Annotated in this window: 50 protein-coding genes and 1 pseudogene (2 of these 51 running past the window's edge); 33 read left to right on the forward strand and 18 right to left on the reverse strand. The window is 41.0% G+C overall.

The genetic code is table 11. The annotated features are described in order from the left end of the window. Nucleotides 1-21, reverse strand: the start of a protein-coding gene (rffG, locus tag DRF63_RS07805; protein WP_005598686.1) for a dTDP-glucose 4,6-dehydratase. Its footprint begins 1041 nt before the window's first position; 21 of the gene's 1062 nt are visible here — the first part of the coding sequence; its start codon is at nucleotides 19-21; the stop codon falls past the left edge of the window. A gap of 171 nt (nucleotides 22-192) precedes the next feature. Here rffG and erpA point away from each other — a divergent pair, with 171 nt between their 5' ends. Further along, nucleotides 193-534 carry an iron-sulfur cluster insertion protein ErpA gene (gene erpA / locus DRF63_RS07810; RefSeq protein WP_005598685.1) on the forward strand — a complete coding sequence of 114 codons (342 nt, stop codon included), beginning with the start codon at nucleotides 193-195 and terminating at the stop codon, nucleotides 532-534. Nucleotides 535-610: 76 nt separating this feature from the next. Here the strand turns inward: erpA and DRF63_RS07815 are convergent, their stop codons facing one another. Continuing rightward, entirely contained in the window at nucleotides 611-1519 is a 909-nt protein-coding gene (locus DRF63_RS07815; RefSeq protein ID WP_005598683.1) for a 1,4-dihydroxy-2-naphthoate polyprenyltransferase, read from the reverse strand. Nucleotides 1520-1615: 96 nt separating this feature from the next. Here DRF63_RS07815 and tsaA point away from each other — a divergent pair, with 96 nt between their 5' ends. From tsaA to DRF63_RS07860, 10 genes are all read left to right on the forward strand, one after another. Beyond that, a complete protein-coding gene (gene tsaA / locus DRF63_RS07820) occupies nucleotides 1616-2374 on the forward strand; it encodes a tRNA (N6-threonylcarbamoyladenosine(37)-N6)-methyltransferase TrmO (protein WP_005598682.1) in 759 nt (252 codons plus the stop codon). Nucleotides 2375-2415: 41 nt separating this feature from the next. After that, nucleotides 2416-3132, forward strand: a complete 717-nt coding sequence (locus DRF63_RS07825; RefSeq protein WP_005598681.1) for an SIMPL domain-containing protein — start codon at nucleotides 2416-2418, stop codon at nucleotides 3130-3132. 145 nt (nucleotides 3133-3277) lie between these two features. Continuing rightward, on the forward strand, nucleotides 3278-3964 hold the full coding sequence (gene aqpZ, locus DRF63_RS07830; RefSeq protein ID WP_005598679.1) for an aquaporin Z: 687 nt from the start codon (nucleotides 3278-3280) through the stop codon (nucleotides 3962-3964). Between the two features lie 68 nt (nucleotides 3965-4032). Further along, complete coding sequence (locus DRF63_RS11150) at nucleotides 4033-4173, forward strand: hypothetical protein (protein WP_005598678.1); 141 nt, start codon at nucleotides 4033-4035, stop codon at nucleotides 4171-4173. Nucleotides 4174-4252: 79 nt separating this feature from the next. Next, nucleotides 4253-4855, forward strand: a complete 603-nt coding sequence (slyD, locus tag DRF63_RS07835) for a peptidylprolyl isomerase (protein ID WP_005598677.1) — start codon at nucleotides 4253-4255, stop codon at nucleotides 4853-4855. Between the two features lie 126 nt (nucleotides 4856-4981). After that, nucleotides 4982-6508: a threonine ammonia-lyase, biosynthetic gene (ilvA, locus tag DRF63_RS07840; protein WP_005598676.1), complete on the forward strand. Its 1527-nt coding sequence runs from the start codon at nucleotides 4982-4984 to the stop codon at nucleotides 6506-6508. A 71-nt stretch (nucleotides 6509-6579) separates the two neighbouring features. Continuing rightward, entirely contained in the window at nucleotides 6580-7914 is a 1335-nt protein-coding gene (glmM, locus tag DRF63_RS07845) for a phosphoglucosamine mutase (RefSeq protein ID WP_005598675.1), read from the forward strand. A 146-nt stretch (nucleotides 7915-8060) separates the two neighbouring features. Beyond that, nucleotides 8061-8720 carry a ribose-5-phosphate isomerase RpiA gene (gene rpiA, locus DRF63_RS07850; protein WP_005598674.1) on the forward strand — a complete coding sequence of 220 codons (660 nt, stop codon included), beginning with the start codon at nucleotides 8061-8063 and terminating at the stop codon, nucleotides 8718-8720. Nucleotides 8721-8863: 143 nt separating this feature from the next. Then, entirely contained in the window at nucleotides 8864-10093 is a 1230-nt protein-coding gene (gene serA / locus DRF63_RS07855) for a phosphoglycerate dehydrogenase (protein WP_005598673.1), read from the forward strand. A 160-nt stretch (nucleotides 10094-10253) separates the two neighbouring features. Beyond that, nucleotides 10254-11177, forward strand: coding sequence for an IS256 family transposase, variant Zn-binding type (locus DRF63_RS07860; RefSeq protein ID WP_420313772.1), 924 nt, complete (start codon nucleotides 10254-10256; stop codon nucleotides 11175-11177). 98 nt (nucleotides 11178-11275) lie between these two features. On the opposite strand, the gene znuA is transcribed toward DRF63_RS07860, so the two are convergent. Further along, nucleotides 11276-12253 carry a zinc ABC transporter substrate-binding protein ZnuA gene (gene znuA / locus DRF63_RS07865; protein WP_005598666.1) on the reverse strand — a complete coding sequence of 326 codons (978 nt, stop codon included), beginning with the start codon at nucleotides 12251-12253 and terminating at the stop codon, nucleotides 11276-11278. A gap of 145 nt (nucleotides 12254-12398) precedes the next feature. On the opposite strand from znuA, the gene ubiD reads away from it, so the two are divergent. Both ubiD and DRF63_RS07875 read left to right on the forward strand, forming a co-directional pair. Beyond that, nucleotides 12399-13862, forward strand: coding sequence for a 4-hydroxy-3-polyprenylbenzoate decarboxylase (gene ubiD / locus DRF63_RS07870; protein WP_005598664.1), 1464 nt, complete (start codon nucleotides 12399-12401; stop codon nucleotides 13860-13862). Nucleotides 13863-14011: 149 nt separating this feature from the next. Continuing rightward, a complete protein-coding gene (locus DRF63_RS07875) occupies nucleotides 14012-14533 on the forward strand; it encodes an isoprenylcysteine carboxyl methyltransferase family protein (protein WP_005598662.1) in 522 nt (173 codons plus the stop codon). A 69-nt stretch (nucleotides 14534-14602) separates the two neighbouring features. Here the strand turns inward: DRF63_RS07875 and DRF63_RS07880 are convergent, their stop codons facing one another. Next, nucleotides 14603-15679, reverse strand: a complete 1077-nt coding sequence (locus DRF63_RS07880; protein ID WP_005598659.1) for an RsiV family protein — start codon at nucleotides 15677-15679, stop codon at nucleotides 14603-14605. A 400-nt stretch (nucleotides 15680-16079) separates the two neighbouring features. On the opposite strand from DRF63_RS07880, the gene rne reads away from it, so the two are divergent. The 3 genes from rne (at nucleotide 16080) to DRF63_RS07895 (ending at nucleotide 21177) form a co-directional block, all read left to right on the forward strand. Next, the gene (gene rne, locus DRF63_RS07885) at nucleotides 16080-19067 is read left to right on the forward strand and encodes a ribonuclease E (RefSeq protein ID WP_005620573.1); all 2988 of its coding nucleotides are present in this window, start codon (nucleotides 16080-16082) and stop codon (nucleotides 19065-19067) included. Between the two features lie 160 nt (nucleotides 19068-19227). Next, nucleotides 19228-19740, forward strand: a complete 513-nt coding sequence (locus tag DRF63_RS07890) for a hypothetical protein (RefSeq protein WP_009875192.1) — start codon at nucleotides 19228-19230, stop codon at nucleotides 19738-19740. Between the two features lie 103 nt (nucleotides 19741-19843). Further along, a protein-coding gene (locus tag DRF63_RS07895; protein WP_108744158.1) for an IS3 family transposase occupies nucleotides 19844-21177 on the forward strand; the annotation gives its coding sequence in 2 pieces (ribosomal slippage) (nucleotides 19844-20297 and nucleotides 20297-21177; 1335 coding nt in all). 135 nt (nucleotides 21178-21312) lie between these two features. On the opposite strand, the gene DRF63_RS07900 is transcribed toward DRF63_RS07895, so the two are convergent. Next, a complete protein-coding gene (locus tag DRF63_RS07900) occupies nucleotides 21313-21888 on the reverse strand; it encodes an NAD(P)H-dependent oxidoreductase (RefSeq protein ID WP_005598646.1) in 576 nt (191 codons plus the stop codon). Nucleotides 21889-22086: 198 nt separating this feature from the next. On the opposite strand from DRF63_RS07900, the gene napF reads away from it, so the two are divergent. From napF to DRF63_RS07935, 7 genes are all read left to right on the forward strand, one after another. After that, nucleotides 22087-22617 (forward strand): ferredoxin-type protein NapF, encoded by a 531-nt coding sequence (gene napF / locus DRF63_RS07905; protein ID WP_005598645.1) that lies wholly within the window; start codon nucleotides 22087-22089, stop codon nucleotides 22615-22617. 2 nt (nucleotides 22618-22619) lie between these two features. Then, complete coding sequence (locus tag DRF63_RS07910; RefSeq protein ID WP_005598644.1) at nucleotides 22620-22889, forward strand: chaperone NapD; 270 nt, start codon at nucleotides 22620-22622, stop codon at nucleotides 22887-22889. A 31-nt stretch (nucleotides 22890-22920) separates the two neighbouring features. Then, entirely contained in the window at nucleotides 22921-25404 is a 2484-nt protein-coding gene (gene napA, locus DRF63_RS07915; protein WP_005619821.1) for a nitrate reductase catalytic subunit NapA, read from the forward strand. A 134-nt stretch (nucleotides 25405-25538) separates the two neighbouring features. Then, nucleotides 25539-26444 carry a ferredoxin-type protein NapG gene (gene napG, locus DRF63_RS07920; RefSeq protein ID WP_005598642.1) on the forward strand — a complete coding sequence of 302 codons (906 nt, stop codon included), beginning with the start codon at nucleotides 25539-25541 and terminating at the stop codon, nucleotides 26442-26444. Then, nucleotides 26444-27337 carry a quinol dehydrogenase ferredoxin subunit NapH gene (gene napH, locus DRF63_RS07925; protein ID WP_005598641.1) on the forward strand — a complete coding sequence of 298 codons (894 nt, stop codon included), beginning with the start codon at nucleotides 26444-26446 and terminating at the stop codon, nucleotides 27335-27337. Before napG ends, napH begins: the two co-directional genes overlap by 1 nt. An 18-nt stretch (nucleotides 27338-27355) precedes the next feature. Next, entirely contained in the window at nucleotides 27356-27778 is a 423-nt protein-coding gene (locus DRF63_RS07930; protein ID WP_005598639.1) for a nitrate reductase cytochrome c-type subunit, read from the forward strand. Between the two features lie 11 nt (nucleotides 27779-27789). Beyond that, nucleotides 27790-28404, forward strand: a complete 615-nt coding sequence (locus DRF63_RS07935) for a cytochrome c3 family protein (protein WP_005598637.1) — start codon at nucleotides 27790-27792, stop codon at nucleotides 28402-28404. A gap of 284 nt (nucleotides 28405-28688) precedes the next feature. On the opposite strand, the gene yidC is transcribed toward DRF63_RS07935, so the two are convergent. From yidC to ydiJ, 3 genes are all read right to left on the reverse strand, one after another. Continuing rightward, a complete protein-coding gene (yidC, locus tag DRF63_RS07940) occupies nucleotides 28689-30317 on the reverse strand; it encodes a membrane protein insertase YidC (RefSeq protein WP_043991885.1) in 1629 nt (542 codons plus the stop codon). Between the two features lie 151 nt (nucleotides 30318-30468). Beyond that, nucleotides 30469-30894 (reverse strand): hotdog fold thioesterase, encoded by a 426-nt coding sequence (locus tag DRF63_RS07945; RefSeq protein WP_005598632.1) that lies wholly within the window; start codon nucleotides 30892-30894, stop codon nucleotides 30469-30471. 132 nt (nucleotides 30895-31026) lie between these two features. Beyond that, complete coding sequence (gene ydiJ, locus DRF63_RS07950; RefSeq protein ID WP_043991884.1) at nucleotides 31027-34116, reverse strand: D-2-hydroxyglutarate dehydrogenase YdiJ; 3090 nt, start codon at nucleotides 34114-34116, stop codon at nucleotides 31027-31029. Between the two features lie 414 nt (nucleotides 34117-34530). Between ydiJ and ompA the strand changes: the two genes are divergently transcribed. The 4 genes from ompA to mglC all read left to right on the forward strand — a co-directional run bounded on the left by ompA (nucleotide 34531) and on the right by mglC (nucleotide 39475). Continuing rightward, nucleotides 34531-35640: a porin OmpA gene (gene ompA, locus DRF63_RS07955; protein ID WP_005598628.1), complete on the forward strand. Its 1110-nt coding sequence runs from the start codon at nucleotides 34531-34533 to the stop codon at nucleotides 35638-35640. A gap of 253 nt (nucleotides 35641-35893) precedes the next feature. Next, on the forward strand, nucleotides 35894-36886 hold the full coding sequence (gene mglB / locus DRF63_RS07960) for a galactose/glucose ABC transporter substrate-binding protein MglB (RefSeq protein WP_005598626.1): 993 nt from the start codon (nucleotides 35894-35896) through the stop codon (nucleotides 36884-36886). A 62-nt stretch (nucleotides 36887-36948) separates the two neighbouring features. Next, nucleotides 36949-38448 (forward strand): galactose/methyl galactoside ABC transporter ATP-binding protein MglA, encoded by a 1500-nt coding sequence (mglA, locus tag DRF63_RS07965; RefSeq protein ID WP_005610576.1) that lies wholly within the window; start codon nucleotides 36949-36951, stop codon nucleotides 38446-38448. A 16-nt stretch (nucleotides 38449-38464) separates the two neighbouring features. After that, nucleotides 38465-39475, forward strand: a complete 1011-nt coding sequence (mglC, locus tag DRF63_RS07970; RefSeq protein ID WP_005598621.1) for a galactose/methyl galactoside ABC transporter permease MglC — start codon at nucleotides 38465-38467, stop codon at nucleotides 39473-39475. Nucleotides 39476-39545: 70 nt separating this feature from the next. Here the strand turns inward: mglC and DRF63_RS07975 are convergent, their stop codons facing one another. Beyond that, nucleotides 39546-39971, reverse strand: a complete 426-nt coding sequence (locus DRF63_RS07975) for a PACE efflux transporter (protein ID WP_005598619.1) — start codon at nucleotides 39969-39971, stop codon at nucleotides 39546-39548. Between the two features lie 41 nt (nucleotides 39972-40012). Beyond that, complete coding sequence (locus DRF63_RS07980; protein WP_005598617.1) at nucleotides 40013-40354, reverse strand: glycine zipper 2TM domain-containing protein; 342 nt, start codon at nucleotides 40352-40354, stop codon at nucleotides 40013-40015. Nucleotides 40355-40573: 219 nt separating this feature from the next. Between DRF63_RS07980 and DRF63_RS07985 the strand changes: the two genes are divergently transcribed. From DRF63_RS07985 to DRF63_RS07995, 3 genes and pseudogenes are all read left to right on the forward strand, one after another. Next, on the forward strand, nucleotides 40574-40987 hold the full coding sequence (locus tag DRF63_RS07985) for a hypothetical protein (RefSeq protein ID WP_005598615.1): 414 nt from the start codon (nucleotides 40574-40576) through the stop codon (nucleotides 40985-40987). Between the two features lie 107 nt (nucleotides 40988-41094). Continuing rightward, nucleotides 41095-42509: pseudogene (locus DRF63_RS07990) on the forward strand (malate:quinone oxidoreductase). A 180-nt stretch (nucleotides 42510-42689) separates the two neighbouring features. Continuing rightward, nucleotides 42690-44465 (forward strand): AMP-dependent synthetase/ligase, encoded by a 1776-nt coding sequence (locus DRF63_RS07995; RefSeq protein WP_005598611.1) that lies wholly within the window; start codon nucleotides 42690-42692, stop codon nucleotides 44463-44465. Between the two features lie 62 nt (nucleotides 44466-44527). On the opposite strand, the gene DRF63_RS08000 is transcribed toward DRF63_RS07995, so the two are convergent. After that, nucleotides 44528-45430, reverse strand: coding sequence for an aldo/keto reductase (locus DRF63_RS08000; RefSeq protein WP_043991883.1), 903 nt, complete (start codon nucleotides 45428-45430; stop codon nucleotides 44528-44530). A 134-nt stretch (nucleotides 45431-45564) separates the two neighbouring features. Here DRF63_RS08000 and DRF63_RS08005 point away from each other — a divergent pair, with 134 nt between their 5' ends. Beyond that, nucleotides 45565-45858 (forward strand): YfcZ/YiiS family protein, encoded by a 294-nt coding sequence (locus DRF63_RS08005; RefSeq protein ID WP_005598606.1) that lies wholly within the window; start codon nucleotides 45565-45567, stop codon nucleotides 45856-45858. A gap of 63 nt (nucleotides 45859-45921) precedes the next feature. Here DRF63_RS08005 and DRF63_RS08010 read toward each other — a convergent pair whose 3' ends face one another. Next, entirely contained in the window at nucleotides 45922-47124 is a 1203-nt protein-coding gene (locus DRF63_RS08010) for an aromatic amino acid transporter (protein WP_005598603.1), read from the reverse strand. 199 nt (nucleotides 47125-47323) lie between these two features. On the opposite strand from DRF63_RS08010, the gene DRF63_RS08015 reads away from it, so the two are divergent. Further along, nucleotides 47324-47944, forward strand: coding sequence for a MerR family transcriptional regulator (locus DRF63_RS08015; RefSeq protein WP_005619829.1), 621 nt, complete (start codon nucleotides 47324-47326; stop codon nucleotides 47942-47944). 91 nt (nucleotides 47945-48035) lie between these two features. Here DRF63_RS08015 and gshAB read toward each other — a convergent pair whose 3' ends face one another. Beyond that, a complete protein-coding gene (gene gshAB / locus DRF63_RS08020; RefSeq protein ID WP_005598599.1) occupies nucleotides 48036-50309 on the reverse strand; it encodes a bifunctional glutamate--cysteine ligase GshA/glutathione synthetase GshB in 2274 nt (757 codons plus the stop codon). Nucleotides 50310-50480: 171 nt separating this feature from the next. Between gshAB and DRF63_RS08025 the strand changes: the two genes are divergently transcribed. After that, complete coding sequence (locus DRF63_RS08025) at nucleotides 50481-51716, forward strand: restriction endonuclease subunit S (protein WP_244191400.1); 1236 nt, start codon at nucleotides 50481-50483, stop codon at nucleotides 51714-51716. A gap of 39 nt (nucleotides 51717-51755) precedes the next feature. Here DRF63_RS08025 and DRF63_RS08030 read toward each other — a convergent pair whose 3' ends face one another. The 5 genes from DRF63_RS08030 to hsdR form a co-directional block, all read right to left on the reverse strand. Next, on the reverse strand, nucleotides 51756-52559 hold the full coding sequence (locus tag DRF63_RS08030; protein ID WP_005599934.1) for a tyrosine-type recombinase/integrase: 804 nt from the start codon (nucleotides 52557-52559) through the stop codon (nucleotides 51756-51758). Between the two features lie 51 nt (nucleotides 52560-52610). Further along, nucleotides 52611-54143, reverse strand: a complete 1533-nt coding sequence (locus tag DRF63_RS08035) for a restriction endonuclease subunit S (RefSeq protein ID WP_112871324.1) — start codon at nucleotides 54141-54143, stop codon at nucleotides 52611-52613. Next, nucleotides 54140-55135, reverse strand: a complete 996-nt coding sequence (locus tag DRF63_RS08040; RefSeq protein WP_005599895.1) for a virulence RhuM family protein — start codon at nucleotides 55133-55135, stop codon at nucleotides 54140-54142. The genes DRF63_RS08035 and DRF63_RS08040 overlap by 4 nt, the downstream gene beginning before the upstream one ends. Before the next feature lie 8 nt (nucleotides 55136-55143). Further along, entirely contained in the window at nucleotides 55144-56613 is a 1470-nt protein-coding gene (locus tag DRF63_RS08045) for a class I SAM-dependent DNA methyltransferase (protein ID WP_005599897.1), read from the reverse strand. 83 nt (nucleotides 56614-56696) lie between these two features. After that, nucleotides 56697-57671, reverse strand: partial view of an EcoAI/FtnUII family type I restriction enzme subunit R gene (gene hsdR / locus DRF63_RS08050; protein ID WP_005599900.1) — the 3' end only. Its footprint extends 1389 nt past the window's final position; the window shows 975 of its 2364 coding nt (coding positions 1390-2364); its start codon lies off the right edge, out of view — the gene reads right to left on this strand; its stop codon occupies nucleotides 56697-56699.

Here is a 57671-nt window from a genome sequence, read left to right on the forward strand (position 1 = left end):
ACCAGTTACTAAAATTTTCATATTTTAAGAGGCCTTCTTAAGTTAAACTAAATTAAAAAATTCTTGTTTATTATATACATTTAGACATACTATTCATATAACTTTTAAAGCCATTATCTCCCTAATTGATCTTGCCCTCTCCCCTAGATTGGTAGATAATGCACAATTATTTTGGTTTTTGTAGGAAATAAAATGAGCGATATTCAAATTCCTCTTATCTTTACCGACGCAGCGGCGAAGAAAGTTAAGAGTTTAATTGAGGGCGAGGATAACCCGAATCTTCGTTTACGAGTGTATATTACGGGTGGCGGTTGTAGCGGTTTCCAATACGGTTTTACCTTCGACGACCAAATCAATGAAGGCGATTTAACCATTGAAAACCAAAACGTCGGTTTAGTGGTTGATCCTATGAGCCTGCAATATTTAATCGGTGGTACGGTAGATTATACCGAAGGTTTGGACGGCTCTCGTTTTGTGGTGCAAAACCCGAATGCGAGCTCAACCTGCGGTTGCGGTTCATCCTTTAGTATTTGAAAATATTCTTACAAAAAAGACCGCTTGTTTGCGATTATCACCCAAACAAGCGGTCTTTTTTTACCCTAAATTTGCCCTAACCTAAAAAAATTCCTAAGCTAAATAAAAGGTTAGTAATTAGTGCTAATCCTGCCATTTGTCCTAAAATCGGGCGTAATTCAATCGGATCTTGGTGGCGATAAACAAATAAGCCGTGTTTCATCAGTAATGGGACAGAAAGTAAGAATAAGTAGCTATACCAATGCTGAAATTCACTGATTGCAAAAATCAAATAAGAAACGACCGCTAGTATTAATAACGTAACATGATAAATTCGCCCGTTACGGCTGCCGATACGGACAATTAGGGTATTTTTACCCGCTTGTTTGTCTTGGTTAATATCACGTAAGTTATTGATATTTAATACCGCTACCGATAATAAGCCACAACCGAACGCCGGAATACAAATCATCGCCGGAATACTATGCGCTTGTAAGTAGAACGTACCGATTACCGCCACAAATCCAAAGAAAATCAGTACGAATAAATCTCCCAGCCCTAAATAGCCATAGGCTTTTTTGCCGACCGTATAGGTAATTGCCGCCACAATCGAAATAACGCCCAAACTGATAAACACTACGACATCTTGAATAGATTGATAAGTGTAAACCGTCAGTCCTACGCCGGCAATAAAGGATAAAATACTGAGCAGAACGACGGCATTTCTTAATTGCCCGCCGGTAATTGCCCCGTGCTGAATCGCTCGTAACGGCCCGATACGCTCTTTCGTGTCGGAGCCTTTGACGTGATCGCCATAATCGTTAGCGAAATTAGACAGCACTTGTAATAAAATAGTGGTAATAAAAGCAAGTAACGTAGTGATTATATCGAAATGCCCTGCCCAATATGCCAATGCCGAGCCGACGATAATAGAGGCTAACGCTAAAGGCAATGTTCTTGGGCGAGCGGTAGTAAACCAAATTGAAAAAGTTGAATGCTGATTCATAAATAGACTGAATTAAGATAATAAGGACTAAAATAGCTTATATTAATATAAAACGTCCATGTAGGTTTTGATTTTTAACAGAAAAAGTACAATTTTATGACGACTTTACAACCTTTAACCCTAAATCCTATCGGGATTATCCATAGCCCTTATGATGAAAAGTTCTCTGTGCCGCGCCAGCCGAATTTGGTGAAAGAAGGCAAAGGCATATTAAAACTGCTTCCGCCTTATAATTCGCCGGATGCGGTACGAGGTATCGAGCAATTCGGTCATTTATGGCTGATTTTCCAATTTCATCAGATTCCCGAACGTGAATGGCATGCTACGGTGCGCCCACCTCGTTTAGGCGGAAATGAACGTATCGGCGTTTTTGCCAGCCGAGCGACCCATCGTCCGAATCCGATCGGTTTATCCAAAGTAGCATTGGAAAGTGTTGAGGTAAGAAACGGAGAAGTATTGCTAAAACTCGGTAGTGTGGATTTGGTGAACGGTACGCCGATTTTAGATATCAAGCCTTATATTGCGTATGCAGACAGCGAACCTGATGCGGATTCCGGCTTCGCACAAACTAAACCACAAGCAAAACTCAAAGTGGAATTTTCCGAACGAGCGTTACAAGCGGTCGGATTTTGCCGGAATTTTGCAAAATTCGGTATTGAGCAGCCACTCACTTTTATCCGTCATGTGATTGAACAAGACCCTCGCCCCGCTTATCAGCAAGGTAAGGCGACAGAACGTATCTACGGTATGAATCTGGCCGGATACAACATTCGTTGGCAAATTTGCACGAATAACGTCAATAAAGCTATCGTACTGGATATTGAAAATGAACTTAATCGGGAAATATCGTTCTAAGCAAACACTTTGAGCCATGCTCGTCATATCAAGGACATATCATGAAACTATCAAAAGCCTTTATTATCTTACCGCTGTTCATCGCAAACTTAGCGAGCGCTTCAGAAACTATAGCCGATAAGAATACCTCGGTAGAATCTTCTTTTGAATTTTCAACCGAAGTTCGTCGAGAAGTTGAAAAAGATTTAATGCAAGCAACCGTATTCAGCCGTAAAACCGGTAAATCTTTAGCCGACTTAAGAAAATCCGTTTCAAAAAATCTAAATCAAACCATAGAAAGCGTAAAGCAATACTCTACAATTCAATTGGAATCTGACGGTATAAGAAACGTCGTGAATTACTCGAATAACGGAAAAATTGACGGTTGGATTACCGAAGGGAGGATTCACTTAAAAAGTAAAGATTTTGAAGCTATGGCGAAAGTATTGGAAAATTTAAGCTCGGAAATGGCGATAGACGATATTTATTTTAGCGTTTCACCTGAAAAAATCGCTTCTTTGGAAGATGAGATGACCTTAGAAATTATCAAACAATTCCAGCATAAAGCGGACGTAATTCAAAAAGGGTTAAAGCTGGACAAATACCGCTTAACTAACGTACGACTTGAAACGCCAAACGGTGAAGAAAGCTATTTTAACGCCAGACCGTTAGCCGCAATGGCAAAATCAGCCGATTCGTTTGAAAAAGAACGACTCCCTTTGGAAGCGGGTAAAGCAACTATTTCGGCGCGGGCAACCGGTCAAATCGTATTTGAGTAAATGCTATTTTACTCTCAGGTTCAAAAAGAATGTTTAATTTCCTCAAACTATTAAACATTCTTGGAGATAAACTATCTTAACGGATAGTGATTGGAAAGCACTGGCACTTAAGTGCCATTTAATCTTTAATATTAAGGAAAAAAGAATGAAAAAATATTTTGCCGAATTTTTCGGTACGTTTTGGTTAGTTTTCGGCGGTTGCGGTAGTGCGGTTTTAGCGGCGGGTATTCCTGAGTTAGGCATCGGCTATGCCGGCGTATCATTGGCATTCGGTTTAACCGTATTAACGATGGCTTATGCAGTAGGTCATATTTCCGGCGGCCACTTTAATCCGGCGGTATCTATCGGTTTATTGGTCGGCGGTCGTTTTAACGCCAAAGACTTAGTGCCTTATATCGTTGCACAAGTTATCGGTGCAATTGCAGCGGCGGCGGTGTTATACACGATTGCTTCGGGCGCAGCAGGCTTTGATGTTACGGCAGGTTTTGCAAGTAACGGTTTTGCGGAACATTCGCCGCACGGTTATTCAATGGCTGCGGCATTAGTAATTGAAGTCGTATTAACCGCATTTTTCTTAATTATCATTATGGGTGCGACCGATAAACGTGCACCGGCAGGTTTTGCTCCGATTGCGATCGGCTTAGCCTTAACGTTAATTCACTTAATTTCCATTCCGGTAACCAATACTTCGGTCAATCCGGCTCGTTCAACCGGTGTCGCCTTATTCCAAGGATCTTGGGCGATTGAGCAATTATGGTTGTTCTGGGTCGCGCCGATTTTAGGTGCGATTATCGGCGCATTAGCCTATCGTTTTATTGCCGAAGAAAAATAAGCTCTAATCTCTTATAATACAGTGCCGTTTCGGCACTGTATATCGAACATCGGACAAATAGGATAAAAATGAAATCGCTATTCAAAATCTTTATCATAGCTACGTGTTGTAGTGTATTAAGCGGTTGTTTAGTGACTTCCGTAGTAGGCGGCGTAGTCGGTACCGCCGTTGATGTAGTAGATACGGTTACGCCGGATATTACCGATTAATTTTGCAAACCTTTTGCAAATCTACGATAAACCGCTACAATGAAGCGTATTTTTACCTAAATAGAAAAAGGAATCTTTAATGAAAATCGCAAAAAATGTTGTTCCGAGCATTGCTTATCAAGTTCGTACTCAAGACGGCGTGTTAGTTGATGAAGCGCCGGTAAATCAACCGTTAGAATATTTACACGGTCATAATAATCTTGTTGAAGGTTTAGAAAAAGCGCTTGAAGGCAAAGCGGTAGGCGATGTGTTTGAAGTTCGCGTTAAACCGGAAGAAGGTTACGGCGAATATAACGAAAACATGGTTCAACGCGTACCGAAAGACGTATTTATGGGCGTGGATGAATTAGAAGTGGGTATGCGTTTTATCGCTGATACCGATTTAGGCCCGTTACCGGTTGTGATCACCGAAGTGGACGGTGACGAAGTGGTGGTGGACGGTAACCATATGTTAGCCGGTCAAGAATTACTTTTCTCTGTGGAAGTGGTTGCAACCCGTGAAGCGACATTAGAAGAAATCGCACACGGTCATATCCACTCAGGTCACGATCACGAAGGCTGTTGCGGCGGTCACGGTGAAGAAGGCGGTTGCGGATGCGGCGGTCACGGACACGACCATCATCACGACCACGATCATCACCACGGGCATGGCGGTTGCGGTTGTGGCGGTCACCACCACTAATTCTTTTTTATTTCATCATTGGCGCAAGCGTTATCGCTTGTGCCTTTTTAGTTTTTCTTTAAATAATAACCTGACGTATCCTTCAATACGCCGATATAAAAGCATAATAAAATACAGAGCAGTGTTATGAGCAATCCGACAATTCAATCCGGCACCGATTATCTGCGTGCTATCCTCAGTTCAAATATCTACGACCTAGCGCAAGTGACCCCGCTACAAAAAATGGAAAAACTCTCCGAGCGTTTAGGCAACCAAATTCTTATCAAACGTGAAGATCGCCAACCGGTACACAGTTTTAAACTGCGCGGTGCCTTTGCGATGATTTCAAACCTTTCGGCAAGCCAAAAAGCCGCCGGTGTGATTACCGCTTCGGCAGGTAACCATGCGCAAGGCGTGGCGCTTTCATCCAAACATTTAGGATTACGCGCCTTAATCGTAATGCCGCAAAATACGCCGGCAATTAAAGTCGATGCGGTAAGAGGATTCGGCGGCGAAGTTTTACTGTTCGGCGCAAACTTTGACGAAGCCAAAGCCAAAGCCTTAGAACTTTCCGCCGAATTAGGCATGACCTTCGTACCGCCTTTCGATCATCCGATGGTAATCGCCGGTCAAGGCACGATCGGTATGGAATTGGTACAACAAAGATCCGATTTAGATTATGTGTTCGTGCCGGTCGGCGGCGGCGGTTTAGCCGCAGGTATAGCGGTATTAATTAAACAAATTTTACCGAATGTCAAAGTGATTGCGGTCGAATCCAAAGATTCCGCTTGTTTGCAATATGCGTTAAAAGTCGGTAAACCGGATAACTTGGAGCGAGTCGGTTTATTCGCAGACGGTATTGCGGTAAAAAGAATCGGTGACGAAACTTTCCGTTTATGCCAGAAATATATCGATGAAGTGGTACTGGTCGATAACGATCAGATTTGTGCGGCAATGAAAGATATTTTTGAAAACGTACGTGCGATTGCAGAACCTTCCGGTGCGACTTCATTAGCCGGCTTAAAAAAATATGTGAAAGAACACCAACTTGAAGGCAAAAACTTAGCTTGTGTGCTTTCCGGTGCGAACTTGAATTTCCATACGTTACGTTATGTTTCGGAACGTTGTGAAATCGGCGAAAAACATGAAGCCTTATTAGCGGTAACCATTCCGGAACAAAAAGGCAGTTTTTTAAAATTCTGTGAGATTTTAGGCAATAGAGCGGTCACCGAATTTAACTATCGACACGCAGATGACAATAAAGCGTGTATTTTCGTTGGGGTTCGTATTACCGGCAATGCGGAAAAAGCGGATATCATTCGCGATCTACAACAGCACAATTATAACGTAGTGGATCTTTCGGATGATGACATTGCTAAAACGCATATTCGTTATATGGTCGGCGGTCGTCCTAACAGCATTAGCAGCGAGCAACTTTATAGCTTCGAATTCCCTGAGCAAAAAGGCGCATTATTAAAATTCCTCCAAACACTGACCGATTGGGATATTTCATTATTCCATTATCGTGCGCACGGGGCGGATTACGGCGATATTCTCGCTGCGTTTACTTTAGATGAAAGCGATAAGCATCGCCTTAATCAGCATTTGGATCAACTTGGTTATCGTTATCAAAACGTAACGGATAGCCTTGCATATCAATACTTTTTAAAATAAATCGCAGGAATTATTGGTTAAATCGGCTGTCTAATCGGCAGTTTTCACTCTTCTTTTTTAAGGATCTAACAATGGCAGAACGTAAATATTTCGGTACGGACGGTGTGCGAGGCAAAGTAGGACAATTCCCTATCACTCCGGATTTTGCATTAAAACTCGGTTGGGCGGCAGGTAAAATTTTGGCAACCCAAGGTACTAAACAAGTGCTAATCGGTAAAGATACCCGTATTTCCGGTTATATGTTGGAATCGGCATTAGAAGCCGGTCTCGCGGCGGCAGGACTTTCCGCTGCATTTGTCGGTCCAATGCCGACTCCCGCAATCGCATATCTTACGCGTACTTTCCGTGCCGAAGCGGGTATTGTGATTTCCGCATCACATAACCCATATTACGATAATGGCATTAAATTCTTCTCAAGTGTCGGGGAAAAATTACCGGACGAAGTGGAAGAAGCAATCGAAGCGTTATTAGATCAACCGATGGATTGCGTTGAATCCGCGCAATTAGGTAAAGCCATGCGCATTAATGACGCAGCTGGCCGTTATATCGAATTCTGCAAAGGAACATTCCCGGCAAATGCCAGCCTGAAAGGTTATAAAATCGTGGTGGACTGTGCAAACGGCGCAACTTACCACATCGCACCGAATGTAATGCGTGAACTTGGTGCGGAAGTGATTGAAATCGGTACCAAGCCGGACGGTTTAAATATCAATGAAAAATGCGGCGCAACCGATATTAAAGCGTTACAAAAAGTGGTGGTTGAATCAGGTGCGGACGTTGGTCTTGCTTATGACGGTGACGGCGACCGCATTATGATGGTGGATCATTTAGGTAATAAAGTGGACGGCGACCAGATCCTATTTATTATTGCGCGTGAAGCATTACGTTCGGGCAAATTACACGGTGGTGTAGTCGGTACGTTAATGAGTAATATGGGCTTAGAAGTGGCGTTGAAACACTTAGCGATTCCATTTACTCGTGCGAATGTCGGCGACCGTTACGTACTCGAACAATTAAAAGAAAAAGGCTGGAAATTGGGCGGTGAAAACTCAGGTCACATTATCGTGTTAGATAAAAATACGACCGGTGACGGTATTATCGCCTCACTTGAAGTGTTGGCCGCAATGGAAGCGCATAAAATGAGCTTAAATGACTTAGCGCGCGCCGTACCATTATTCCCACAAGTGTTAATTAATGTACGTTTTGAAGGCGGTAAAAATCCGTTAGAAAGCGATGCGGTAAAAGCAGTTGCGGCAGATGTAGAAAAACGTTTGGCAGGCAAAGGACGTATTCTTTTACGTAAGTCCGGTACCGAGCCGTTAATTCGTGTGATGGTGGAATGCGAAGACGGTGCGTTGGCACAAAGCTGTGCGGAAGAAATCGTCGAAGCGGTTAAAAGCAACTAACTGATGACAAGCGGTCGAATTTTTGCAAAAATTTGCGGAAATTCGACCGCTTTGCTTATCACTAACGACTGATGTTTGTACGATAACGAATAAAAGTATCGTGTTTACCTATATCTTAAAATAATACTAATTAAAAAGGATGGATTATGACCCAACAAGAAATGAAAAAAATTGCCGCTCAAGCTGCGCTTCAATTCGTCAAACCGGATACTATCGTGGGGGTGGGTAGCGGTTCTACCGTAAACTGTTTTATCGATGCGTTAGCCTCTATGAAAGATCAAATTAAAGGTGCGGTTGCCGCCTCTAAAGCGTCCGAAGAACGTTTACGTGCGATCGGCATCGAAGTATTCAATGCAAATGAAGTCAGCGAATTGGACGTTTATATCGATGGTGCGGATGAAATTACCCCTCAAGGCGCAATGATTAAAGGCGGCGGTGCGGCATTAACCCGAGAAAAAATCGTTAGCTCGTTGGCGAAAAAATTCGTTTGTATCGTGGACGGTTCAAAACAAGTGGACGTATTAGGCACAACCTTCCCGTTACCGGTCGAAGTGATCCCGATGGCACGTTCGTATGTCGCCCGTCAATTAGTGGCATTAGGCGGTTCGCCGGAATACCGTGAAGGCGTGGTCACCGATAACGGTAATGTAATTTTAGACGTGCATAATTTCCACATTATCGAACCGCTTAAAATGGAACATACCATCAATAACATCGCCGGTGTGGTTACCAACGGTATCTTTGCGCAACGCTATGCGAACGTAACCATTGTCGGTACGCCGGAAGGTGCGAAAATTATTGAATAAATTCGCTATTCACCATCTTAAAACACACGAAAATTTTTCTTGATTTGTTATGACGATAACTTCTATCAAATTCAAAAATTTTTCGTGTGTTTATCTTTATAAAATGGTAACACAATAAAAGACAAGCACAACAGGAATCTAGTATGACAGTTCAAATTGATAAATCAAAAATTAAATTTCTCTTACTTGAAGGTGTACACCAAAATGCGTTAGATGTGTTACAAGCGGCAGGTTATACCAATATCGAATATCATAAAAAAGCGTTGGACGGCGAAGAATTAATTAATGCGATTAAAGATGCGCATTTTGTCGGCTTACGTTCTCGTACTTACCTAACCAAAGAAGTTCTCTCACACGCCAAAAATCTCGTGTCGATCGGTTGTTTCTGTATCGGTACCAACCAAGTCGATTTAAAAGAAGCGAAACGTCTCGGTATTCCGGTATTTAATGCACCGTTTTCAAATACACGTTCGGTAGCGGAATTAGTGTTAGCGGAAATTATTCTTTTGATGCGTCAAGTGCCGAAAGCGAATGCCGAAGTACATCGCGGTGTGTGGAACAAATCGGCTGCCGGCTCAAACGAAGTACGTGGTAAAAAATTAGGGATTGTCGGTTACGGTCATATCGGCTCGCAATTAAGCGTAATGGCGGAATCTATCGGTATGCAGGTTTATTTTTACGATATTGAGAACAAACTGCCGTTAGGTAACGCACAACAAATTGCAAGCTTAAACGAGCTACTTGCCGGCTGCGATGCGATTTCGCTACACGTACCGGAAAACGCCTCAACCAAAAATTTAATGAATGCGGATCGTATTGCGCAATTAAAAGAAGATTCGGTATTAATTAATGCCGCTCGCGGTACGGTGGTGGATATTGACGCGTTAGCGGCACGCTTAGCGCAAGGTACGTTACGTGGTGCGGCGATTGACGTATTCCCGGAAGAGCCGGCTTCAATCAATGATCCGTTTGAATCACCGCTACGCCAATTCGATAATGTGATTTTGACACCCCATATCGGCGGTTCAACCGCAGAAGCGCAAGCGAATATCGGTACGGAAGTGGCAAACAAATTCGTGAAATATGCGGATAACGGTTCAACCCTTTCAGCGGTTAATTTCCCGGAAGTATCGTTACCGATTCTGCATAGCGATGCGAAACGCTTGTTACATATTCACGAAAACCGTCCGGGTATTTTAAATAAGATCAACCAAGTATTCGTCGATGGCAACGTGAATATCGCCGGTCAGTATCTACAAACCGATCCGAATATCGGTTATGTGGTTATTGATGTGGAATTGGACGATGCAAGCGAAGCGTTAGAACGCTTACAACAAATTGACGGCACAATCAAAGCCCGTGTGATTTCATAATATTTATACAAAATGACAAGCGGTGAAATTTGCAAAGTTTTATGCAAATTTCACCGCTTATCTCTATATCTAACCTTCAGGCATAGTAGACAAAAAGGTTGGTAAAAAGTGGGTTAAAGCCTTATAGTACAAGGCTTTAACCTACCTTTTTGAAATATGAATAAAAACTTGCCCTTTTTGTCAATCTTCCAAAACACAAAAGTATGGCTTTAAAAATAAGCTTCAACGTTATAAATGTTCAGCTTGCAATAAAATATTTACCTTAACATCTAAATTAAATTCGACCCAAATTTGGTTGGATTATTCTGTTGGAAAACAAACATATCAACAACTCGCTAATAAATATCAGTGTTCAGTAAGAACGATTCAACGATATTTAGAAAAGGCTCCTAAAGCCTTCTTAAAAGCCCCTCAAAATAAATATTTAAACTTAATTATTGATACTACTTTCTTTCATCGTGATTTTGGCGTGATGGTTTTTATTGATAGCCTTTCAACCAAAGTGGTTTATCACCAAATTGTGAAAACGGAAAAAGATATTTATTACAAGAAAGCCATCAATCATTTAAGAGAAAAAGGCTATATCATTCAATCAATTACCTGTGATGGCAGGCGTGGCTTATTGAAAGATTTAATGAATACGCCCACGCAAATATGCCAATTTCATTTAGTAGCAATCGTGATGAGAGCATTAAGAAAAAAGCATCAATCGCACGCAGGAAGAGAATTAAAAACGATAATAAAGACGTTAAAAGCCAGTTCAAAAAATGAATTTTATTTAAAAATACATCACTGGAAAATAAAACATAAAGCCTTTTTAGAGGAACGGTCAGATAAACCGAATGAAAAAGGAAAATATCCTTATAAACATCGTAATGTGAGAAGTGCTTATACAAGTATAAAACGTTATATGGATTATATTTTTACGTATGAAAAGTATCCTGAGTTAAATATTGAAAAGACGACAAATCGAATAGAAGGATTATTTAAAGAATTAAAAGACAAATTACGCCCACATAGCGGATTAACGAGAAAGCATAAGATATTGTTTATACAGGACTTTTTAAATAAAAAGAGTCGGTAAAAATTTCTAAACATAATCATTACCAACCCTTTTGTCCAATAGAGGCATAGTTCGACAAAATACTAACCTTTTTGTCTACTATGCCTTTTATCTGCCGATTATTTCAAGCACTGACTGAATTCATCGGCAATCGCTTGTAAGAATTGCGGGTAAGCCGTTTGGCTTAATTCGATTTTCGCACCAAGCGGATCTAATTGTCCGACTTTAACTTGCGTACCTTTGCTGAGACTTTCAATCACTTTCGGGGTAAATTGAGGTTCGGCAAATAAACATTGCGCTTTATGAGCCGCAACATTTTTCTTAATTACGCTTAACGTTTTCGCCCCCGGCGCTACGCTCGGGTTAATCGTAAACGACCCTAATGAGGTTAATCCGTAAGCACGTTCGAAATAGCCGTAAGCATCATGGAAAGTATAATAACCTTTACCTTTTACTGCTGCTAATTGATTGCGAATTTGTTCGTTTTTAGCGGTTAAATTTGCTTTAAATGTTGCAAGGTTTTCCGCAATTTTCGCTTTTTGTTCCGGTAATTGTGCGCTTAGACGTGCTGCGATTTGTTCCGCCGCGGCAAGGCTTGCTTCCGGTGAGAACCAAATATGCCAATCTTTATCATGGCTATGCCCTTCGTGATCATGGTGATGATCATGCCCTGCATGGTCGTGTTTATGATCGTCGTGGTCATGTTTATGATCGTCCTTATGGTCGTGATCATGCTCGTGCTTTTCATCGTTATCATGTTTTTCCGTTGCATCGACAATCGCTTTAATTGCCGGTACACCGTCTAAACTAAGCACTTTCTCTTTCGGTAATTTGTCGATACTTTTTTCTAAAAACGTTTCTAAATCTTCACCCACCCAAACTACGAGTTGCGCTGATTTTAACTGTTCTACGTCAGACGGTTTTAAACTGTAATCGTGCGGAGAAGCGGTCACCGGTAATAAAACCTTACTTTCCGTTACGCCTTCCGTAATTGCGCTTGCAATAAAGCCTAACGGTTTTATCGTTGTGAGTACGTCTGCATTCGATACCGCAGTTGCTCCTAACATGGCTAACGCCAACGTAGTTTTTTTAAACATAGTATTCTCCTCTTAGAATAAAGTTGAGCGATTCTATCAAACTTTTATGAAATTATCATACACTTTCTCATAATTTTTTTATGGGTATTTTTCATTGATTGTTTTCTATATACTAGCGGTCGAATTTTTCTGATTTTTTACCTATATGAAATACAAAGATTTACGTGAATTTTTAACATTACTGGAAGGCCAAGGCGAACTGGTTCGTATAAAACAAGAGATCGATCCTTATCTTGAAATGGCGGAAATTTCCGACCGCACTTTACGTAAGGGCGGGTCGGCGATTTTATTTGAAAACCCGAAAGGCTACCGAATGCCGGTGCTGTGTAATTTATTCGGCACGCCGAAACGTGTCGCATTAGGTATGGGGCAAGAAGATACGCACGCCTTGCGAGAGCTAGGGAAATTATTGGCGTTTCTTAAAGAGCCTGAGCCGCCGAAAGGTTTTAAAGAGCTGATCGGACAATTACCGCAATGGAAACAAGTGCTGAATATGCCGAGCAAAGTCTTGGGTAAAGCGGATTGCCAACAAGTGGTATTAAGCGGCGATGAGGTGGATCTGTATAAATTACCGATTATGCATTGTCACGAAGGCGATGTTGCACCGCTTGTCACTTGGGGGTTAACCGTTACTCAAGGACCTTATAAAAAACGCCAAAATCTTGGGATTTATCGCCAACAGCTGATCGGCAAGAACAAGCTGATTATGCGTTGGTTATCGCATCGTGGCGGGGCGTTGGATTTCCATGAATGGAAGGAAGCCAATCCGGATAAACCGTTTCCGGTTTCGGTGGCTATCGGTGCCGATCCGGCAACCATTTTAGCGGCGGTTACACCGATTCCCGATACCTTATCGGAATATGCGTTCGCCGGTTTATTACGCGGTCAGAAAACCGAGGTAACCAAGTCAATTAGTAATGATTTGGAAATACCGGCAAGTGCGGAAATTGTATTGGAGGGTTATATCGACCCGAATGAAACGGCACTGGAAGGCCCATATGGCGATCATACCGGCTATTACAATGAACAAGAGTATTTTCCGGTATTTACCGTAACGCATATCACCATGCGCCGTGATGCGATTTATCACTCGACTTACACCGGTCGTCCGCCGGATGAGCCGGCAGTTCTCGGCGAAGCGTTAAATGAAGTGTTTATTCCGATTTTGCAAAAGCAATTTCCGGAAATCGTGGACTTCTATTTGCCGCCGGAAGGTTGTTCTTATCGCCTTGCGGTGGTAACGATTAAAAAACAATATGCCGGTCATGCAAAACGGGTAATGATGGGAGTGTGGTCGTTCCTCCGTCAATTTATGTACACCAAATTTGTGATTGTCTGTGATGACGATGTAAACGCAAGGGATTGGAAAGACGTAATTTGGGCGATTACCACACGTTGTGACCCGATCCGAGATACCACCTTGATTGACCATACACCGATTGATTATTTGGATTTTGCTTCACCGATTGCGGGCTTAGGCTCAAAAATGGGGATTGATGCCACCAATAAATGGCCGGGTGAAACCAGTCGTGAATGGGGTACACCGATTAAAAAAGATCCGAATGTCGTTAAACTTGTTGATGAAATTTGGGATCAATTAGGGCTATAACTTTAATAATACGGTGAAAAGTTCGCTAAAAATCACAAGAGCAAGCGGTTAAATTTCCTTAAAAATTTACCGAATAAAAACAGCTTATTTCGGCAGCTTTCACCGTGTTTGATTTTTATTTTCTATTACTATTTATAAAAGGAGAACTTATGTTACTGGTAAATCTTACCTTTATTAGCTTTTTTATTGTTCGTTTGTATAGTTTGAGTATTTCGATTAGCAATGAGAAAGCGCTTATCCAAAAAGGTGCTACGCAACACGGCAGTAAAAATTCAAAACTATTATCTATTGTGCATGTGCTATTCTATTCTTCCGCCTTGTTTGAAGCGAATTATTTTGCGCATCATTGGGACTATCTCAGCACGATCGGCACAGTTACCTTGTTTTTCGCTTATATTGCGCTCTTTTGGGTGATCAACGAGTTAAAAGAAATTTGGACGGTAAAACTCTATATTTTACCAAACCATAAAATTAATACTTCAACGTTATTCAGAACGATTAAACACCCTAACTATTTTCTCAATATCATTCCGGAATTAATCGGCGTGATACTACTTTGCCATGCGTGGAACACATTGATGTACTTATTCCCCGTTTACCTCGTTGTGTTAGGCGTTCGCATTTATCAAGAAGAAAAAGTGATGAAGCCGTTATTTGAGCAAGTTAAATAAACACCAAATAACAAGCGGTTAAATTTGCAAAATTTTCTGCAAATTTGACCGCTTGCTTTTATGGTTTAATTACTCATTCTCGGCTTGGATATGATCCGGGGCTAAATCGTAGCCGTCTTTCGGTTTACGTTGATATTCCGGATTGAGTAACTGATTAATTTCGTACCAAGGCACTGTAAGACTGATTTCACCTTCAGCGAATGGACCTAACGCATACGGCGGATAAATAAATTTCACCCCATCATCGGTAAATAAGAAATCTTCCGAAACATAAAAGTCTTGTTTCGGGGTAAAGGTGCTGTATTTGCCGTTTGCATCCGGTTCGTTACGCTGTTCGTAATGGCTCCACAAAATCGCAGAGAGTTCCACTTGTTTTGCCGGAGAGAGTAAGTCATCCAGTAAAATAATACGTTTTTTATTTACATCGATATTAAAATATTTGGTGTGGTAGTTATTATGCGCACCGCCACTATATTCGTCGTAGTTTTGGAAAAAGATCACGATATTATGACGTTGTCCTAAATAAATCGTTTCCGCTGTGCGAGAAATGCCGAGTGTCATTCCTTCTTTTAAAGTTTCTAAACTTTCCTGATAATCTTTTTCTAATACCGTTTTCAACTGATTTAACTCATCGCCGTTTATCGCATTACGATCGATTTTACTGCCGGCATCCGCCGGAACAGGCTGATAGCTGATTAAAATCTGTTTCGCCAATAAATTATCCAACCATTCAAAACCGGTTTTAGCAAGACTGACAAAATAATATTGTTCGGCGGAAAGAATCGCTTGTTCTTGCTTGGCTTGCGGCTTGAATTTTACTCGTTCGGTTTTGGCAAAAAACGGATAGATTTCAACATTCAACGCAGGAAAAGAGGCTAATGCGGAATCCGATTTTCCCGTAATCGATTGCTGAAAAGCGGTCAATTCTTGCTGAGATTTTGCAAGTTGTTCATCTAATTGAGCAATTTTTTGTTCGGCTTGTTGTAATTTCTCGATTAATACCTGCGTATTTTTATCATCACAAGCGGACAGTACGAATATCCCTGAAAACAGTAGCGCAAGTGCCGTTTTGTTCATCATAAACTCCTTAATTAAAGCGGTTAAATTACCGACAAAAATAACAAAAACACCATAAATTGCAATCATTTTCCTATTTTTTACGCAGGCGAACCTACGATATTTACCTTGCTTATTACAGGGTTAAAATGCGATAATAAAACGCTTTTTTATCCGGCGAAATTGTCGGACTATTTGCAAAAAACAATGAAAAAAGCACCGCTTGCCAATCATTGAATCCGCAAGCCTAAGTGATTGATTTTGCAGTTCGTTCGAGACAAGAAGAATGAAACGTAAGACAAAAGCGTCACCTTGAGCCGCTTAATTAACACCTACTTTCGACAGTCGGGAGACTGCCCCTCAAATCCGAGAAGAATACACAGGTATTCTATGTAACAAAATGGATTTAACTTTGCGCATTACTGCCATATAAAAGGACGTTTAATTCTGTCGGCAATGTAAAAACAAAAATGAAAAATGAGAAAACACAATGAAAAGAATGTTAATCAATGCGACTCAAAAAGAAGAGTTGCGCGTTGCGCTCGTTGACGGGCAACGTTTATTCGATTTAGATATCGAAAGCCCGGGACACGAACAAAAAAAATCCAATATCTACAAAGGGAAAATTACCCGTGTCGAGCCAAGTCTTGAAGCCGCATTCGTAGATTACGGTGCGGAACGTCACGGTTTCCTTCCGTTAAAAGAAATCTCTCGCGAATACTTCCCTGCGGATTACGTATTCAACGGTCGCCCGAATATCAAAGATATTATCAAAGAAGGGCAAGAAGTGATCGTGCAAGTGAGTAAAGAAGAACGTGGCAATAAAGGCGCTGCGCTCACCACATTTATCTCGCTTGCCGGTAGTTATTTAGTGTTAATGCCGAATAACCCGCGTGCGGGCGGTATTTCTCGCCGCATCGAAGGCGACGAACGCTTGGAATTAAAAGAAGCGTTAGATTGCTTGGACGTGCCGGAAGACGTCGGTTTAATCGTACGTACTGCCGGTGTGGGTAAATCGCCGGAAGAACTTCAATGGGACTTAAAAGTTCTGTTACATCATTGGGAAGCGATCAAAAAAGCGGCGGAATCTCGTCCTGCACCATTCCTTATCCATCAAGAAAGTGATGTGATTGTACGTGCAATTCGTGATTACCTCCGCCGTGATATCGGTGAAATCTTAATTGATAATAAAAAGATCTTCGAAAAAGCAAAAAATCATATTCGTTTAGTACGTCCAGATTTTATTAATCGTGTGCGTTTATACGAAGGCGAAGTACCGCTATTCAGTCATTATCAAATCGAATCGCAAATCGAATCGGCGTTCCAACGTGAAGTGCGTTTACCGTCCGGCGGTTCAATCGTTATCGACGTGACCGAAGCATTAACGGCGATTGACATTAACTCGTCACGCTCAACCCGCGGCGGCGATATCGAAGAAACTGCGTTAAATACCAACTTAGAAGCGGCGGACGAAATTGCACGTCAATTACGTTTACGCGACTTAGGCGGTTTGATTGTCATCGATTTTATCGATATGACTCCGGTGCGTCACCAACGCGAAGTGGAAAACCGTATCCGTGAAGCGACACGCCAAGATCGTGCACGTATTCAGTTCAGTCGTATTTCACGTTTCGGCTTATTAGAAATGAGCCGTCAGCGTTTAAGCCCGTCACTCAGCGAAGCGTCAAGTCACGTATGTCCTCGTTGCCAAGGTACGGGTAAAGTACGTGATAACGAATCTATCGCACTTTCAATTTTACGTTTATTGGAAGAAGAAGCGATCAAAGAAAATACCGCACAAGTTCACACCATCGTGCCGGTACAAATTGCCTCTTACTTACTCAACGAAAAACGTAAAGCGATTTCAAGTATTGAGAAACGCCACGATGTACAAGTGGTGGTTGTACCGACAGAAAGCATGGAAACACCGCATTTCAGCGTCTATCGTTTACGTGAAAACGAAGTGCTACCGACACTGAGTTATGATTTAGCGAAGCATTATCATGATCGTGAAGAAGATACTCAACTAAATACACATACAGTTTCAGAAGAAGTATTAGTAACACGTAATGAGCCGGTTATTACGGTGGAATCCGTATTACAAAGTTCCGAGTTAAATCTTCAACCGGCACCGACACCGGTAGAGCCAGCAAAACCTTCGCTCCTAAGTCGCTTAATTGCAAAAGTGAAAAGTTTCTTCGCACCTGAAGAAAAAGCGGAAGAAAAACCGAAGCCGAAAGCACGTAACCAGCGTGATCGTCGTAATCGTCGCGAACGTCCGAATCGTGTTGATCGTCAAGAGCGCAAACAAACGCAAGCGCAAGACGAGCAAAAAGCGCAACGTCAGGAACGTAATCAAGAACGTAATGAGGCGAAAAAAGCGCGCCGCCAAGTAGTTGAAGAAGTTGCCGGTGTTCAAGAAACACAAACGGAACAACGTTCGAACAAAGACAACGCGACGACAGAACGCCGCCAACGTCGTGATTTACGTAAAAAAGTACGCGTAGAAAACGTTGAAGCATCGGTTGCCACCACTGAGCCGAGTACGCAACCGATTGAAGAAAAAGTGCAAAATATCGCGCAAATTCAACCGCTAGTCGCACAAGAAACTCAACCTGAAACGGTTAATGAAGAGCGTCAAGATGTTCGTGAAAACGGTCGTCAGCGTCGTCTTCCTCGTCATCTTCGTGTGGGTAACCAACGCCGTCGAGACAACAATAACCGTAAAGAAAATGTTGTGGCGGCAATGCCTTTAGCGGCGGCGGTTGCATCGCCGGAAATGGCAAGCGGTAAGATTTGGGTGAAATTCAGCGAACCGGTTTCTACAAATAAACCGAATAGCAAAGCGGAAGAAAAAGCGCGTTTCTTATCGGTAGATGAAATGCTTGAGCAACAAACTACGGAAGTAAATGAGCCGATTGTAGAAAGCAATATCGAGAACAATAGCGCAAGTTCCGTTGCGCCGGTTGTCGGCTTTATTAAACAGCAATCGGATCGTGATTTGGTTAAAGAAAACAAAGCGCGTTTACACCATCAGGTTGAAGAAAGCGAACAAGCGGACGAACAACTGGTTGAAAAAGCAATGGCAAAACACGTTGCGCCGTTAGGCGGTTTTGTTTCTCAACATTCTGATCGTGATCTTGTCAAAGAGAAGAACGAACGAGTACAAAAATTCCAAGCGCAAGCGACACAAGCCCCGGCAATTGGAAATGCTACGGCGGAAGCTATTAGCGTGCCGGTTTCCAATTACCAAAGTGACTATAGCTTTAACGGTCGTTTAGGTACATTCTCTCGAGTAATGCACACTAAAGCCGAAATGACGGTTGCTTCTGCGCCGGAAAAAGCGTTGGAAACAGTTACGGTAAACGAATGGACTCAATCAAAATACTATTTCTACGGAAAAGGTTTTGGCGGACATTCAAGTGCGGTGAGCCATGTTCACTCCGCCCCTCGTGTTGCCAATACGGATCATGAATAACAGATAATCTTTTGGATCGAAAGCCGATTGAAACTTCAATCGGCTTTTTTCATCAAAAAGCAATATTTTCGGAAACTTATTTTATAAACTGTGTTCTAAGTACTATGAGCGTGCTTGATTTAAAGTAGGCATTATTAATTTTTTACATAAGGAAACAAAAATGAAAAAATCTCTATTAGCATTAGTATTAGGTGCAACATTAACATTAGCGGCTTGTGATCAAGCTAACCAAGCGAAAGATGCGGCTGCAGCTAAAATGGAAGACGCTAAAGCTGCAACTCAAGACGCTGCTAAAGCAATGGCTGATAAAGCAACCGAAATGAAAGATGCGGCTGCAACTAAAATGGAAGACGCTAAAGCTATGACGCAAGACGCTGCTAAAGCAATGGCTGATAAAGCAACCGAAATGAAAGATGCGGCTGCAACTAAAATGGAAGACGCTAAAGCTGCAACTCAAGACGCTGCTAAAGCAATGGCTGATAAAGCAACCGAAATGAAAGATGCGGCTGCAACTAAAATGGAAGACGCTAAAGCTATGACGCAAGATGCTGCTAAAGCAATGGCTGATAAAGCAACTGAAATGAAAGATGCTGCTGCAACTAAAATGGAAGCAGGTGCTGAAGCGGTAAAAGAAAAAGCGGCTGAAGTAAAACAAGCAGTTGAAACTAAATAATTCTTGCTAAGGTATCTCCAAACCAAAGCAGAAAAAGCCCACTTCTTGATCTGCCCCCCAAAAGTTGGACTAAACCTCCAACGGATTAAGGTGCAGATTTTTTATGACTAAATATAACTCGCTATTCAAACAACAAGTCATCGAGTTTTATCTTCAAAATGACAAAAACCGTTTATTCACTCAACGACATTTTCAATTATCCAAGAAAACCTTAACTCGATGGATTGCTCAATTTAATCATAACGGAATCAATGGGCTAGCGGTGATAGGTAAGAAGCAAAAATATTCCCCCGAATTCAAATTAACCGTCATACAAGCGGTCAAAAAGGGGCAATTTTCTGCGGAAAGCGCCTCCCTTCATTTTGGCATTGCTAATTCAGGTTCGATTAGCCAATGGTTGCACATCTTTGAAGAACAAGGTATAAACGGCTTATTACCCAAGCCCAAAGGTCGCCCGACAATGAAACCGAAATACCCGAAAATGCCTCCTCCACCTAAAACTGAAGAAGAACGCCTACGTTATCGTATTTTAGAGCTGGAAGCGGAGGTAGCTTACCTAAAAAAGTTGCGGGAGCTCAGCCAACAAAAAATGCGGCAAAAGCAGCCATCGTAAAAACGTTGCGAGTGGATTTTCCCTTAGAAATCCTCCTCCCTTTGACTGGTTTAAAACGTAGTACGTTCTTTTATCACTTACCGCCTAAAATCGATAAAAATGCAGTGATTAGGCAGAAAGTGATTGAGATTTATCAAGATAATGATGGCAATTACGGCTATCGTCGTATTACGTTAAAGTTACGTGATTTTTTGGGTGCGATTAACCATAAGCGTATTCAAAGGATAATGCAACAGCTTGATTTAAAAGGGAAATGTAAGCAGAGGAAATATCGTTCTTATCAAGGTGAAGTGGGTAAAATTGCCGAGAATGTATTGCAACAGGATTTTCACGCAACGGCGCCAAATGAAAAGCTCGTAACGGATATCACCGAGTTTAAATGTGCGGAAGGCAAGCTCTATTTATCGCCTATTAAGGACTTGTTTAATAGTGAAATTCTTGCTTATGATTTAGCAAGAAGCCCTAACTTTGAGCAAGTGATGCGGATGCTAAAGCAAGCAGTCGCAAAACTGCCTAAGGGCGCTAAACCGATTTTACATTCCGACCAAGGCTGGCAATACCAGATGGCAGACTATCAAGAAATGCTGAGAAAACATCATATTAAACAAAGTATGTCGAGAAAAGCGAATTGCTTGGATAATGGGGCAATGGAAAGTTTTTTTGGGCGATTGAAAACGGAATGTTACTTTGGTAAGCGATTTGAAACTTTCGAACAACTTGAGAAAGTGATTCACGAGTACATTCATTATTACAACAATGAGCGTATTCAAGTGAAATTAAAAGGACTCAGCCCTGTACAATACAGAACTCAGTCCTTAAATTAAACAGTCTAACTTTTGGGGGTCAGATCAGAGATGAGTGCCATCAGATTTCCCCTCTTTAGCAAAGAGGGGTTAGGGGAGATTTGTTAGTTTAAAACTTGCAAATTTTCTATCAAAATCAACCGCTTTTATTTTGTATTATTTCAATATTTCTCTACAACTTTGCTCAACTTGCTGCAAAAGCGCCGCATAATCGGTTTCTTTTAAACCGACGTCACCTAAATAGTGCATTTTTACATTTTCAATACCGCAGAAGCTAAACAAACCGTTGCCGAGCGTATCGTCAAGCGATTTTAAGAAACCTTTGCCCGCATATTTCTGATTGCTGTTGCCCATGGTGACAAACTGTTGCATTTTCTTGCCTTTTAATAAACCGACACTTTCGGTTTCGCCATTGGTGTAGGCGAAGCCGTAGGTCAGCACTCGGTCTAAATAGCCTTTTAAAATTGCCGGAAAACCCATCCACCAAAGCGGATAAATAAAAGTGATGACATCGGCTTGTTGCCAATATTGATGTTCGGTTTGGATTTTTGCCGCATATTTACCGGTGAGGCTGTCTTGGAATTCTTGCCAAGCCAAATTCGGATGAATATTTAAACTGTATAAATCACGTACAATAACTTGATGTTCGGAACTTGCCTGAACGGCTTGTTGAAGTATCGCACGGTTAAAACTTTGCGGGTTAGGATGGGCGTAAATAATCAGATGATTCATAACATTTCTCAGCTAAATAATAACGGTTCTTAATTATCCTCGAAATCCGTCTTTACATACAAAACTTCCCTTAATTATTCTTTGATAATAATCAATCTTTCCTTCGGTTCTTAGGCAAATACCTCGTTGGAGTGATGAAAGCGGATCAGTAAAAACCGATAATATTCATTATTTAGTTTTCTTTGCCGTAGGTGTGTTTTGTCCGAGTTCAGCCAACAATCTTTACCTCGACGTAGTTTCTTACGCGGTCATTTTTTAAATGTGTTACAAACCGAGCAGGTAAGGCAGCAAGGACATCATGCGATTCGCCCGCCTTGGACAAATCTTGCAGATTTTTATGAAAAATGCACCGCTTGCGATAATTGCATATCCGCCTGTGAAACACAAATTATTGTGAAAGGGGCGGGCGGTTATCCCGAGATTGATTTTAGTCGCGGCGAATGTACTTTTTGTGAAGCTTGTGTGAAAAGTTGTGAGTCGGATGTGTTTTTGGCTACAACGGAAGAAGCATGGCGGCATAAGGTCGAAATTAAAGAAAACTGCTTATTAAAACAGCGGGTTGAATGTAGAAGTTGCGGAGACGGTTGTGAAAGCAGAGCCATTCGTTTTCGCCCCGCATTGGGCGGCATTGCAACTTTGCAACTGGATTTAACCGCTTGTAACGGTTGTGGCGCTTGCCTATCGGTTTGTCCTACTTCCGCAATATCAATTTTAAGGAATGAACTTTAGCAATGAGTACGGAAAACTTAAACGAAGCGAAAAACTGGTATGTATGTAGCTTAGTCGTTCAAGCAAAACCAGCAAAATTAGCGCAAGTGAAAGCGGACATTCTTACCATTCCGTTTGCAGAAATTCATGGTGAGAAAGCCGAGGAAGGCAAACTGGTAGTGACACTTGAGAGTGACAGACAGCTTGCTTTAGCCGATTTAATCGATCAGGTAAAGGATATTGACGGTGTGATTGTCGTATTGTTAATTTCCAATTATCTGGATGAACAATAGTTTTAATTTTTTTATAAAAGTGGGAAACATTATGGAACTCAATCGTAGAGATTTTATGAAAGCAAATGCGGCGATGGCTGCGGCTGCTGCGGCAGGAATGACGATTCCTGTAAAAAATGTTTATGCTGCTGATGACGGTATTAGATGGGATAAAGCACCATGCCGTTTCTGCGGTACGGGTTGTAGCGTACTGGTCGGTACCAAAGACGGTCGTGTGGTTGCGACCCAAGGTGACCCGGATGCGGAAGTAAACCGTGGTTTAAACTGTATTAAAGGTTACTTCTTATCAAAAATTATGTACGGCGCAGACCGTGTACAAACGCCTTTATTACGTATGAAAGACGGTAAATTCCATAAAGAAGGTGACTTTACCCCGGTTTCTTGGGATCAGGCTTTCACCATTATGGCGGAGAAAGTAAAAGACATTCTGAAGAAAAAAGAACCGAATTCGGTCGGTATGTTCTCATCAGGTCAAACTACTATTTTTGAAGGCTATGCGAAAGTTAAACTTTGGAAAGGCGGTTTACGTTCTAACACTATCGACCCGAATGCGCGTCACTGTATGGCGTCTGCGGCGGTAGCCTTTATGCGTACTTTCGGTATGGACGAACCGATGGGCTGCTATAACGATATTGAGAAAACCGACGCGTTCGTGCTTTGGGGTTCGAATATGGCGGAAATGCACCCGATTTTATGGAGCCGTATTTCCGACCGCCGCTTATCGGACGATAAAGTGAAAGTGGTGGTAATGTCCACATTTGAACACCGTTCATTTGAATTGGCGGATACCCCGATTATCTTTAAACCGCATTCAGATTTAGCAATTCTTAACTATATCGCCAACTACATTATCCAAAACGATAAAGTAAACTGGGATTTCGTTAATAAACATACTAAATTTAAACGCGGCGAAACGGATATCGGTTACGGTTTACGTCCGGATCATCCTCGCCAAAAAGCGGCGAAAAATGCGAAAACCGCCGGCAAAATGTATGATTCCGATTTCGAAGAATTTAAGAAAATCGTTGAGCCTTATACATTAGAAAAAGCGCACGAGATTTCCGGCGTACCGAAAGATCAGTTGGAAACGCTGGCGAAAATGTATGCGGATCCGAAACAAACGTTAGTATCTTTTTGGACAATGGGCTTTAACCAGCACGTACGCGGCGTATGGGTAAACCACATGGTTTATAACGTACACTTGCTTACCGGTAAAATCTCAACGCCGGGTTGCGGTCCGTTCTCATTAACCGGTCAGCCGTCAGCTTGCGGTACGGCGCGCGAAGTCGGTACTTTCGTACACCGTTTACCGGCGGACATGGTGGTAACCAATCCGAAACACGTTGAAATTGTAGAAAAAGCGTGGAAATTACCGAAAGGTACGATTCCGACCGTGCCGGGGTATCCTGCGGTTATGCAAAGCCGTATGTTAAAAGACGGTAAACTTAATTTCTTATGGCAGCTTTGTACCAACAATATGCAAGGCGGTCCGAATATTAATGAAGAGATCTTCCCGGGTTGGCGTAATCCTGAAAACTTTATTGTGGTTTCCGATCCGTATCCTTCTGTTTCTGCGGTAGCTGCGGACTTAATTCTTCCGACTTGTATGTGGGTGGAAAAAGAAGGGGCTTACGGTAATGCGGAACGTCGTACCCAATTCTGGCGTCAGCAAGTGAAAGGTCCGGGCGAGTCAAAATCAGACTTATGGCAAATCGTTGAATTCTCTAAATACTTCAAAACCGACGAAGTATGGGATGAAGCGTTACTTGCACAAATGCCGGAATATCGCGGTAAAACTCTCTACGAAGTGCTGTATAAAAACGGTCAAGTGGATAAATTCGATACGCCGACTAACATACCGGGTTATATCAATGATGAAGCGGAACACTTCGGTTACTACTTACAAAAAGGTTTATTTGAAGAATATGCGGCATTCGGTCGCGGTCACGGACATGACTTAGCCGACTTTGATACTTACCATCAAGTGCGCGGTTTACGTTGGCCGGTAGTGGACGGTAAAGAAACCTTATGGCGTTACCGTGAAGGCTTCGACCCGTACGTCAAAGCGGGTGAAGGCGTATCGTTCTACGGCTATCCGGATAAGAAAGCGATTATCTTAGGCGTACCTTACGAAGAGCCAGCGGAAAGTCCGGACGAAGAGTACGATTTATGGTTATGTACCGGTCGTGTTCTTGAACATTGGCATACAGGTACGATGACACGTCGTGTACCGGAATTACACCGTTCGTTCCCGAATAATCTTTGCTGGATGCATCCGGACGATGCTAAGGCTCGCGGGTTACGTCACGGTGATAAAGTGAAATTAATTACTCGTCGCGGTGAAATTATTACTCACTTAGATACGCGCGGTCGTAATAAATGTCCGAAAGGCTTAATTTATACCACCTTCTTCGATGCGGGACAGTTAGCCAATAAATTAACTTTAGATGCAACCGACCCGATTTCAGGTGAAACCGACTATAAAAAATGTGCGGTTAAAGTGGTTAAGGCGTAATGAAACATACGGTCGGAATTTACAAAGTTTTTTGAAAATCCGACCGCTTGTAGGGTGAGTATGCTTGCTCGCCAATATAATTTACGTCGTTAAAGAAGCGGGCGGAAATGCCTGCTCTACGAAAGGAAACCACTATGAAACTTGACCCGAATCGTCGCCAATTTTTGAAAAATGCGACTAGAACCGCAGCCGGTATTTGTGGTGTCGGAGTGATCTTAGGATTGCAACAACACCAAGCAAACGCCAAAGAAGGTGTTGCTTTACGACCGCCGGGTGCATTACCGGAAAAGGATTTCTTAGCCTCTTGTACGCGTTGCGGACAATGCGTACAAGCCTGTCCGTACGATATGCTGCATTTGGCAAGTTTACTTTCGCCGATGGAAGCGGGGACTCCGTATTTTATTGCGCGAGACAAACCTTGTGAAATGTGCGTGGATATTCCTTGTATGAATGCTTGCCCTAGCGGAGCGTTAAGCGAGGAATTAACCGATATTAACGATGCTCGTATGGGATTGGCGGTATTACTTGACCATGAAACTTGTTTGAACTGGCAAGGTTTACGTTGTGACGTATGTTATCGAGTATGTCCGCTGATCGATAAAGCGATTACGCTGGAAGAAGTACCGAATACGCGTACGCATATTCATGCGAAGTTAATTCCGACCGTTCATTCCGATGCTTGTACCGGTTGCGGTAAATGCGAACAATCGTGCGTATTGGAAGAAGCGGCGATTAAAGTATTACCGATGGATTTAGCTAAAGGCTTATTGGGACGTCACTATCGTTTAGGCTGGCAAGAGAAACAAAATGCCGGTAAAGCGTTGTTGGAAGAACAGCATCCGGACGGCTTACGCCCGGCAATGGATGCGCGTGTACCGGAAGGTATGAACGAGCCGACTTATCAATTTATGAAAGTACAGCCGAACCAAAAAGTTGCGACGCCGAATCGTGCGACTTATGACTACGTACCGAGTTCGACTACTGTACCTGAAGCGGAACATTTCCCTAATTTAGATTTAAATATCAAGGGGGTTAAATAATGGCTGAAGTAAAATTTACCCCGAATAAACCGCAACACGCCGGTTTAGAGGCTCGACAAAAATTAGGTTGGTGGAGAGCGTATCGATTTTTAATCTTACGTCGTATCAGCCAACTAAGCATTATTTTGATGTTTTTGAGCGGGCCGTTTTTGAATGTTTGGATTCTAAAAGGTAATTACAGCGGCAGTATGTTGTTCGACGTGATTCCGATGAGCGATCCGCTGATTACGGCGGAAAGTCTGGCGACCGGTTATTTACCGGAATGGACGACGATTTTAGGTGCGTTAATCGTTGTAGCGTTTTATGCCGTTGTGGCAAGTAAAGCGTTCTGCGGTTGGGTTTGTCCGATGAATATGGTCACGGATACCGCAGCTTGGTTACGTAGAAAACTCGGTATTCGCCAAAGTGCTAAAATCCCGCGTAATTTACGTTATGCGATTTTAGCGATGATTTTGGTCGGTAGTGCGATTTCCGGCACATTATTGTGGGAATGGATCAATCCGGTAGCCGCGCTCGGTCGAGTTTTTGTATTCGGATTAGGCGCAACGCTTTGGTTGGTCGCAGTGGTCTTCTTGTTCGATTTACTGATTGTGGAACACGGTTGGTGCGGACATCTTTGTCCGATTGGTGCGACTTATGCGCTGATTGGAGCAAAAAGCGTGATCAAAGTAAATGTGGTGGATCGCGCTCGTTGCGACCGTTGTATGGACTGCTATAACGTTTGCCCTGAACCGCAAGTACTAAGAGTGCCGTTACACGGTAAACCGGAAGACAGTACGATAGTTCTTTCAAAAGATTGCATTAGCTGCGGACGTTGTATTGACGTTTGTCCGGAAAATGTTTTTGCCTTCGGAACACGTTTTCAAGGCAGTATTGAAGTAAAAAATGTATAAATCATGGAGTGAATCAAAATGAGAAAATATCTCGCTCTTATCCTTACTGCAATTACAGGCTTTGCAGTAGCGGAAACGCAAAATTTATCGTTGGATAAATTACCGGAAAATGTGGCGCCGGCTTATACCAACCCGCATAAAGATATCGGTAACATTCCGGTGACTTTCCCTCATCAACCGCCGCTTGTTCCGCATAGTATTCGTGGTTTACAAGTAACTAAAAATACCAACCAATGTTTAGGTTGCCATGCGCCGGAAGTATCAAGCACGACGGGTGCTCCGCGTGTGCCTAAAACGCATTTTATGGATCGAGACGGTAAATTGACGGAAGGAACCTCTCCGCGTCGTTACTTCTGTTTACAATGCCACGTACAACAAACGGATGTAAATCCGATTATTCAAAATAAATTTGAAACGATTCGTCAAATGCAAGGTAAATAAGGAGCGACATAATGATTAAGAAATTTTGGAACTGGTTCCGTACACCGAGTAAAATGGCGGCAGGTACGCTTATTCTCATTTCTGCGATTGGCGGTATTTTAGCGTGGGGCGGTTTTAATAAAGGTTTAGAACATACCAATACCGAACAATTCTGTTCGGACTGTCATATGAATGACGTTGTACCCGAATATCGTGCTTCGGCTCACTATTCAAACCGTAGCGGGGTGAAAGCGATTTGTTCGGACTGTCACGTACCTCATGAGTTCATTGATAAATGGAAACGTAAAATTATCGCTTCAAAAGAAGTTTACGCACACTTTACCGGTAAAGTGGATACGAAAGAAAAATTTGAAGCGCATCGTTTAGAAATGGCGGAACGCGAGTGGGCGCGTATGAAAGCTAACGATTCTCAAGAGTGCCGTAACTGTCATAACTTTGAAGATATGGATTTCACTCAACAGAAAACCGTAGCACAACAAATGCACGCAATGGCGCAAGATCAGGGTAAAACTTGTATCGATTGTCACAAAGGTATCGCACACAATCTTCCTCATATGGAAAAAGTACAAAAAACCTTTATTCCTGAAGATATGATTCAGAAAGAACAAAAAGCCGAAGCTAAATAGTTTAAAAACTAAGTCGGAATAACAAGTTAAGGATCGAGTTTAAGATATATAAAACTCGGTCCTTTTTTATTGGCGATTAAAAGATAATTTTACTCGAAGCAGTGATAGACTCGCTCTTTAATTAATCCGTTACGGATAGTATATTTGCTTATCTTCTTTATCTTTATAAGAGCTTATAGGGCGGTCTTATAGACTATTTGCTACCGACTTAAAGGCATAAAAAATCCGCATGCTAAAAGGAATAATTCCGATTCGGCGTGCGGATATTTTAAATATTATCTCGTTTATTTTTTACGAGAATGTAAGCCTTTCTTCTCAAGATTACGATAGATTAACCATTGTTGAACAATCGTAATGATGTTTGAAGTCAGCCAGTAAAGTACTAAGCCTGACGGGAACCATAAGAAGAATACGGTAAACATTACCGGCATAAAGGTCATTACTTTTTGTTGTACCGGATCGGTTACCGGACTAGGCGACATTTTCTGTAACAAGAACATCGACGCACCCATTAATAACGGAAGAATGTAGTACGGGTCTTGTGCGGATAAGTCTTGAATCCAACCGAAGAACGGTGCGTGACGAAGTTCCACCGCTTCCATAAAGGTCCAATATAATGCGATGAAAATCGGCATTTGGATAAGAATCGGTAAACAGCCGCCCATCGGGTTTACTTTTTCTTCTTTATAGAGCTTCATCATCTCTTGGCTCATACGCTGACGATCATCGCCGAAACGCTCGCGCATTTCTTGGATTTTCGGTTGTAGCATACGCATTCTTGCCATTGAGGTATATTGCGCTTTGGTTAATGGGTAAAGAATGGTTTTAACCACAATGGTAACCCCGATAATCGCTAAACCCCAGTTTGTCACGATGCTTTGGATGAAAGTCAGTAACGCAAATAACGGTTTCGCAATAAACCACACCCAACCGTAATCTACGGTTAAATCAAGGTTTGCTGCGGTCGCTTCCATTTCTTTTTGGTCTTTCGGACCGGTCCATAATTGGCTGGTAATCGTCGCTTCGCTATTCGGTGCGATAGTTGTTACCGGACCACGATAACCGATGGTCGCAATGCCGTTGTTGGTACGAGAGTAAATCGTATTTTCCGCATCTTGATTCGGTACCCAAGCGGAAACGAAATAGTGTTGTAATAACGCAACCCAACCCGCTTTCGTATTAATATCGAGGTTAGCTTTCTCCATATCTTGGAAACTATATTTTTTATAGTTTGTTTCGGCTGAAGAATACGCACCGCCGGTATAAGTCGGCATAGTTAAGCTGCCTGAACTTTCCAATAAGGTATGTTTGATTTGACCGTAAGGCTGAACTTCGACGGTTGCCGCCGTTTGGTTTTTCACATTGAAGTTCACCGCAACATCATAGCTACCGCGTTTTAACACAAAGGTTTTGGTATAAAGCACACCGTCTTTTTCAAACGTCATCGGTACGCTCATTTCATTTTGACCTTCCGCCAAAACGAACGTATCTTGTGCAACTTGGTATTGCGGACGACCTGCATTGGTATCGATCCCGTTTTTGCCGACTAAACCGCTTTGCGCAACATAAGTCGTCGCTCCGGTTTGTAATAATTTGAATGGCGTTTGGGAATTTAATTCCGCATTATGCGCTAATAAATCCGAAGCAATTACATCGCCACCTAAAGTGTCGATGGTTAAACGTAATACATCACTTTGAAGCGTGACGGTTTTACCTTGGGTTGCATTCTCCGCAATAACGGTATTTGCGTTAGATGCCGCAGGCACATCGCCTGATTGTGATGCAACTTGAGCTTGTTGTTGTGCTTGTTTTTGCGCCTGAATTTCAGGATTAAAATCCTGTTGCCATTGCGTAAAAATCAAGAAAGACACTAATAACAAACCCATTACCAGTAAACTACGATTTGAATTCATATTGAGTTTCTCTTGGGTTAAGGACAGATAAAAAGAAAGGCATTTTATAATAGGTTGGCACTAGATCCAACCGCCTTTTGCGAATAGCGGTCGGATTTAGCAAGAATTTTGCAAAAACTTGACCAAATTCGACCGCTTGCAGGATAGGATATTAACGTTTATCTAAGGTTTTGGTTGAAAGACGAGCCACGGCACAAAGGTTGCCTTGTTCGTCTTTAATATCAATATTCCACACTTGAACTTCTCGCCCTAATTTCAGCGGATTGGCACAGGCAATCGCTTTTGTGCCGGCCGGCACCGATTTTAAATGGCTGATATTCAGTTCCATTCCGACCGCAATTTGATGCGCTTCACATACCATTAACGCACCGGCATTGGCTGTGGTTTCCGCTAAAGCAGCTGATACACCGCCGTGCAATACGCCGAATGGCTGCTGGGTACGCTCGTCCACCATAAGTTGTGCTTCAATCCAATCTTCCCCGATTGCGGTAAATTCGATACCTAAGTGTGCTACCGCCGATTTTTGGCTAAGTGCGTTTAATTGTTCACAAGTTGCTGTTTGCTTCCAAATCGTCATTATGTTTCCTTTTGTTATAAATTCCTCTCAATCTTTCTTCGTAAAAGAATGAAAGGTCGTACTCTCTTTGCCCTTCAATATTAATCCCCCTCTTTAGTAAAGAGGGGTTAGGGGAGATTTGTTTAAAATTTACTAAACCACCTCAAGCAATGCCTGAATCGGGTGTTTAACCGAATAATACTCAAAACGTTTTACTTGCGAACGGCAGGAATAGCCGGTCGCAAGGCAACGCTCAAGCGGTTTATTTTTCAATTTAATTTGCCACGATTGCTGATAAATCGCTTTTGACATTTCAAGGTGTTTGGTTTCGTGTCCAAATGTACCCGCCATACCGCAACAACCGACATTTTCATTCACCAACTGTTCACCGAAATGGGCAAAAATCGCTTGCCACTCTTTCGGCGCATTCGGCAATTCGGTCGCTTCGGTACAGTGTGCAAATAAATGCCAGCTCAAGCGGTCGGAATTTACTGATTTTTTGCAATGCTCCAACTCACCGGCTTGAATCATATCTCGGAGCCATTCGTGAGCCAGTTGCACTTTGAAATCACCGCGCGCTGCTTTTAAGATATCACGATATTCGTCACGGTAAACTAAGGTCAGAGCAGGATCAACCGCCACCATCGGTAAGCCGAGTTGGGCGACACGATTGAGAAATTCCGCCTGATTGCGTGCAGTTTTAGCAAACTTGCTTAAAAACCCCTTGATATGTTGCGCCTTACCGCTCGGTTTAAACGGTAACACAACCGGATGAAAACCGAGTTTTTGTAGCAATCGAACAAAATCCGCCACTACTTTCGCATCATAGAACGAAGTGAACGGGTCTTGCACCACTAGCACGGTTTTGCAAAATTCCGCTGATTTTTGACCGCTTGCTTGTGCTTCCAAAGTCTCTAAGGTCACGCCCTGATAACCAATCTCAACTAACTGTTGCTGCAAGTTCGGTACGGAAAGCACCGGTAAATAAGTCATTCCGATCGTTTTATTCGCCACCGTTTCCGCTAATTTGGTGCTACTGAAAAAGTTAAAAAATTTCGGCGCTTTCGCCATCATAGGTGCGACAAATTCAAGATTGGAAACCAGATAATCTTTTGCCGGACGCAAATAACGGCTATGGTACAGCTCATTAAACTGCGATCTGAAAGTCGGTACGTCAATTTTGATCGGACATTGGCTGGCACAAGCTTTACACGCAAGGCAAGTATCCATTGCCGTTTTTACTTCATGCGAAAAATCGTATTCTTTCTGTTTATTCAGCGTATTGCGAATTTTTGCAACAAAATCGGTTAATTTGACCGCTTGTTTACGCGGTTTGAAGATCAAATCGTCCGGCGATACGTTTTGTTCGGCAAGTAATCTGAGCCATTCTCGAATCAAAGTCGCACGCCCTTTCGGCGAATAAAGGCGGTTACCCGATACTTTCATTGACGGACACATCGTACTATGTACATCAAAGTTAAAGCACAGCCCGTTGCCGTTACAGTTCATCGCGCCTTTAAATTCTTCACGCACTTGAATTGGAATTTGGCGATCAAAATCGGCACGCATTGATGAGTCGATCGGGTAAAGTGCCGCACTGCTCTCCAACGGTGTGCAAATTTTGCCCGGGTTCAAACGGTTTTGCGGGTCAAACAACTGTTTGATATAACGTAACTCTCGCCATAATTTTTCGCCAAAGAATTTCTCGCCATACACCGAACGCATACCTTTGCCGTGTTCTCCCCAAATCAAACCGCCATATTTTGCGGTAAGTTCAACCACTTGATCGGAAATCGCTTTAAATTTTTGTACTTGCGCACGGTCGGTTAAATCTAATGCGGGGCGAACATGTAGCACGCCGGCATCCACGTGGCCGAACATGCCGTATTCCAAACCGTGATCATCTAATAATTGGCGGAACTCGGCGATGTAATCGGCAAGATTTTCAGGGGGAACACAAGTGTCTTCCACAAACGCAATCGGCTTCTCCCAGCCTTTAGCATTACCCAATAAACCGACTGCTTTTTTACGCATCGCATAAATTTTTTCGATCGAGGCAATATCGTTGCAAATTTGATAGCTGATAATACCGCTGGTTGAATCCGTCAGTTTTTCGTCTAACGCTTTTATTAAATCCGCAACTTGTTGTTCGATTAACGTCTGATCGCTGCCGGCATATTCCACAATATTAATGCCGAGAATCGGGTTATTCGCATCTTCGGTTAATAAATCGGACACCGAATGCCAAATAATGTCCTGTTTCGCCAAATTCAGCACTTTAGAATCGACCGTTTCAACCGACAACGCATTGGCTTTCAGCATAAACGGGGCGGAACGCAATGCCGCATCAAACGAATTATATTTAATATTAATTAAGGTACGGAATTTCGGCAGTGGCAATAAATTGAGCTTCGCCTCACAAATAAAAGCAAGCGAGCCTTCCGAACCGGTTAGAATACGAGTGAGATTAAACTCGCTTTCATCCGCATTAAACACATTTTTTAAATCGTAGCCGGTTAAAAAGCGGTTAAGTTGCGGCAACTCGGCAAGTACGGTCGGACGTAACTCACGACAACGGCTAAAAATTTCACGGTGGAGCTGTTTACCGGTAGCAGTTAAGCCCAAGCGGTCGATTTCTGCAAAAAAATCGCAAGATTTAACCGCTTGTGTTTCCAACACTTCGCCGTTCATCAATACCGATTTAATCGCTAAAACATGATCGGAGGTTTTGCCGTATTGCAGTGAGCCCTGCCCGGAAGCGTCGGTGTTAATCATACCGCCTAAGGTCGCGCGGTTACTGGTGGAGAGCTCCGGTGAGAAAAATAAACCATGTGGTTTTAAGAATTGATTAAGCTGATCTTTAACCACACCGGCTTGCACTCGCACCCAACGTTCTTCTACGTTTAATTCAAGGATTTGATTTAGATGGCGAGAGAGATCGACAATAATATTATTATTTAGCGATTGCCCGTTCGTACCGGTACCGCCGCCACGAGGGGTAAAAGTCAGATGTTGAAAATGCGGACGTTGTGCTAATTTCGTTAAAATCACCACATCCGAAACCGATTTAGGAAATAAAATCGCTTGCGGTAACTGTTGATAAACGCTGTTATCGGTGGCTAAAGAAAGACGCTCCGCATAACTGGAAGCAATATCGCCGCTAAAATGTTGTTGTTTGAGTTCCCCAAGAAAATGGGTTACCGTCGGATTCAAAGCCGGGATTTTTGAGAGTTGTGGTAGCATATTTTTTTATTCTTATAGGACAGAAAGTAAATTCGAGTAATGCGGATATTAACAAGATTTATCAATATTGAAAATGAAAGAGGAAAAAGAATATTTGAATTATAATTTGATTAAAAAATAGACTTTTCTATACACTTTATTACATTTTTACATTGTTATAGTTCTTGATTTTATAAATTCGAACTCGGATAATAATAAGAATTCTTGCTCGTTTGAATTAGAAGAACAAGAATGTAATATTAGGACTGGAAAGTTCGAAATTACAAATTGATTGTAGTTTTGCTTTTTATCCTTGATAATTAACTCTCTTTTTTCTCTAGTGAGACGAGAGCATTAAATCAAAACTTTGGTGCCACAAGCGGTGCTGAAGTGATTTTGTTTTATTAATCGATGACAATTTAGAGGATCATCAAAATGAAAAAATCATTAGTTGCTTTAGCAGTATTATCGGCTGCAGCAGTAGCTCAAGCAGCTCCACAACAAAATACTTTCTACGCAGGTGCGAAAGTTGGTCAATCATCATTTCACCACGGTGTTAACCAATTAAAATCTGGTCACGATGATCGTTATAATGATAAAACACGTAAGTATGGTATCAACCGTAACTCTGTAACTTACGGTGTATTCGGCGGTTACCAAATCTTAAACCAAAATAACTTCGGTTTAGCAGCTGAATTAGGCTATGACTACTACGGTCGCGTACGTGGTAACGTAGATGAATTCCGTACAGTTAAACACTCTGCTCACGGTTTAAACTTAGCGTTAAAACCAAGCTACGAAGTATTACCTGACTTAGACGTTTACGGTAAAGTAGGTATTGCGGTTGTTCGTAATGACTATAAAAAATATGGTGCGGAAAACACTAACGAATCAACAACAAAATTCCACAAATTAAAAGCATCAACTATTTTAGGTGCAGGTGTTGAGTACGCAATTCTTCCTGAATTAGCGGCACGTGTTGAATACCAATACTTAAACAAAGCGGGTAACTTAAATAAAGCATTAGTTCGTTCAGGCACACAAGATGTGGACTTCCAATATGCTCCTGATATCCACTCTGTAACAGCAGGTTTATCATACCGTTTCGGTCAAGGCGCTGTAGCACCAGTTGTTGAGCCAGAAGTTGTAACTAAAAACTTCGCATTCAGCTCAGACGTTTTATTTGATTTCGGTAAATCAAGCTTAAAACCAGCAGCAGCAACAGCTTTAGACGCAGCTAACACTGAAATCGCTAACTTAGGTTTAGCAACTCCAGCTATCCAAGTTAACGGTTATACAGACCGTATCGGTAAAGAAGCTTCAAACTTAAAACTTTCACAACGCCGTGCAGAAACTGTAGCTAACTACTTAGTTTCTAAAGGTCAAAACCCTGCAAACGTAACTGCAGTAGGTTACGGTGAAGCAAACCCAGTAACCGGCGCAACATGTGATGCAGTTAAAGGTCGTAAAGCATTAATCGCTTGCTTAGCACCGGATCGTCGTGTTGAAGTTCAAGTACAAGGTGCTAAAAACGTAGCTATGTAATATAGTGGGTTTTAGTAACTTAAATCAATAAAAGAGCCGAATTCCGTTTATACGGAGTTCGGTTTTTTATTGATAATATCCCTCCATACGAAGCAAAATTCCATAATTACTTTGTGACTTTTGATTTATTCACTTCATTTTTTTAGATTTGTGAAAATGATCACAGTATTTTATTCATAAATTTAGTATCCTTATTATGTAATCACTTATATTAAGTGAATCTCTAAATCATTTGGATCTTGAGGATAACTCTATGAAAAAAACAGTATTAAGTACATTGGCATTATCAATTGCATTAGGTGCGGGTATTAGCACAGCACAAGCCGAAACACGTATCGGTGTGACAATCTATAAATACGACGATAACTTTATGGCGCTAATGCGTAAAGAAATCGACAAAGAAGCAAGTCAATTTAAAGATGTGAAGTTATTAATGAATGACTCGCAAAACACTCAATCCATTCAAAACGACCAAGTGGACGTCTTGCTTTCTAAAGGCGTAAAAGCGTTAGCAATCAACCTAGTGGACCCTTCAGCGTCAAAAACTATTATCGATAAAGCGAAAGGCGAAGATTTACCAATCGTATTCTTCAATAAAGATCCGGGTGAGAAAGCGATTGCCAGCTATGACAAGGCTTACTATGTAGGTACCGACCCGAAAGAATCCGGTTTAATCCAAGGCGACTTAATCGCTAAACAATGGAAAGCGAATCCGGCGTTAGACTTAAATAAAGACGGTAAAGTGCAATATGCGTTATTAAAAGGCGAACCGGGTCACCCTGATGCGGAAGCGCGTACTAAATACGTAGTGGAAGGCTTAGCGGCACAAGGTATCCAAAGCGAACAAATCTTTATGGATGCGGCATTGTGGGATGCGGCACAAGCGAAAGATAAAGTGGACGCTTGGTTATCAAGCGGTAAAGCGAAAGATATTGAAGTGATTATCTCGAATAACGACGGTATGGCGTTAGGTGCGTTAGAAGCAACTAAAGCGCACGGTCGTAAATTACCGATTTTTGGTGTGGACGCATTACCTGAAGCATTACAATTAGTTAAAAAAGGCGAATTAGCCGGTACGGTATTAAATGACGGTGCGGGTCAAGGTAAAGCGGTAGTACAATTAGCGGCTAACCTTGCTGAAGGTAAAGCGGCAGGCGAAGGCACTAATTGGAAAATTGAGAACCGTGTGGTACGTATTCCTTACGTTGGCGTAGATAAAGATAATTTAGAAAAATTCTTAAAATAATTGACTCGATAAGGCACGAGTAGGCTACTCGTGCCTTTTTTATCGGTATTATGGAGTGAGATATGACAAGTGAAGTACTGCTCACAATGACAAATGTTAGTAAGTCTTTCCCCGGCGTAAAAGCATTGGATAAAGCTAACTTAACCGTAAAATCCCATAGCGTACACGCCTTAATGGGCGAAAACGGCGCGGGTAAATCCACCCTGCTCAAATGCTTATTCGGGATTTATGCCAAAGATGAAGGCGAAATTTTATTTTTAGGCAAACCGGTAAATTTTAAAACTTCAAAAGAAGCGCTCGAAAACGGGATTTCGATGGTTCACCAAGAATTGAACCTGGTAAAACAAGTAAGCGTCATGGATAACCTTTGGCTTGGACGTTATCCGTTAAAAGGTTCGTTTGTCGATCACGATAAAATGTATCGTGACACCAAAGCGATTTTTGATGAATTGGATATTGATGTCGATCCGCGTGAAAAAGTCGCGAAATTATCCGTATCGCAAATGCAGATGATTGAAATCGCTAAAGCGTTCTCCTACAACGCTAAAATTGTGATTATGGATGAGCCGACTTCTTCGCTTTCCGAAAAAGAAGTCGAACATTTATTTAAAATCATTCAGAAATTAAAAGATCGTGGTTGCGGTATTATTTATATTTCGCACAAAATGGATGAAATCTTCAAAATTTGTGACGAAATTACAATCTTACGTGACGGTAAATGGGTCAATACGGTTGCGATTAAAGACACCTCAATGGAACAAATCGTTTCGATGATGGTAGGTCGTGAACTGACCCAACGTTTCCCGGAAAAAACCAATAAGCCGAAAGAAACCGTACTCGTGGTCGAACATTTAACCGCTAAAAATCAGCCGTCTATTCAAGATGTTAGCTTTGAATTGCGTAAAGGCGAAGTGTTGGGTATCGCCGGCTTGGTCGGTGCAAAACGTACCGATATTGTCGAAACGATTTTCGGTGTGCGTGAAAAAGCCGGCGGAACTATTACCTTAAACGGCAAAGCGGTAAACAATCGTAATGCGTTTGAAGCAATCAATAACGGTTTTGCGCTGGTTACTGAAGAACGCCGCTCAACCGGTATTTATGCGAATCTCAGCATCGAATTTAACTCGTTGATTTCAAATATGAAATCTTATTTAGGTAAGTTCGGCTTACTCAGCAATAAAAAAATGAAAAGCGATACCCAGTGGGTAATTGATGCGATGAATGTAAAAACGCCGTCTCATCAAACCAGTATCGGTTCGCTTTCCGGCGGTAACCAACAAAAAGTGATTATCGGGCGTTGGTTATTAACTCAACCGGAAATCTTAATGTTGGACGAACCGACCCGAGGTATTGATATCGGTGCCAAATTCGAGATTTACCAATTAATTCTCGATTTAGCTAATAAAGATAAAGCTATCATTATGATTTCGTCCGAAATGCCGGAATTATTAGGGGTTACCGACCGAATTTTAGTGATGAGTAACGGGAAAGTGGCGGGCATTGTTGAAACCGCTAAAACTTCTCAAGAAGAAATCTTGCAGCTCGCTGCAAAATATTTATAAAAGCAAGGAGTGAAGTATGTCCGCTTTAAAGCAAAATCGCACGATGGATTTTTTTAAGCAAAATGCGATTTATTTTGTATTATTAATTTTATTAATCATTATTATCGTACAAGACCCGAGTTTCTTAAGTTTACGTAACTTCAGTAACATCTTATCGCAATCTTCCGTGCGTTTAATTATCGCACTAGGGGTTGCCGGTTTAATCGTCACGCAAGGTACCGACTTATCCGCCGGTCGTCAGGTGGGACTGGCAGCGGTAATTACCGCAACCTTAATGCAATCTATGGAAAATATGAACCGCGTGTTCCCGAATTTAGCTGAAATTCCGATTCCGGTTGTGATTCTTGCCGTATGTGCCATTGGTGCGGTTATCGGCTTATTAAACGGTTTTGTGATTGCTTACCTAAACGTTACACCGTTTATCGCCACGATGGGTACGATGATTATCGTTTACGGTATTAACTCGCTTTATTATGATGCGGTGGGCGGTTCACCGATTGCCGGTTTTAGCGATAGTTTCTCAACTTTCGCTCAAGGTTTCTTCCGCTTCGGCGATTTTAAACTGTCTTACATCACCATTTATGCCATTATCGCCACCTTAATTATGTGGGTGCTTTGGAATAAAACCCGTTTCGGTAAAAACATTTTTGCGATCGGCGGCAACCCGGAAGCGGCGCGTGTTTCAGGGGTAAACGTACCGCTTAATTTAATGGGTATTTATATGTTATCCGGCGTGTTTTATGCATTCGGCGGTATGTTAGAAGCAGGTCGTATCGGCTCGGCAACCAATAACCTCGGTTTTATGTATGAAATGGATGCGATCGCAGCTTGTGTCGTGGGGGGCGTTTCATTTGCCGGTGGTGTCGGTACCATTATCGGTGTGGTGACCGGGGTAATTATCTTTACCGTAATTAACTACGGTTTAACCTATATCGGTGTAAACCCGTACTGGCAATACATTATTAAAGGCGGCATTATCGTGCTTGCGGTAGCGATTGACTCACTCAAATACGCGAAGAAAAAATAAAAGATTGTCCTTGTCCAAGCGGTGCTTTTTGCAAGATTCTTTGCAAATCGTACCGCTTTTTTATTGCCGTTTAAGCTGTTTTACGTGCAATCAGCCAAGCTCGGACATGATCATAAAGCAGATTAAAGAAGAAAGTATAAACCACAACAAACAGCGTCATACCGATGTCCGTCACAAATGCCGTCCACCAGTTTACATTTAACATATAAGCGACTAAAGGAATGGTGAAAATCAGTAAACCGCCTTCAAAAGCCAACGTATGAAAAATACGTAATGCCGTACTTCTTGTTTCTCGAGGAGCGGTGAAAAAACGGTCGAATATCGCATTAAAAAGCATATTCCAAAATACGGCTACTAAGGATATCGAAACGATAGTGCCGGTCAGTAGTCCCGTTTGGTGTGATGTCAGTAAACTCATACCGATGAGAGTAAAAAGAATTGCGAAGGTTTCAAATAATAACGCATGTAAAAGGCGTTCTAAACGACTCATCGGCATAGTGATTTCTTAGATATATCGGACAAAGAGTCCCATTTTACCTAATGGCGATGTTTATGGCGACCTTTGTGCCATCCGTTATCATAATATCGGTGTAAATTTCGTCCTTTTTTGTGATATTTACGTCGGTCGTCGCGATGTATTTTTCTATATTTGTGATGACGGTTATCGTTTTCCAGTTTGCCGGCATTCCATTGACTGCCTACCACTCCGCCTAATGCCGCACCTGCAACCGTAGAGGGAATATCGTTACCCATTACCGCGCCCGCAACACCGCCGATAACCGCTCCGACGGCGGTATCATGCTGAGAACGGGTTAAGGCATGTCCGGAAAGGGATACGGATAATGAGGCGACAGCTAAAATCTTTGTAATTAATTTCATATATACTCCAAATGATTCGTGATCAATAGATAGGATTATCTTGTGTGACAAGTTGTCTATCGCCAAGTTCGATAGTTCATACCGAAACAATTGCGTTTATTCGTTACTTGTCGAGATTTTGAATCGAAAGAAGAGCTTGTTATAAAATATTTTTATATTAAGATTCACGCTTAAAATAGCGTTTAGAAGAATCATCACGAATACAACTAAGGAGTATGTATGCTAAGCCGCCAATCCGCTATTCAAGGATTTATATTAGCCGGAATTTATAATTTAGTCGGTATTTTAGGTTTTACTCAATTCTTTACCGATCGAACCTTGATGGAAAACGACCCTATTGTGTTTTCATGGTTAGGGCAAATTGCGATTATTTTATGGGGATTAGCTTACCTATCGGTTGCTCGCTCGTTTTGGAAAGTACCTTATTTGGTCGTGGTCTTTTGTTTGGAAAAAATGCTATATGCCGGCGCATGGTTATATTGGTTGGCGACGACCCCGGAGAAATTGGACGTATTAGCGGGTCAATCGATATTGATGTTTTGCTTTTTCGCCAGTTACGGTTTCGGCGATTTTCTTTTCGGTTTATTTTTTCTGATTGCAGCGGTTAATTCTTTTAAAGGGCGTTATCATTAATCAAGCGAATTTAGTGAATTGTGCTAAAAATGTGATCTTGTTCACACTTATGTTAATCTATTCACGATATAATTTCACAAAAAATTAACACAATAAAAGGGAACATTATGCAAGATTCTAGCTCTGCTTTAGAAAGTTATTCTGATGTAACGCTGATTGGTGCAGGGATTATGAGTGGAACGCTCGGCGCATTTTTAACCGAATTGGCACCGGAAAAAAGTCTTGCGATTTTCGAGAAACTTTCGGCGGTCGGTTTGGAAAGTTCGAACGAATGGAATAATGCCGGCACGGGGCATTCCGCATTATGCGAATTAAACTATACCGAGCAAAAAGCCGACGGAGAAGTTTCGGTCGAGCGTGCCGTTAAAATCTGTGAAGATTTCCAGCTTTCGTTGCAACTTTGGAGCTATTTGGTTGAAACGGGAAGAATCCAAGCTCCGAGAGAGTTTATTCACCGTATTCCGCATATCAGTTTCGTACAAGGCGAGCAAAATGCGCAGTTTTTACAAAAGCGTTATCAAAGTTTAGCCCAAAGTCATTTGTTCGAAGGTATGCAGTTTAGCCGAGATCATCAACAGCTTGCGCAGTGGATGCCGTTGATGATGCAAAATCGAGATTCGAACGAAACATTAGCCGCAAGTTATATTCAGTACGGTACGGACGTAAACTTCGGCGAGCTGACTCGAAAATTGTTCGATTATTTAGTGAAGCAAAAAGCGGAGTTAAATTTAAATCATAGGGTTAAAAATATACAACGTTTAGCGAACGGCGAGTGGAAATTAACCGTTGTGGATCAGCAAGGTCAAAAGCGAGTGCATCGTAGTAAATTCGTGTTTATCGGCGGTGGCGGCGGTGCATTACCTTTATTATGGTGTGTAATAATCCTGAGGTGATTGCCAAACATAATGCCAAGGTTTATGGCAAAGCGAAATTGGGTGCGCCGCCGATGTCGGTACCTCATTTGGATACTCGCTTTATCGAAGGTAAACAATCGCTGTTATTCGGGCCTTTTGCCGGCTTTACGCTGAAATTTTTAAAACAGGGAAGCGTTTTAGATCTGCCGACTTCGGTTACACCGACTAATTTCTGTTCCGTAACCAAAGCCGGTATCAAAAACCTACCGCTTGCCCATTATTTAATGAAGCAAGCGATGCTGACCAAAGCACAGCGTATGGCGGATTTACGTGAGTTTGTACCGGATGCGAAAGACGAAGATTGGGACGTCGTGGTGGCAGGACAACGCGTGCAAGTGATTAAAGGCGGTGAAATGCGCTTCGGTACTGAAGTAATTCGTGCGGAAGACGGTTCTTTAGCCGCATTGTTGGGGGCTTCGCCAGGCGCTTCAACTTCGGTAAAAGCAATGTTGGACGTATTGGTTTCATGCTTTGCTGCGGAGCTACCGCAATGGCAAGCCAAATTAACCCAAATGTTGCCTTCTTACGGAAAAGTGTTACGTAGCGAACCGCAATTATATGCACAAATTAAGCAACGTGTAGATCAGGTGTTAGCGTTAGCAAATTAGAAAATACAAGCGGTCGAATTTTTCGGAAATTTTGCAAATTTATCCGAAAATTCGACCGCTTGCTTTTTGAGCAAACTCGCCGTTTCAGCGCACAGTTGTACACAAATTACTAGCATTTTAAGACGTTACATTTTATATTAGCGAACAGTTGTAAGCTGAAATAATAACGAATAACTTAATATGACTAACCAACCGAATTATCATCTTATCGACCAAGTACGCCGACGTGCCGAACAGTTCGCTTCCAAAACCGCTTTACGTTATAAATCCCAACAAATCTGGCAAGATATTTCATGGCAATCTTTCCAACAGTCCGTTGATCTATTCTCCCTTGCACTTTTAGCTCACGGTATTGAAGTACAGCAAAAAATTGCGATTTTTGCGCACAATATGCCGCAATGGACGATTGCAGATTTCGGCGCATTACAAATCCGTGTGGTAACCGTGCCGATTTATGCGACCAATACGGCTAAACAGGCGGAATTTATCCTTAATCATGCGGATATTCGTATTCTGTTTGTCGGTGATCACGAGCAGCTCGAAGCGGCTTTAGAAGTAGCGGATAACTGCCCGTTACTGGAAAAAATTGTTTGTATGAAATCGCAAGAAATTAGCCTAATCCGACCGCTTGCCCATACTAAAGTGGAAAATTGGAATGATTTTATTGCTTATGCTTCTCAAGATAAGCAAACAGAATTAAACCAACGTCTTGCCGATAAAAATCTTTCGGATCTATTCACTCTAATTTATACCTCCGGTACGACAGGCGAACCGAAAGGGGTCATGTTGGACTATGCGAATATTGCACATCAGTTGCACGCTCACGATTTAGCTTTGCCGAAGATTGATGAAAATGACGTTTCGCTTTCTTTCCTGCCGTTTTCACATATTTTTGAACGGGCGTGGGTGGCTTATGTACTTTATCGCGGAGCAACGGTGTGTTATTTAGAAGATACCAATGAAGTGCGCAATGCGTTAAATGAAGTGAAACCGACTTTAATGTGCGCCGTTCCTCGTTTATATGAAAAAATGTATAGTGCGATTTGGGATAAAGTCAATAAAGCCCCGATTCACCGCAGAGCGTTATTTAAGTGGGCGATTTCAGTCGGCAAGAAAAAACGGAAAAATACCTTATCTTATAAATTAGCGGATAAATTGGTATTAAATAAATTACGTGCTTTATTGGGCGGGCGTATTCGTATGATGCCGTGCGGCGGTGCAAAATTAGAACCGACAATCGGAAAATTTTTCCAAGCTATCGGTGTGAATATCAAATTGGGTTACGGTATGACCGAAACCACAGCGACCGTTTCTTGTTGGGCGGACGAGCAGTTCGAACCGAATTCAATCGGGCGTTTAATGCCGAATGCCGAAGTGAAAATCGGCGAAAATAACGAGATTTTAGTACGTGGCGGTATGGTCATGCGAGGCTATTACAAACGTCCGGAGGAAACCGCGCTTGCCTTTACCGAAGACGGTTTCTTAAAAACCGGTGATGCCGGCGAATTTGATGCGCAAAGCAATTTATATATTACCGACCGCATCAAAGAGCTAATGAAAACCTCGAACGGTAAATATATCGCGCCGCAATATATCGAGGGTAAAATCGGTAAAGATAAATTTATCGAGCAGATTGCGATTATTGCCGATGCGAAGAAATATGTGTCAGCTTTAATCGTACCCTGCTTTGAAAGCCTCGAAGAGTACGCGAAACAATTGAATATCAAATATCAAGACCGTATGGAATTAGTTAAACATTCGGAAATTGTGCAGTTATTTGAAAAGCGTATCAACGAGTTGCAAAAAGAGCTGGCACACTTTGAGCAAATCAAGAAATTTACCCTGTTACCGCAAGCGTTTAGCGTAAAAATGGAAGAAATCACACCAACCTTAAAATTACGTCGTAAAGTGATTTTAGAACGCTATCGTAAGCAGATTGAATCGATGTATAAATAATTTCAAGCGGTCGGATTTTGCTAAAAATTTACAAAATTCGACCGCTTGCTTATCTTAGTTATCTACGGAATATCGAAGCCTTGAGCAGCAACATAAACCTTAATCCATTCTTCTTCGCTAAACGATACCTGTAGCGCTTCGGTTGCGGTACGCACTCGTTCAATTTTGCCCGAACCTAAAATCGGCATAATTTTTGCCGGATGGGCTAATAACCACGCTAATGCCAATACTTCTAAACGGCTCTCGCCTTTTTGTTCACCAATTTCCAGTAAGGCTTGAGAAACTCTTGCACCTCGTTCGTCCAACGGATCAAATAAACGCCCGCCGGCAAACGGCGACCATGCCATCGGTTTAATCCGTTTTTCCAGCAAGAAATCTAAACTGCCGTCATCGAACGGTTTTAAATGTAACGGCGAAATTTCAATTTGGTTGGTCACTAACGGCTGCTTCACATAAGATTGCAACATTGAGAATTTAGCCGGTGTGTAATTGGATACGCCGAAATTCTTGACTTTACCTTCTTGATAAAGCTGATCAAAGGCTTTCGCGATTTGTTCCGGGTCGGCACAAGGCGACAAGCGATGAATCAATAATAAATCAAGTTGTTCCGTGTGTAATTTTTGTAGAGAGCGTTCCGCCGACCAAATAATATGACGATAGCTGTTATCGTAATGGTGACTTTTCATCTCCGGTAGGGCTTTATTCGGATATAAAATGCCGCATTTGGTCACAAGGGTCATTTTATCGCGTAACGATTTATTTAACGCTAATGCTTTTCCGAAGGATTCTTCTGTCGTAAAACCGCCGTAACAAGCCGCATGGTCAAAGGTATTAATACCGAGTGCTAATAATTGTTCAATAAAAGCCAATGTTTGTTGCGGCGTCTGTTGCCATTTGTCCAAACGCCAAAAACCTTGGATAAGACGACTGAAGTTGAGTGTCGGGCTGAGATTGATATGTTGCATATTCACTCCTATGAGTAAGTCGGATGAGTTATTTGGATTTTACTCCTAATTAGACTATGATCTATTTATTACACAAACTTTATTAATTAGGAGCACAAACCTCGGTTTGTATTAAAGGTAGAGAGGAAAATTTTATGCACAAAACCATGCAACAGAAAGCGGCGGAAGCACATAATATGTGTAAGCTGAAAGGCGATTCAATGTTGGATAATAGCGATCGCCAAATCGCCTTTGAAGCGGTGTATGATAGTGAAGAACAAGCGCAGCAAGCGGTCGAATTTTTCACTGAAAAAGCAAAATCGGTGGAAACCGAGGCTTGTGTTATTCAGCATAGCATTAGCCCGATTGAAGATGGGTTTTTAATGCAAATGCGGATTGAATTTAGTTGTCAGGCGGAAGTGGTATTATTCCAAATGGCGGTCAGATAAAAAGACAAAGGGGCAATATTGGTTGCCCCTTATTTTTTGTTTTCTGTGGTTAGAAATAAAGGGTTAGCCTTTAAACATTGGTAACATTTCGTACATTGAAAGGAAATGGAACACCGCAGTACAAACACCGAATAAGAATACCAATCCAATCATAAAGAGGTTACCTTTTTTCGCTTTATAGGCTAATAACGCTGGAATCATACAAGTCCAAAGGGTTGCCACCGCACCTGCATAACCAATCGCTTTTAAGAAACCGAGCGGCGAAAGCAATGAGAATACTAGCGGAGGTAAGAAAGTCACCGCCCATGCTTTGCTTCTGCCTGATTTGCTGTTGTCAAATTTGAAGAAATCCGCCAAGAAATCAAATGTACCTAGCCCCACCCCGATAAAAGAAGACAGAATTGCCGCCATAGAAAATGCGTTGATCGCTTGTTTCACATACGGTGATTGCACTACTTCACCAATCGTATTTAATAATACGTCTAAATCACCGTTACTTGCGATAACCGGTGCGAATTGCGCGCGTGGTAAATTGCCGAAAATGCTGATTACCCAAAGTAAATAAAGTACTAAAGCAATAAGTGTACCACCGGCAATCGCATATTTCGCTTTCTTCACCTCACCGTAATAAGCACGCATTGAAGAGACGGAATGATGGTAACCGAAAGAGGTTAACGCAACCGGCAACATCGCTAATGCATATTTGGCGTATTCTCCGTTCTCATTTTGCTGATCGAACAAAATATTGCTATCAATATTGCTGACTAAGCCCGAGATACTGAACGTAAAAGAAAGTGCCATAAAAATAATTAATAACACAGAAATGCGATCAACTAATCGAGTAGAGTGCCATACAAAGAACGAGAAAACCAGCACGAATAGCACAGACCAGATACGAGATCCGAATTCACCGAAATCAATCGCTGACTTGGTTAGGTTCTCTAAAATTCCACCGGAAGCGGTCGTGTAAGCGTAAAGTAAAATCCCGCCGACAAAATAGACCGCAAGGTTATTTAACGCATTAATTTTATTACCTAATAAGTCTTTGGTAACGGTATTGAATGAAGCTCGTAGATCGTAGTTTTTATAGACATCAAGTAATAACCAGCCGGAAAATGTCATCACAATCATGGTGAAAGCCAGTGCAAGAATAGACCACATTGTCCAAGCCCCCGCACCGGAAGTCGGGAGTCCAAGCATACCTGCTCCTACGCAAACACCTGCGATGATACAAGCGCCACCAAAAAGTGTTGGCTGTTTTTTCATAAAATATCCTATTGAAGTAGTACATTAAAGTAATAGTATTCTGCCATAAACTAACTTATTAAAAAATAGTCTTATAGAGAAAAAGAGTATTTTTATCATCGTAAAACGCTATTTTTATCTAAATAGTGAATACTAAAACTTTACGCTTTTGAATAGATTGTCTAAAATAGATCCGAAATTGGATCCAAAGGAACTTATTATGCTGAAGATGAACGATCTTTCCAAATTAACTAACACACCTAAATCAACCATTCTTTATTACATTAAAGAGGGGTTATTACCGGAGCCGTTGAAAGACAAGCCGAACTTTCATTTATATGATGAAAGCAATATCCAATTAATTGAATTTATTAAATATCTTCAAACGAATTTCAACGCAACGATTTCACAGATCAAAACCGTATTTGCCCAGCCGGATTTTGAGTTGAATAATCCCTATAAAAGCTTAATGGGATCATTAGATATTCTAAATGGTATGGAAGATGCACATTTATTAGCGAGTGAAATTTGTTCAGAATTCGGTATTACTGAAGTTGAGCTAGATGAATTTGTAGAAATGGGCTTAATGAATCCGACGAATGGGAAGTTTAGTGAAAAAGATCGTGATATGTTGGCTATTCTTAGCCAATGTGATGTGCAGGAATTCCAATTATTAGAAAGTTATGCGGAAGCGGCGAAAAATTTAGCGCGTCAAGAAATGTCAATCGGCGGAGAAATTCTGATGCAAGAAGAAGGGCAAGAAGAACGTTTGAAACACTTTTTCAATATTTTATTGTTATTAAAGCCGTATATCTTAAATTCGCAATTAGTAAAGTATTAACCCTTACTTTTCACTATTTTAGCGATATCTATCATGTTACAAGCGGTCGAATTTGCAAAATTTTCTGCAAATTTGACCGCTTGATTTTTGATTAAGGCAGTTCTGGGAACAGCATTTTTAACACGGCTTTGGTTAAGCGGCGAGATTTTCCTTGGTAAGGGAAAATATGCATCATCATCATCGGATTAAAGTTTGCTTCAATCACACCCCATGAACGCAGAGACGGCTCGGCGGCTTTGGTTAAATCCGGAATGATTAAATCCACACCGCAGACTTTTGCCCCCATCTCTTTGGCAATACCGACCGCTAATTGTTTATAACTGTCATGCATTTGATCGGTCATATCGATTGAATCGCCGCCGGTACTAATATTAGAGTTGGCACGTAATTGTACGATTTGCCCGTCAGCCGGAATCGAATCAGGCGTTAAACCTTGCTCTTTAAGCTGAAGCAATTCAATGTCACCGAGGGCGATTTTCTTCAATGGTGAACGAGAGCCGTCACCTCGTAGCGGATCACTGTTTTTCGCTTCCACCAATTCACGCACTGTATGTATGCAGTCACCTTTCACATTTGCCGGCACACGTAACAATACCGCCAGTGTTTCATCGCCTAACACAAAGAAACGGTATTCGGTGCCGACTAAATAGTCTTCCACCATCACTTCTTTATCTTCACGGAACGCAATTTCAATCGCTTTGGCAAAGTCGGCTTTATCCGTCACGCCTTGCTGGAAAATTGTAATACCTAAGCCGTAATTAGTTGATTTCGGCTTAATTACCACCGCTTTACCTTCAAATAACGGATAGTGTGCCACCGCTTGTTCTACAGAGGTAAATTCAACACTTTTCGGCACATTAAAACCGGCTTTCGCCAACACTTTTTTGGTTACGACTTTGTTTTCCATAATTAATGGCGAAATATACTGATCGTGGCTGGTCATATTGCCGTTTTTCACATATTCGAGATGATCGCCGAATTTGAGTGCGAGGAACTGATCGTTTTCATCAAGCAATTCGATCTGTAAGCCTTGTTGGATCGCATCAAATAACAAAGCCTGTGTAGAAAGCTCCATATTATCGAAAGCGGAAATCGCATAAAAACGCTCGAATGCTTGCGCTTTATATTGTTGAGCAAGTTGTGCACCGAGAGCTTTATAGCTGCCGGCTTGTTCAACTGCGGCTAATAAACGACCGTTTACCGTTTGACTAGGATCGGCAAATTGTGCCAGTTTTTGTTGTAATAAATCTTTCTCGTTTTGTGGTACAGAAAGATCGTCCAGCATTGCCAGCATCAGGTTAAGGATCGCCTCACCCTCTGCTTGGAACGCAGTGTGCGAACGAGGATCTTCAAGGGCAACTTGGTATAGTTTTTGTGTGCCGATTTCGACTTCTCTTTGACCGCTTGTTTCATCCATCCACAACATCGCAAGTAAGAACAGATGAATAAATTTCGCGTCTGCAAGCTCGATACCGTAAGGCGAGAACGGATTAAGATCAAATAAACGGAATTCCGCATATTTAACCCCTTTCTCAAGCAATTCGCGTGCTTTTTTCGCACCACGTAAACGAACGTTTGAATAGAATTCTTTTTCTGCCAACAAATCGCCGGTTGCTACAAAATGTTCTAGCGACTCGACATATTGTTGCAAGCTGTCGTGGTTGATCACAATATGTGGCGCATTTACATAACCATAAGGGCCGGAACGTAAACTACGTACTAATTGCCCTTCTGCAAGCGGTGAGTTTTTACCGAAATATTGCGCTTCTACAGTTGGGGTTGCGGCAAGCAAATAAACTAAAATCCATTGATAACGTAAAAAGTTATTGGCTAATTTCATATATAGCGCATTGCGGAACGCAATTTTATCGCGGTATTCCGTTTGTAATGCAAATGTGCTTTCGACAAATTCTTCGGAAATTTGGAAATTATAGTGAATACCGCTCACCATTTGCTTGTATTTGCCATAAATGGCAGAAAGGTGTTCACGATATTTCACGTCCCATTCGTTATCTAATTGTGCTTCTTTGATTTCGAATTCCGGCGGTAAACCGGCAGGCATGCTGAATGGGAAAATATATTCATCATCGGGCAACGAACGTAACGTTACCTCGTGAATAGCCGATAGCCAACGATATGTGTCTTCCAATGTATCGTTTGGTGGTGTGATAAGTTCTAACTGACTTTCTGCAAAATCGGTTTGAATATACGGATGATAACTGCGGTTACCAAAAACGCTAGGATGGGCGGTAGTAACAATATTCCCTTTATTATCAATGCGTTGGCTTTCTTTTTCGATGCCAAATTTACCTTGTTGAAATAGTAAACCAAGGTGATGAGTTTTAATCAGTTGTTGTAATTTCATAGCTTTCCCTTTCGCGACAAATGCGTTAGACGTAGTCCCGTCCCTAAAATAACATACTTTTTTGATTGGTTTTATAGCCGATTGATAAGGTGGTAGATGATTTGGTTATAAAAAATACAATGATCTTCCGATAAAACCCCTTCTACCACGGAACAAGATTTCCCCTTTGAAATTCCTGAGAGTTGGGTGTGGGTGAGGTTAGAAGATATTTTTCATTTACAAGCTGGAAGGTTTATTTCTGCTTCAGAAATTTATGGAGAATATAAGGAAAGTTTATATCCCTGTTATGGTGGAAATGGTTTAAGGGGATTTGTTAAAACTTATAATCGAGAAGGTAAATTCCCAATAATTGGTCGTCAAGGTGCATTATGTGGAAATATCAATTTTGCAGAAGGTAAGTTTTATTCTACAGAACACGCTGTTGTTGTAGAAACATTTTCAAATACCGATACTCTATGGGCAAATTATTTTCTTATTCAATTAAATTTAAATCAATATGCTACTGCTACGGCACAGCCAGGATTAGCAGTAAATAAAATTAATGATGTTTTAATCCCACTCCCCCCACTAAACGAACAAAAACGTATCGTGGCGAAAATTGAAGAGTTACTGCCTTATATTGAGCAATACGCAGAAAAAGAAGAAAAATTGACCGCACTTCATCAGCAGTTTCCTGAGCAGTTGAAAAAGTCGATTTTACAGGCGGCAATTCAAGGCAAATTGACGGAACAAAATCCAAATGATGAACCTGCTTCTGCATTGATTGAGCGGATAAAAGCAGAGAAATTACGCCTAATCGCTGAGAAAAAACTGAAAAAGCCGAAAGTGATTTCAGAAATCATTATGCGTGATAATTTGCCTTATGAGATTGTTAATGGCAAAGAGCGTTGTATCGCTGATGAAGTGCCGTTTGAGATTCCTGAAAGTTGGGTTTGGGTGAGATTATCTGAAATATCTAAAATCACTATGGGGCAGTCTCCGGATAATAAATATCTTGGAAAAGAAGGTATTGAATTTCATCAAGGAAAAAGTTTTTTTTCAGAATATATAATTGAAAGTTCTGATATATATTGTTCACTACCAAATAAGCTAGCTACTCCAAATAGTATTTTATTATGTGTGAGAGCACCTGTTGGAATAGTTAATATAACAAATCGAGAGTTGTGTATAGGAAGAGGATTGGCATCTATAGAGTCTATATATGTAAATACTATATTTTTATATTACGCTCTTTTTTGCTATAAAAATTATTACGAAAGAAAATCGACTGGTAGCACATTCAAAGCTATTAGTAAAGATATTATAGATAATACAATCATTCCTATTCCACCGTTAAATGAGCAAATCCGCATTGTCGAAAAAATAGAAACGTTATTTTCTACTTTGCAAAATTTATCGCAAAAATAACCGCTTAAATATCCCCTTTTAAAAGGGGATATTTCTTTTTTACCAATCAATGATTTTATTGATAATTGCCTGTTGTTCTGTGGCTGTTTTTCTTAAATAAATCCTTGTGGTTTCAATACTTTCGTGTCCCATAAGATCGGCTAAAAAAGCAATATCGTTAAACCTTTCCAGAAAACTTTTTGCAAAACGATGGCGAAAAGAGTGTGGATAAACTACTTTTGGTTCAAGTTTATATCGTTTGGCAAGAATTTTTAATTGGCTGGCAATACCACGAGTTGTAATTCTTTCTCCATATTTATTTAAGAAAATAAATCCTGATAATTTATTAGTTTTATCTAACCATTCTCGGCTTTCTTGCTGTAAAGCTAACGGAATATAAATTCGTCTTAATTTTCCGCCTTTGGAATAAAGATCTAAATAACCTATATTGATATGTTCTACTTTGATTTGGATTAGCTCACTAACCCTTGCTCCAGTTGCTGCCATAAAACGAATAACAAAATACCAGTATAATTCATTATCTTCTTTTAGCCTTTGCTTAAAATAATGATAATCAGCTTCACTAATTACATTTTCTAAAAACGGCTTTTGCTGAACTTTGACAAAAGTTAATTTCCATTTTTCTTTTTTAAGAAATTCTAAATAACAATTTATTGCTCTTAACCTTAAATTCACCGTTTGCGGTTTATAATGTTCAATCAGAAATACTTTATATTCCTTTAAATGAGATTTGGTAATATCAGGGAAAAGTTTATAAAACTGTTTTACGGCAAATAAATACGCAGACACGGTATTTTTTGCTAAATTTTGATTAGAAAGGTATTTTTGAAAAGAAATAATCATACTGATTCTCCTGTTTTGGTTGAAAACCAGTATGATAAAAAGAACAAGCGGTTATTTTTGAGATAAATTTTGCAAAGTGGAAAATAGAGTTTCTATTTTTTCGACAATGCGGAGTTGTTCATTAAGTGAAGGCAAAGGAATCAATCTATTATTTAAATTACTTTGGGTGATTTGATTAATTGTTGTAGTATTAACCCCATCAAAATCATTTCTAAATAATGGAGAGGATAAGTAATAGTATATATATTTATTAAATGGGCTTCTAAATATTGCCATAAATGCTCCAAATGAATATCCATCTTTATCTATAATTGCTGCTTTCCCCACCAATTTTTTGCTTCCATTTCTAGCACAAATTAACAAGTCATTCTTATAGCATCTTTTATTTTCTGGAATATCTAAATTGACTTTTACTATGTCTGATGAAACATCAATTTTTCCATCTTGAATATTACCAGAACGCAAAACAATAGTTCCGTCCGATGCAACATCACTAGGATTATAAGTAAGTCCTATATTAGTTTCTCCAATTTCCCCCAACCTAACCCAAACCCAACTTTCAGGAATCTCAAACGGCACTTCATCAGCGATACAACGCTCTTTGCCATTAACAATCTCATAAGGCAAATTATCACGCATAATGATTTCTGAAATCACTTTCGGCTTTTTCAGTTTTTTCTCAGCGATTAGGCGTAATTTCTCTGCTTTTATCCGCTCAATCAATGCAGAAGCAGGTTCATCATTTGGATTTTGTTCCGTCAATTTACCTTGAATTGCCGCCTGTAAAATCGACTTTTTCAACTGCTCAGGAAACTGCTGATGAAGTGCGGTCAATTTTTCTTCTTTTTCTGCATATTGCTCAATATAAGGCAGTAACTCTTCAATTTTCGCCACGATACGTTTTTGTTCGTTTAGTGGGGGGAGTGGAATTATAAATTTTTTAATTGATTTTAGTCCTACATTAGGTTGTGTAGTTTTATTTGTATATTTTTTTATTTCCAATTTAGCTAATTCTGAATTCAAATAAGCAACAACATATTGCATATTGATATACTCAACCCTAATGCACGCACAGGAATACGAAACCAATAATTTAATATTTTCTTCAATAATTCTTACTACACCTATGGTTCCATATCTTGGGAAAATAATATCATTTTTTTGAGGAGCAAATTTTTTCGATAATAAGAAATAGTCTTCTTCACTAACTTTTTTAGCATTAGCAAAATCAATACCGTTTTTATCATAAAAATCTTTTGGGGAAATATAAGGTATACCATTTTTACCTTTATATTCTTGTGGCATTTTGTGATCAATATCACTAATTTCTTGACAAACATCTTCTAACCTCACCCACACCCAACTCTCAGGAATTTCAAAGGGGAAATCTTGTTCCGTGGTAGAAGGGGTTTTATCGGAAGTTTTTTTGCTTTTTTTGATTTTGCCTTCCGCAATCAAGCGATCTTTTTTTTGCTTAATTTTTTCAAGCAAGACCGAAGCAGGTTCATCAGTTGGATCTTGTGGCACGAGCTTGCCTTGAATAGCGAGCTGTAAAATCGCATTTTTGAGTTGTTGAGCTTTCATCGTGTTTGTTTAACCTTTTTTCCGATTGCTTCAAGGGTATTTAAGTCATCTTGTTCGGCATTTAATGCGAGTATTTCACGTCTCTTTTGTTTAAAAAGGGCATACTGTTCATCAGTAAATTCTTTCATTTGTTGGCGGCTTTTATTGCCTTTATCCGCCAGCACAGGAAAACCATTATCTTCAATAATGCTATCAATACGGTTTTGCCAAAAGCGTAGGGTTAAATCTTGGCGATTTTTAGCTCTTAGCTCCGCACTTTCTAGGAAGATGACCGTTAGGCGGTTGAGCGTATCAATTTCGTCTTCATTGAGATAATTTTTTGAAACGATAATGTCTGCTTTCAACACTCTCTCGCCACTCCAAGTGGTTAGCCCCATATTTGGTAATTCCGCATTTGCACGGTTACAGATGAGTTCTGCTGCGGTTTGTTGGGTAACAGCGTAAATCAGTTTATTTTGTGCTTCAGCAAAGAACATTTCGGTGGCTTTGTCGGTGACATCATAATCACTAGATAATTTGAATAACTCTCGCACTTTTTGATAAAAACGCATTTCGCTGGCTCGAATATCTCGGATTCGTTCCAGTAATTCATCAAAGTGATCAACTCGTCCGTTCGGATTTTTCAGACGTTCATCGTCCATTAAAAATCCTTTTTCTAAATAAGTGCGTAAACTACTGTTTGCCCAACGTCTAAATTGCACACCTCGTGGGCTACGCACACGAAAACCAATAGCTAAAATCATTGCTAAAGCATAGTGCTTTACACTGTAATTTTTGCCATCAGTAGCAGTTATGAAAAAATCCTTCATAACTGAAGCGTCATCTAACTCATTGTCATTAAATATATTTTTGATATGTTCGGATATATTTCGTACAGAGGTGTCAAAAAGTTCAGCAAGCTGATTTTGGGTTATCCAAACTTCATTTTCTGCAACAAAAAGTGAGACTTTACTTTTGCCGTCTTCAGTGTTGTAAATGATTAAATCAGACATTTTTCCACCTATAATTTAATCCCCAAAATTTGAGTGATTTCGCCTAAAATGCGATCAATATCGGCATTTAAAGCGGTACGTTTTTGCTGATAATTTGCAATGAGTTCATCAGGCGGTAAAATTTCCTCTTCCTCGTGTGGGAAACCACATAGATCAATGTTAAATTGGCGATCCGCAATTTCTTGATAGCTGTAACATCTCGCTTTATCAAAGCCATCAATTTCAATCGCTTGGCGGTTGTGCCACCATTCCATTACTTCGTTGAAATGCTCCAATTTCATTGGTTTAGTTTTGGAGAAATTTTTGTAGCCTTGTGGCATATCTAAGCGGTAAAACCACGTTTCTTTAGTCGGCTCGGTATTATCAAAAAACAGAATGTTGGTGGTAATCGATGTATAAGGAGCAAACACGCTATGCGGTAAGCGGATTACCGTATGCAAATTCATTTCACTCATCAATTTTTGCTTAATCGCCATTTTGGCATTATCCGTACCAAATAAGAAACCGTCAGGCAACACGATTGCTACACGCCCATTTTTCTTTAAGCGATACATAATCACCGACATAAACAGGTCGGCGGTTTCGCTACTGCGGAGAGCGGACGGGAAATTGGTTTTGATTTGCTCAATTTCGCTACCACCATAAGGCGGGTTCATCAAAATAACATCAAATTTATCATTCTCAGTGTAGTCTTTGACGGGCTTTTCAAGGGCATTGTCGTGATGCACGTTGGGGTTATCAATGTCGTGCAATAGCAAGTTAGTAATGCAAAGTAAATGCGGTAAAGCCTTTTTCTCAATGCCATAAACAGAATTGCTAAGTAGGTTTTTATCATTAATAGAATCGTTTTGTTTATCTAATTCTTTTAATGCCGACGTGAGAAATCCACCTGTACCACAAGCAAAATCAGCAATTTTTTCTCCTAATCTAGGCTTAATCATTTTTGCCATAAAATCGGTTACTGCTCTTGGTGTATAAAACTCTCCTGCATTGCCCGCACTTTGTAGGCTTTTCAGGATATTTTCATAAATATCGCCGAAAGCGTGGCGTTCTTGATATTGCTCGAAGTTAATTTCATCAATGATATTAATCACTTGGCGAAGCAAAATACCATTTTTCATATAGTTGTTATTATCTTCAAAAGCGGCACGAATGATCTTTTGATTCATTGGTGTTTCAGCTGAAATCGGTAAGTTTTTTAATGCTGGAAAGAGCTCGTTATTGACGAAGTTGAGCAATTCATCGCCTGTCATTGCTTTACCGTCTTTGTTATCTTTCGCCCAATTTTGCCAACGTAAAAAGTCGGGCAAAATAGAATGGTAATTATCGTCGATTTGCTCCCACTCCTGTTCTTTGGCATCGTAGATTTTTAAAAATAGAATCCATACGATTTGTTCGATACGTTGGGCATCACCGTTAATGCCAGCATCATTTCTCATCACATCTTGCAGACGTTTTACTAAATTGTTTAAACTCATTTTGTGTCCTATATAAACGAGAAAGAGCGGTCAGATTTTAGAAAATTTTACAAATTTCTTATAAAATCTAACCGCTTATAAAATTAATCAGAATAAATAATTTTTTCTAAGCCTTTTACCGCTTTTCGATAAAGTTCTTTGCCCCCAAACTTATTCAGAATAGGGAGTAAACCTCCAAATGTTCTAAACTTTGGTGTTTGTAGTAATTCAGTTTTACTAAGATCTTTAGTGCCTGATTTCACATATTCATCAAGCAACAGCCCCAACACTTGGCGATTTTCTTCGGAGTATTGGGCTAAATAGTCGCTCTTTTTCGCTTTCTCGATTCGCTCTTGCTTCGTCATCGGCATTTTGCCGTAAGCAACTTTGCGAATAATGTCATAATCATCAAATTGGCTACCAAATTGATTTTTCTTCCGCAGAGAATTAAGCCATTTTTCATCGGTGTAAAATTTCAAGAAAATCTCACCGCTTGTAGTCCAGCTTTGCTGGAATTGCTCATAAGATGAGAAATCTTTGCGAATTTCACGTTGCGAGAAAATATCAATATCTTCTAAAACCAGTTCGCCTTGTTCATTAAGATACTGTACTTTTTCATCCAGAATTCGCAATTTTAAGCTGCCAGCCTCTACGACAATAGCGGGCTTATATTCACCACCATCTTCTTTTACTTGATCAGTTGGTTTGGAAGTGCGGTTATTTTTTTCGTTATTTTCTTTGTCATCAAATGGTTTATTTTCAGGCAGTTCAAGAATAGCTACTGGATCACCATCAAAAGCAGGATCAGCAAAAAGGCGAGTTACACCACGAAAATCCAAAATAGTAAAAAATTCTTTGCCTGCATCGGTGCGTAAACGTGTGCCACGCCCAATGATTTGCTTAAATTCGGTCATTGACTGAATGTTGGCATCAAGCACCACTAATTTGCAGGTTTTGCTGTCTACACCCGTAGTCATTAATTTTGATGTTACTGCGATGACAGGGTAAGCATTCCCTTCATTTTGTACATCACAAAAGGCTTCTAAATCGTCATTTTTACCTGTTTGGTCGCCTGTAAT

The sequence above is a fragment of the Actinobacillus pleuropneumoniae genome, assembly GCF_003290385.1.
GTDB lineage: Bacteria > Pseudomonadota > Gammaproteobacteria > Enterobacterales > Pasteurellaceae > Actinobacillus > Actinobacillus lignieresii.

Excerpts from the sequence above, each read along its gene's own strand:
- rne (WP_005620573.1), top strand. The coding sequence starts at position 16,080 with ATGAAAAGAATGTTAATCAATGCGACTCAAAAAGAAGAGTTGCGCGTT.
- DRF63_RS07945 (WP_005598632.1), bottom strand. The coding sequence starts at position 30,894 with ATGACGATTTGGAAGCAAACAGCAACTTGTGAACAATTAAACGCACTT.
- napH (WP_005598641.1), top strand. The coding sequence starts at position 26,444 with ATGGCTGAAGTAAAATTTACCCCGAATAAACCGCAACACGCCGGTTTA.
- DRF63_RS07880 (WP_005598659.1), bottom strand. The coding sequence starts at position 15,679 with ATGATTGCAATTTATGGTGTTTTTGTTATTTTTGTCGGTAATTTAACC.
- glmM (WP_005598675.1), top strand. The coding sequence starts at position 6,580 with ATGGCAGAACGTAAATATTTCGGTACGGACGGTGTGCGAGGCAAAGTA.
- DRF63_RS08040 (WP_005599895.1), bottom strand. The coding sequence starts at position 55,135 with ATGTCTGATTTAATCATTTACAACACTGAAGACGGCAAAAGTAAAGTC.
- yidC (WP_043991885.1), bottom strand. The coding sequence starts at position 30,317 with ATGAATTCAAATCGTAGTTTACTGGTAATGGGTTTGTTATTAGTGTCT.
- ilvA (WP_005598676.1), top strand. The coding sequence starts at position 4,982 with ATGAGCAATCCGACAATTCAATCCGGCACCGATTATCTGCGTGCTATC.
- rpiA (WP_005598674.1), top strand. The coding sequence starts at position 8,061 with ATGACCCAACAAGAAATGAAAAAAATTGCCGCTCAAGCTGCGCTTCAA.
- DRF63_RS08010 (WP_005598603.1), bottom strand. The coding sequence starts at position 47,124 with ATGAAAAAACAGCCAACACTTTTTGGTGGCGCTTGTATCATCGCAGGT.
- serA (WP_005598673.1), top strand. The coding sequence starts at position 8,864 with ATGACAGTTCAAATTGATAAATCAAAAATTAAATTTCTCTTACTTGAA.
- DRF63_RS08005 (WP_005598606.1), top strand. The coding sequence starts at position 45,565 with ATGCACAAAACCATGCAACAGAAAGCGGCGGAAGCACATAATATGTGT.
- DRF63_RS07825 (WP_005598681.1), top strand. The coding sequence starts at position 2,416 with ATGAAACTATCAAAAGCCTTTATTATCTTACCGCTGTTCATCGCAAAC.
- DRF63_RS07890 (WP_009875192.1), top strand. The coding sequence starts at position 19,228 with ATGAAAAAATCTCTATTAGCATTAGTATTAGGTGCAACATTAACATTA.
- DRF63_RS08035 (WP_112871324.1), bottom strand. The coding sequence starts at position 54,143 with ATGAAAGCTCAACAACTCAAAAATGCGATTTTACAGCTCGCTATTCAA.
- gshAB (WP_005598599.1), bottom strand. The coding sequence starts at position 50,309 with ATGAAATTACAACAACTGATTAAAACTCATCACCTTGGTTTACTATTT.
- DRF63_RS07980 (WP_005598617.1), bottom strand. The coding sequence starts at position 40,354 with ATGAAATTAATTACAAAGATTTTAGCTGTCGCCTCATTATCCGTATCC.
- aqpZ (WP_005598679.1), top strand. The coding sequence starts at position 3,278 with ATGAAAAAATATTTTGCCGAATTTTTCGGTACGTTTTGGTTAGTTTTC.
- DRF63_RS07930 (WP_005598639.1), top strand. The coding sequence starts at position 27,356 with ATGAGAAAATATCTCGCTCTTATCCTTACTGCAATTACAGGCTTTGCA.
- DRF63_RS08000 (WP_043991883.1), bottom strand. The coding sequence starts at position 45,430 with ATGCAACATATCAATCTCAGCCCGACACTCAACTTCAGTCGTCTTATC.
- napA (WP_005619821.1), top strand. The coding sequence starts at position 22,921 with ATGGAACTCAATCGTAGAGATTTTATGAAAGCAAATGCGGCGATGGCT.
- ydiJ (WP_043991884.1), bottom strand. The coding sequence starts at position 34,116 with ATGCTACCACAACTCTCAAAAATCCCGGCTTTGAATCCGACGGTAACC.
- DRF63_RS08015 (WP_005619829.1), top strand. The coding sequence starts at position 47,324 with ATGCTGAAGATGAACGATCTTTCCAAATTAACTAACACACCTAAATCA.
- erpA (WP_005598685.1), top strand. The coding sequence starts at position 193 with ATGAGCGATATTCAAATTCCTCTTATCTTTACCGACGCAGCGGCGAAG.
- DRF63_RS07995 (WP_005598611.1), top strand. The coding sequence starts at position 42,690 with ATGACTAACCAACCGAATTATCATCTTATCGACCAAGTACGCCGACGT.
- znuA (WP_005598666.1), bottom strand. The coding sequence starts at position 12,253 with ATGTTTAAAAAAACTACGTTGGCGTTAGCCATGTTAGGAGCAACTGCG.
- DRF63_RS07815 (WP_005598683.1), bottom strand. The coding sequence starts at position 1,519 with ATGAATCAGCATTCAACTTTTTCAATTTGGTTTACTACCGCTCGCCCA.
- slyD (WP_005598677.1), top strand. The coding sequence starts at position 4,253 with ATGAAAATCGCAAAAAATGTTGTTCCGAGCATTGCTTATCAAGTTCGT.
- DRF63_RS08045 (WP_005599897.1), bottom strand. The coding sequence starts at position 56,613 with ATGAGTTTAAACAATTTAGTAAAACGTCTGCAAGATGTGATGAGAAAT.
- mglC (WP_005598621.1), top strand. The coding sequence starts at position 38,465 with ATGTCCGCTTTAAAGCAAAATCGCACGATGGATTTTTTTAAGCAAAAT.
- DRF63_RS07910 (WP_005598644.1), top strand. The coding sequence starts at position 22,620 with ATGAGTACGGAAAACTTAAACGAAGCGAAAAACTGGTATGTATGTAGC.
- DRF63_RS07985 (WP_005598615.1), top strand. The coding sequence starts at position 40,574 with ATGCTAAGCCGCCAATCCGCTATTCAAGGATTTATATTAGCCGGAATT.
- tsaA (WP_005598682.1), top strand. The coding sequence starts at position 1,616 with ATGACGACTTTACAACCTTTAACCCTAAATCCTATCGGGATTATCCAT.
- DRF63_RS07900 (WP_005598646.1), bottom strand. The coding sequence starts at position 21,888 with ATGAATCATCTGATTATTTACGCCCATCCTAACCCGCAAAGTTTTAAC.
- DRF63_RS07935 (WP_005598637.1), top strand. The coding sequence starts at position 27,790 with ATGATTAAGAAATTTTGGAACTGGTTCCGTACACCGAGTAAAATGGCG.
- DRF63_RS08030 (WP_005599934.1), bottom strand. The coding sequence starts at position 52,559 with ATGATTATTTCTTTTCAAAAATACCTTTCTAATCAAAATTTAGCAAAA.
- mglB (WP_005598626.1), top strand. The coding sequence starts at position 35,894 with ATGAAAAAAACAGTATTAAGTACATTGGCATTATCAATTGCATTAGGT.
- ompA (WP_005598628.1), top strand. The coding sequence starts at position 34,531 with ATGAAAAAATCATTAGTTGCTTTAGCAGTATTATCGGCTGCAGCAGTA.
- napG (WP_005598642.1), top strand. The coding sequence starts at position 25,539 with ATGAAACTTGACCCGAATCGTCGCCAATTTTTGAAAAATGCGACTAGA.
- DRF63_RS07975 (WP_005598619.1), bottom strand. The coding sequence starts at position 39,971 with ATGCCGATGAGTCGTTTAGAACGCCTTTTACATGCGTTATTATTTGAA.
- ubiD (WP_005598664.1), top strand. The coding sequence starts at position 12,399 with ATGAAATACAAAGATTTACGTGAATTTTTAACATTACTGGAAGGCCAA.
- DRF63_RS11150 (WP_005598678.1), top strand. The coding sequence starts at position 4,033 with ATGAAATCGCTATTCAAAATCTTTATCATAGCTACGTGTTGTAGTGTA.
- mglA (WP_005610576.1), top strand. The coding sequence starts at position 36,949 with ATGACAAGTGAAGTACTGCTCACAATGACAAATGTTAGTAAGTCTTTC.
- DRF63_RS07875 (WP_005598662.1), top strand. The coding sequence starts at position 14,012 with ATGTTACTGGTAAATCTTACCTTTATTAGCTTTTTTATTGTTCGTTTG.